The 57671-nt window shown below is 44.5% G+C and carries 49 protein-coding genes (1 of these 49 running past the window's edge); 41 read left to right on the forward strand and 8 right to left on the reverse strand.

Going from position 1 to position 57671, the window contains the following annotated elements; all coding sequences use genetic code 11:
- The first annotated feature begins 187 nt into the window (after positions 1-187).
- The 14 genes from H9626_RS00005 to H9626_RS00065 all read left to right on the forward strand — a co-directional run bounded on the left by H9626_RS00005 (position 188) and on the right by H9626_RS00065 (position 13568).
- Entirely contained in the window at positions 188-331 is a 144-nt protein-coding gene (locus H9626_RS00005) for a DUF3944 domain-containing protein (protein ID WP_191709153.1), read from the forward strand.
- A gap of 526 nt (positions 332-857) precedes the next feature.
- Positions 858-1595 carry a helix-turn-helix transcriptional regulator gene (locus H9626_RS14815; RefSeq protein WP_368735169.1) on the forward strand — a complete coding sequence of 246 codons (738 nt, stop codon included), beginning with the start codon at positions 858-860 and terminating at the stop codon, positions 1593-1595.
- A gap of 13 nt (positions 1596-1608) precedes the next feature.
- A complete protein-coding gene (locus tag H9626_RS00015) occupies positions 1609-2310 on the forward strand; it encodes a hypothetical protein (protein ID WP_191709157.1) in 702 nt (233 codons plus the stop codon).
- The gene (locus H9626_RS00020) at positions 2307-3851 is read left to right on the forward strand and encodes a hypothetical protein (protein ID WP_191709159.1); all 1545 of its coding nucleotides are present in this window, start codon (positions 2307-2309) and stop codon (positions 3849-3851) included. The genes H9626_RS00015 and H9626_RS00020 overlap by 4 nt, the downstream gene beginning before the upstream one ends.
- A 20-nt stretch (positions 3852-3871) precedes the next feature.
- Entirely contained in the window at positions 3872-5563 is a 1692-nt protein-coding gene (locus H9626_RS00025) for a phage tail family protein (RefSeq protein ID WP_191709161.1), read from the forward strand.
- Complete coding sequence (locus tag H9626_RS15070; protein WP_368735170.1) at positions 5563-5820, forward strand: YkgJ family cysteine cluster protein; 258 nt, start codon at positions 5563-5565, stop codon at positions 5818-5820. Before H9626_RS00025 ends, H9626_RS15070 begins: the two co-directional genes overlap by 1 nt.
- A complete protein-coding gene (locus tag H9626_RS00030) occupies positions 5811-6221 on the forward strand; it encodes a tellurite resistance TerB family protein (RefSeq protein ID WP_191709163.1) in 411 nt (136 codons plus the stop codon). Before H9626_RS15070 ends, H9626_RS00030 begins: the two co-directional genes overlap by 10 nt.
- 2 nt (positions 6222-6223) lie before the next feature.
- Positions 6224-7255: a hypothetical protein gene (locus H9626_RS00035; protein WP_191709164.1), complete on the forward strand. Its 1032-nt coding sequence runs from the start codon at positions 6224-6226 to the stop codon at positions 7253-7255.
- 75 nt (positions 7256-7330) lie between these two features.
- Positions 7331-8593, forward strand: coding sequence for a hypothetical protein (locus H9626_RS00040; RefSeq protein ID WP_191709165.1), 1263 nt, complete (start codon positions 7331-7333; stop codon positions 8591-8593).
- Between the two features lie 76 nt (positions 8594-8669).
- Positions 8670-9428, forward strand: coding sequence for a YaaW family protein (locus H9626_RS00045; protein WP_191709166.1), 759 nt, complete (start codon positions 8670-8672; stop codon positions 9426-9428).
- Positions 9400-10182: a M48 family metallopeptidase gene (locus H9626_RS00050; protein ID WP_191709167.1), complete on the forward strand. Its 783-nt coding sequence runs from the start codon at positions 9400-9402 to the stop codon at positions 10180-10182. The genes H9626_RS00045 and H9626_RS00050 overlap by 29 nt, the downstream gene beginning before the upstream one ends.
- A gap of 21 nt (positions 10183-10203) precedes the next feature.
- On the forward strand, positions 10204-10749 hold the full coding sequence (locus H9626_RS00055; RefSeq protein WP_191709168.1) for a hypothetical protein: 546 nt from the start codon (positions 10204-10206) through the stop codon (positions 10747-10749).
- Positions 10750-11002: 253 nt separating this feature from the next.
- Positions 11003-11740 (forward strand): ATP-grasp domain-containing protein, encoded by a 738-nt coding sequence (locus H9626_RS00060; RefSeq protein WP_191709169.1) that lies wholly within the window; start codon positions 11003-11005, stop codon positions 11738-11740.
- A gap of 97 nt (positions 11741-11837) precedes the next feature.
- Complete coding sequence (locus H9626_RS00065; RefSeq protein ID WP_225230822.1) at positions 11838-13568, forward strand: tetratricopeptide repeat protein; 1731 nt, start codon at positions 11838-11840, stop codon at positions 13566-13568.
- Positions 13569-14084: 516 nt separating this feature from the next.
- Here H9626_RS00065 and H9626_RS00070 read toward each other — a convergent pair.
- Positions 14085-15095, reverse strand: a complete 1011-nt coding sequence (locus tag H9626_RS00070) for a GGGtGRT protein (protein WP_178255539.1) — start codon at positions 15093-15095, stop codon at positions 14085-14087.
- A 16-nt stretch (positions 15096-15111) separates the two neighbouring features.
- The gene (locus H9626_RS00075; RefSeq protein WP_178255540.1) at positions 15112-15813 is read right to left on the reverse strand and encodes an iron-sulfur cluster assembly scaffold protein; all 702 of its coding nucleotides are present in this window, start codon (positions 15811-15813) and stop codon (positions 15112-15114) included.
- A gap of 223 nt (positions 15814-16036) precedes the next feature.
- Between H9626_RS00075 and H9626_RS00080 the strand changes: the two genes are divergently transcribed.
- Positions 16037-16549: a DMP19 family protein gene (locus H9626_RS00080; protein ID WP_178255541.1), complete on the forward strand. Its 513-nt coding sequence runs from the start codon at positions 16037-16039 to the stop codon at positions 16547-16549.
- Positions 16550-16698: 149 nt separating this feature from the next.
- Here the strand turns inward: H9626_RS00080 and H9626_RS00085 are convergent, their stop codons facing one another.
- Positions 16699-18846, reverse strand: a complete 2148-nt coding sequence (locus H9626_RS00085; protein ID WP_191709173.1) for a DNA topoisomerase 3 — start codon at positions 18844-18846, stop codon at positions 16699-16701.
- Positions 18847-19202: 356 nt separating this feature from the next.
- Between H9626_RS00085 and H9626_RS00090 the strand changes: the two genes are divergently transcribed.
- The 20 genes from H9626_RS00090 to H9626_RS00185 all read left to right on the forward strand — a co-directional run bounded on the left by H9626_RS00090 (position 19203) and on the right by H9626_RS00185 (position 43507).
- A complete protein-coding gene (locus H9626_RS00090) occupies positions 19203-21650 on the forward strand; it encodes a glycoside hydrolase family 95 protein (protein ID WP_225230823.1) in 2448 nt (815 codons plus the stop codon).
- A gap of 268 nt (positions 21651-21918) precedes the next feature.
- Positions 21919-22596, forward strand: coding sequence for a zinc metallopeptidase (locus H9626_RS00095; protein ID WP_225230824.1), 678 nt, complete (start codon positions 21919-21921; stop codon positions 22594-22596).
- Between the two features lie 136 nt (positions 22597-22732).
- Positions 22733-24097 (forward strand): histidine--tRNA ligase, encoded by a 1365-nt coding sequence (gene hisS / locus H9626_RS00100; RefSeq protein ID WP_191709174.1) that lies wholly within the window; start codon positions 22733-22735, stop codon positions 24095-24097.
- A 14-nt stretch (positions 24098-24111) separates the two neighbouring features.
- The gene (gene mscL, locus H9626_RS00105) at positions 24112-24552 is read left to right on the forward strand and encodes a large-conductance mechanosensitive channel protein MscL (RefSeq protein WP_178255544.1); all 441 of its coding nucleotides are present in this window, start codon (positions 24112-24114) and stop codon (positions 24550-24552) included.
- Positions 24553-24985: 433 nt separating this feature from the next.
- Positions 24986-26185, forward strand: a complete 1200-nt coding sequence (locus H9626_RS00110) for an efflux RND transporter periplasmic adaptor subunit (protein ID WP_191709176.1) — start codon at positions 24986-24988, stop codon at positions 26183-26185.
- A 34-nt stretch (positions 26186-26219) separates the two neighbouring features.
- Positions 26220-29648 carry an efflux RND transporter permease subunit gene (locus tag H9626_RS00115; RefSeq protein ID WP_178255546.1) on the forward strand — a complete coding sequence of 1143 codons (3429 nt, stop codon included), beginning with the start codon at positions 26220-26222 and terminating at the stop codon, positions 29646-29648.
- A 5-nt stretch (positions 29649-29653) separates the two neighbouring features.
- Positions 29654-31039, forward strand: coding sequence for an efflux transporter outer membrane subunit (locus H9626_RS00120; RefSeq protein WP_178255547.1), 1386 nt, complete (start codon positions 29654-29656; stop codon positions 31037-31039).
- Positions 31040-31062: 23 nt separating this feature from the next.
- Positions 31063-31830 (forward strand): acyl-ACP--UDP-N-acetylglucosamine O-acyltransferase, encoded by a 768-nt coding sequence (lpxA, locus tag H9626_RS00125; protein ID WP_191709177.1) that lies wholly within the window; start codon positions 31063-31065, stop codon positions 31828-31830.
- Between the two features lie 3 nt (positions 31831-31833).
- Entirely contained in the window at positions 31834-32484 is a 651-nt protein-coding gene (locus tag H9626_RS00130) for a TetR/AcrR family transcriptional regulator (protein ID WP_178255549.1), read from the forward strand.
- Between the two features lie 325 nt (positions 32485-32809).
- Positions 32810-34189, forward strand: coding sequence for an SGNH/GDSL hydrolase family protein (locus H9626_RS00135; protein WP_191709179.1), 1380 nt, complete (start codon positions 32810-32812; stop codon positions 34187-34189).
- Positions 34176-35144, forward strand: coding sequence for a GDSL-type esterase/lipase family protein (locus H9626_RS00140; RefSeq protein ID WP_178255551.1), 969 nt, complete (start codon positions 34176-34178; stop codon positions 35142-35144). Before H9626_RS00135 ends, H9626_RS00140 begins: the two co-directional genes overlap by 14 nt.
- Positions 35116-36624 carry an MBOAT family O-acyltransferase gene (locus H9626_RS00145; RefSeq protein WP_191709180.1) on the forward strand — a complete coding sequence of 503 codons (1509 nt, stop codon included), beginning with the start codon at positions 35116-35118 and terminating at the stop codon, positions 36622-36624. The genes H9626_RS00140 and H9626_RS00145 overlap by 29 nt, the downstream gene beginning before the upstream one ends.
- Positions 36625-36679: 55 nt before the next feature.
- Positions 36680-37000 (forward strand): DMT family transporter, encoded by a 321-nt coding sequence (locus H9626_RS00150; RefSeq protein ID WP_178255553.1) that lies wholly within the window; start codon positions 36680-36682, stop codon positions 36998-37000.
- A 94-nt stretch (positions 37001-37094) separates the two neighbouring features.
- Entirely contained in the window at positions 37095-37367 is a 273-nt protein-coding gene (locus H9626_RS00155; protein ID WP_178255554.1) for an ACT domain-containing protein, read from the forward strand.
- A 29-nt stretch (positions 37368-37396) separates the two neighbouring features.
- Positions 37397-38761 carry a PFL family protein gene (locus tag H9626_RS00160; RefSeq protein WP_191709182.1) on the forward strand — a complete coding sequence of 455 codons (1365 nt, stop codon included), beginning with the start codon at positions 37397-37399 and terminating at the stop codon, positions 38759-38761.
- Positions 38762-38945: 184 nt separating this feature from the next.
- The gene (gene thrS, locus H9626_RS00165) at positions 38946-40886 is read left to right on the forward strand and encodes a threonine--tRNA ligase (protein WP_178255556.1); all 1941 of its coding nucleotides are present in this window, start codon (positions 38946-38948) and stop codon (positions 40884-40886) included.
- A 104-nt stretch (positions 40887-40990) separates the two neighbouring features.
- Positions 40991-41572, forward strand: coding sequence for a translation initiation factor IF-3 (infC, locus tag H9626_RS00170; RefSeq protein ID WP_191709183.1), 582 nt, complete (start codon positions 40991-40993; stop codon positions 41570-41572).
- Between the two features lie 74 nt (positions 41573-41646).
- On the forward strand, positions 41647-41844 hold the full coding sequence (gene rpmI, locus H9626_RS00175) for a 50S ribosomal protein L35 (protein ID WP_178255558.1): 198 nt from the start codon (positions 41647-41649) through the stop codon (positions 41842-41844).
- 106 nt (positions 41845-41950) lie between these two features.
- Positions 41951-42301 (forward strand): 50S ribosomal protein L20, encoded by a 351-nt coding sequence (gene rplT / locus H9626_RS00180; RefSeq protein WP_178255559.1) that lies wholly within the window; start codon positions 41951-41953, stop codon positions 42299-42301.
- A 441-nt stretch (positions 42302-42742) separates the two neighbouring features.
- Positions 42743-43507: an EFR1 family ferrodoxin gene (locus H9626_RS00185; RefSeq protein ID WP_191709184.1), complete on the forward strand. Its 765-nt coding sequence runs from the start codon at positions 42743-42745 to the stop codon at positions 43505-43507.
- Here H9626_RS00185 and H9626_RS00190 read toward each other — a convergent pair.
- Both H9626_RS00190 and H9626_RS00195 read right to left on the reverse strand, forming a co-directional pair.
- A complete protein-coding gene (locus tag H9626_RS00190; protein ID WP_191709186.1) occupies positions 43485-44759 on the reverse strand; it encodes a sensor histidine kinase in 1275 nt (424 codons plus the stop codon). The two genes, H9626_RS00185 and H9626_RS00190, sit on opposite strands and share 23 nt — an antisense overlap.
- Positions 44756-46123 (reverse strand): sigma-54-dependent transcriptional regulator, encoded by a 1368-nt coding sequence (locus H9626_RS00195; protein WP_191709187.1) that lies wholly within the window; start codon positions 46121-46123, stop codon positions 44756-44758. The genes H9626_RS00190 and H9626_RS00195 overlap by 4 nt, the downstream gene beginning before the upstream one ends.
- Before the next feature lie 189 nt (positions 46124-46312).
- Between H9626_RS00195 and H9626_RS00200 the strand changes: the two genes are divergently transcribed.
- From H9626_RS00200 to H9626_RS00220, 5 genes are read left to right on the forward strand one after another with little or no spacing between them, the layout of a single operon-like run.
- Positions 46313-47767, forward strand: a complete 1455-nt coding sequence (locus tag H9626_RS00200) for a TolC family protein (protein ID WP_191709189.1) — start codon at positions 46313-46315, stop codon at positions 47765-47767.
- 12 nt (positions 47768-47779) lie between these two features.
- The gene (locus H9626_RS00205) at positions 47780-49030 is read left to right on the forward strand and encodes an efflux RND transporter periplasmic adaptor subunit (RefSeq protein ID WP_191709190.1); all 1251 of its coding nucleotides are present in this window, start codon (positions 47780-47782) and stop codon (positions 49028-49030) included.
- Positions 49031-49069: 39 nt separating this feature from the next.
- A complete protein-coding gene (locus H9626_RS00210) occupies positions 49070-51364 on the forward strand; it encodes an ABC transporter permease (RefSeq protein WP_191709191.1) in 2295 nt (764 codons plus the stop codon).
- A gap of 20 nt (positions 51365-51384) precedes the next feature.
- Positions 51385-52059, forward strand: a complete 675-nt coding sequence (locus tag H9626_RS00215; protein ID WP_178256845.1) for an ABC transporter ATP-binding protein — start codon at positions 51385-51387, stop codon at positions 52057-52059.
- A 4-nt stretch (positions 52060-52063) separates the two neighbouring features.
- Positions 52064-54403, forward strand: coding sequence for an FtsX-like permease family protein (locus H9626_RS00220; RefSeq protein WP_191709192.1), 2340 nt, complete (start codon positions 52064-52066; stop codon positions 54401-54403).
- A 171-nt stretch (positions 54404-54574) separates the two neighbouring features.
- Here the strand turns inward: H9626_RS00220 and H9626_RS00225 are convergent, their stop codons facing one another.
- The 3 genes from H9626_RS00225 to H9626_RS00235 all read right to left on the reverse strand — a co-directional run bounded on the left by H9626_RS00225 (position 54575) and on the right by H9626_RS00235 (position 57144).
- Entirely contained in the window at positions 54575-55462 is an 888-nt protein-coding gene (locus H9626_RS00225; protein ID WP_191709193.1) for a DNA/RNA non-specific endonuclease, read from the reverse strand.
- Between the two features lie 2 nt (positions 55463-55464).
- On the reverse strand, positions 55465-55926 hold the full coding sequence (locus tag H9626_RS00230) for an alanyl-tRNA editing protein (protein ID WP_288734031.1): 462 nt from the start codon (positions 55924-55926) through the stop codon (positions 55465-55467).
- A gap of 75 nt (positions 55927-56001) precedes the next feature.
- Entirely contained in the window at positions 56002-57144 is a 1143-nt protein-coding gene (locus tag H9626_RS00235; protein ID WP_191709826.1) for an iron-containing alcohol dehydrogenase, read from the reverse strand.
- Positions 57145-57333: 189 nt separating this feature from the next.
- Here H9626_RS00235 and H9626_RS00240 point away from each other — a divergent pair, with 189 nt between their 5' ends.
- Positions 57334-57671: the 5' end (the start) of a hemerythrin domain-containing protein gene (locus tag H9626_RS00240; RefSeq protein ID WP_191709827.1), read on the forward strand. 361 nt of this gene lie beyond the right edge of the window; the window shows 338 of its 699 coding nt (coding positions 1-338); its start codon is at positions 57334-57336; its stop codon lies beyond the right edge, outside the window.

Here is a 57671-nt window from a genome sequence, read left to right on the forward strand (position 1 = left end):
AGTTCCGAATCGACTACAAATAACACCGATTCGGAACTAATTCACAAAATTTGCAACGTGGTTTACCGAATGCTTACGAAAAAACTGAGATGTTCGGACAGTTTTTGTCCGTGTTGCCTTTTACTTTTGGCTCAGAAAAGATGAAGTAGTTCAAATGAATGTATCACTTATAAACACACAAAGCATTATGGCAGATAAAGATTTAGATTTTTTGTATCAGTGTTCCAATGAACAGTTAAAGTTACTTGCCGATTTTATGTTGTACGATAAAGACGGTAAGTTAAGATGGGCAGAAGAAATTTCTTCTACGCAGGCTTTCAAGTTGAAGTGATTTAAACTTATGTATATCAATAAAAATGTTGTCAAACAGCGTACAAATAGCATTATTCATTATAAAGTGATTCAAACTTTTAATAGACTTGTTTTAAAAACTTTCCGGTTTAGTTTGGAACATTGAAAAACATTAACGGTAAAACCAAATAACTCTCCGAATAGAAATGGTTGACGCATCCGCATGAGATAAGCGATACTAACGGTAGCGTTTTTCGGGATATGCAGACCAAGTATTGTATAAGATAAGAAAGTTTAAAAAAGGTTCATTGAAAGGCCTGTTTTATTGAAAAAAAAGAACTTTGTTCGAAGAAAAATGTAAATTTGTAAATGTTAGCCGTTACATTTTTGCCTTTGAATCTGAAAAACGAAAAAGTATGGGTAAACTTGAAAAATGCTTATATATCGTAGAATTGTTATCACATGGTAGATCTATGTCCCTTCGTGAGATAAACGAGCATTGGAAGTACTCCTCTTTTTATGATGGAGAGCTTCTTCCTAAATCTTTTGGGCGTTATAAAGAATATGTGTCGGCAGTATTTGCTATTGACATCGAATGCGATAAGCGTTCGAATACGTATTACATAGCCAATCCGGATTACATTGAAAACAATGCGCTTTACAAATATTTGCTTTCCGCATTCCATGTAGAAGCGCTGGTGGAGTTGGCGATGAAGCATAAGGACTGTGTTGTGATGGAAGATGCGCCCAGCGGTGTGGAATATCTTCAGCTAATCCTTAAAGCCATTGACCAAGGTGTAGTTATTGAGTTTGATTATCATTCCTTTAATAAAAAGACTATTACCCATCAGCTACTTATCCCTTGTTTTTTGAAAGTATGGGAAAGCCGTTGGTATCTAATAGCCGAGCCGTTGAGTCGTAAAACGCCCACAGTCTATGCCTTGGAGCGTATCAGCAATCTGCATTTGACTGAAGAACGTACAACTGCTTCTCCCTATATTAAACCGAATACATATTTCGAAGCTTGCTTTGGAGTGAATCATGAGGATTGCATTCCCCAATTGATAAAGCTTAAAGTGTATGGCAGTCAGGTGGATTATATCAAGGCTCGTCCTTTGCACGAATCGCAACAGGAGATAGAGACAGGCGAAGGCTGGAGTATTTTCAGTTATTGGCTGAGGCCGAGCTATAATTTTTATCAGGCGGTGCTGTGGCATAGGGAGAAGGTGGAGGTGCTGGAGCCGGAAGAGGTGAGGAATGAAGTGAAAGGACTTGTGGAGAAAATGAGAACTATGTATGTTTAAATAATAAATAAGTATGAAGCAGTTTACTATTGTTTTTGATAAGAAGCAGGCAGAATATGCAACGATTCTTAATACGCTTGTTTCGGAAGTAGAGGAAGTTAAAAATGTAGAGCGTAGCTTGAAGGTCTATCAAAAAGGGATGGTTCTAACAGACAAGGATTGTGTATTGTTTGTAGGAGATGAATCTTCTCAAAAATACAGGGATAATTTTAAGGATATATACTCAAAATACGGGATTCATATAGGTTATCGTGGATGTAAAGCTTGGATCTATTGTGAGAAATTTAATTGGGATAAGAAATCTTACAAAATGTTCCATGACGAATTGTTGGACTTGTATGAACGATTGGATATGAATCCTACTAAAGTTCAGGATTTTGTAATTGCAGGAGTAAAAGAATATTGTACGACAGGAACGACATCAGCTCCTAATACTTCAACTTTTGTTCAACAAATGCTTTGGACATCTGTTGTTTCGGCACATATTGTGGCAATGCCTCCCATTTTCATTTTTGGTCCAATTACATGGCTGATTTATAAAATGAAAAAATGGATTAAATCTTTATTTGCAGAATCAACTCGTATAGACCAACAATATAGGTTTGCCATAGCATTGTTCTTTAATGATTATTTGAAAAAATATTTGAAAATAGCGTGTGAAGAAATTTTAGATAAAGAGGATGCGGATAAAGAAAATAAAAAAAAGCAGCTATGAGTGTTTCATTTACGGATGGCTACAATTATTTTATAGAACATAGTAAAGCTTATGTGGGGACTGAGGTTGTTTCTATGTTAAATCAACCTTATCTTGATAAGATTGAAATGGAAATTCAACGCTTGGCAGATGCAATAAATAGCTATAAAGGGAATCGTAATCCGAACTTACATGGGTACTTGGCGGAAGAATGGCATACCCACACTTTTAATATTGATGCTGCGGCTAAACGAACGGTGGAATCAATTCGTGTTTTGTCAGATGAAGTTCATAATTTAGGTTCTGTTGATATAGAAGCATCTTTTGGAAAGGAATTTAGCTTAAAATATTATAAAAATGGTAGTCTAAGTGCTTATGCGCAAGCGGTTTCTTTAGAGGATATGTATAGAGAATATATTAATGGTAAAGATAATTCTCTCACTCGGGAAGAATATCTATTATCACATGGGCTTGATCCTAATACGGATATGAGTTTGCCGTTGTATGCAGGACAAGCGCGATTAATACCTTCGGATCAAATGGAAGATGCAATAAATGCACTTAAGAAAAGAATAGCACACGATTCCAGTATTCCAGAAAGACAAGAATGGGTACGACGATATCAAGATACCTTAAATAAACTTACGGATCATATAGAAAGTCCAGAAGGCGCACAATCAATGCACTTGACTTATGAAGAATCTAAAATTCTTCAAACATTAGGAAAGGAAGGTAAATTTGACCCTGAACGATTTAATTTAACTCTTGCTGAAAAAGCAGATAAATGGTTTTTATATCAGAATGTTTTAAAGGCTGGATTAAATGCGGCATGGATAGCTGCTTTGTTGAAAGCTGCACCAGCTATAATTGGGACTATAAAATCGTTAGTGAAAGATGGTTATATAACAACAGACGATATAACTCAAATAGGTTGTGATATAAAAAATGGAGCAGTAGATGGTTTCTTAAAAGGACTATTTTGTGCAGTAATAACAACTTCTGCTGAATTAGGGTATTTAGGGAATGTTTTGCAATCAGCATCACACACAGAATCCTTTGCACCAGGAGTAGCTGCTGTAGTCGTTTTATTTTTGCAAGCAATGAACGATAGCATTCATTTAGCGAAAGGTGATATGACAAAGCAAGAATTTGTTTATAATTTAGAGAAAAATGCATATATAGCAGTTGGCGCATTAGGTATGGGGATTGCTTTGCAGTCCGTCATAAATATTCCAATAGTCTCGTATATGTTAGGAAGTATGATAGGTTCTGTTTTAGGTGGGTTAATATTTGAAGCTAAAGAATGTCTTTTTATGTCTATATGTATAGATCATGGATATACATTCTTTGGCTTAGTTGAACAAGATTATGAATTACCAGTGGATGTGCGTAAGAAACTTGGATATGATACTTTTCAGTATGATTCGTTTGAATACGAATCTTTTCAGTATGATTCGTTTGAATACGGAAATATCAAGTATGAACCATTTGATTATGAGAAACTTGATATAGTAATATTGGAAAGAGGACTTGTAGGAATTCGTAGGATTGGATATAAATAACTTTAATAAAAACGATAGACATGACAGATAGTTTTGTAAAACAAATAAATGATGATTACGATGTAGAAACAGATGTGTATAATAGCATATTTAAGCAATATGAACGTGTTGTTGTGCAAGGTCTTATCACATCTTTTGGGCTTGATTTTTTAATCAATCGATATGTAGATCAACATGGTGGTAATGTAGATACAATTCATACCGTGCGACAAATAGGTAAAGACTCCAAAATGTCTTATAAGAATAAGCAAAATAAAGATGCTTATAATAATAGAAGTAAATATAATGATAGGTCTTATCATTCGGACCCAAGATTTACAAGTGTGAAAGCTAATGCCCGTCAAGATTATAATGAAAATGGGACTTTGATAAAGGATGTTTATACAGGAAAAGATTTGGAATACACCAAAGCATCTGCTGTTCCTAATGATTTACGGGTTGAATTAGACCATGTAATTGAATGCAAAGGTATTCATGAAGATAGAGGGCGTGTCCTTTCTGGATTAAATGGTATTGACCTTGCAAATTCTGATGAAAATTTTGCCTGGACAAATAAAAGTCTTAATGCTTCTATGGGAAGTTGGGCGCGTCAAGAAAATGAGAGATGGAAAAATGAATACGGTTGTGATGCTCCATTGTCAGAAGTTGATATGGAAGCTTATTTTCGAAAAGGAGGTTTTGATAATTATCTTAAAAATCATCCGGAAGTGAATATTGATGATCCAGAAGCTACAAAAGAAAGGATGCTAAAACAATATCGGAAATCTCGTAAAGCTTATAATGCAAAAATTAATCAAGCATATTATACAAGTCCTGTTTTTTTCAAAGATGCAGCTAAAGCAGCTGGAATAGTAGGCATTACAATGGGATTGCGTCAAACTTTGGGACTGTTTTTTAGTGAAATATGGTTTGCTGTTCGGGATGAAATAAAACAATGTAAGGAAGAAGGTCAAACATTATTCAATAAAATAGCTACAGGAGTGAAAAAAGGGTGGGAAAATGCAAAACTTAAATATAAGGAGTTATGGCATAAATTTATTGAAGGTACGATAAGTGGAGTACTGTCATCTTTGACCACGACATTATGTAACATATTCTTTACTACGGCTAAAAATTTGGTGAGGATAATCCGGCAATCGTGGGCTTCTTTAGTTGAAGCGACAAAAATTTTATTGTTTAACCCTGACTTACTTCCTTTTGGAGAAAGAGTTAGGGCGGCTGCAAAAATCATATCAACAGGTGCCAGTGTAGTTGCTGGTTCAATGGTCAGTGGTTTAATAACCGAAACAGTTGTTGGAAAAATTCCTGTTTTTGGGGATATTGTACAAACATTCTGCGGTACACTTGTTACAGGCATATTAAGTTGCTCATTGTTATATCTTCTGGATAGAAATTCTACTGTTAATAAGATAGTGCAAGTGCTTAATTCAATCCCGACCGTTGATGATGTCGTAGTATATTATCAAACGCAAGCAAGGTTATTGGAAGAATATTGTGCCAAACTGATGGATATAGACTTGGCTGTATTCCAAAAAGAAACACAGTCTTATAGTGAAGCTGTATCTATCTTAGAGAATGCAACCAATCAACAGGAATTGAATTCTGCTTTGCAGACTGTATATGAAAAGTTAGATATAAAATTACCGTTTGGTGAACATAAAGGTATGGGACCTTTTATGGCTGACCCTAACAGTAAATTAATATTCAGCTAATGTTTGAATGTGATAAGTGTGGAGAATGTTGCAGGCATCTGAAAGGAATATCAATCTATGCCGATTTGGATAGAGGTGATGGAACTTGCAAATATTTAAAAGGGAATCTTTGTAGTATTTATAAAGATAGACCTTTGTTTTGTAGAGTAGATGACTGTTATGAGCAATTCTTTAAAAAAGAATACACGAGAGAAGAGTTTTACAAACTCAATTACGAAATATGTAACAAATTAAAAAATAAAGAACTATGTTTTTAAATTCACTCAATCCTACAGAAAAGGATAATTTTATGAAACTTGCTGTGGCTGTAATAAAGGCTGATGGCGTTGTTGAAGAATCTGAAAAGCAGATTTTGTCTGCTTATGCTAATGAAATGCAGATTCCTATTTGCAACCTTGACAAACAAGGTGATGTTAATAATATTATAAAGGATTTTGCAATGAATTCGACACCTCAAACAAAACGGATTGTCTTTTTAGAGTTGTTGGCATTGGCATTTGCTGATAGAAATTATGCCGCTGAAGAAAAGACATTGGTACAACAATTGGCTGATGCATTTGAATTTGACAAAGCTTTTATAGAGCAAGCTATCAATTTGGAAGATGCTTATGTGGCTGCTTATATGTCATTGGTCAATTTAGTAGAGAAAGGAGAATAACTATGCCATTACCATTGATTTTAGGGATTGCTGCTGCAGTCGCAAGTGCAACAGGGATAGGATTAGGAATTCATGGTAGTGTGAAAATGAAACGCGCTAATGATAAATTAAAAGCGGCTCAAAAAAGGAACGATGCGAATAATGCACGACTTGAGAGAATGAATAAAAGCGCGTGTAGAGCTATGGATATCTTGGGTGAGAATGAAATGAAAGTTCTTTCTGAGTTTCAACAATTCTCTGATTTGTTTGAACGGATTAAAAATCGTCCTGAATTTGCAGAAATAAACTTAGGTAATGTGACAATTTCTAAGTTTGATAATGAAGAAATCAAAAGAGTATCTGTCGGAGCAAGTGTTCTTATTGGAGGTTTAGGAGGAGCTGCTTTAGGCACAGCTGGTGGTTTTGCCGCATCAGGTGCAACTACGGCTGCTGTTATGGCTCTTGGAACAGCCTCAACAGGAACTCCAATTGCAACTTTAGGTGGAGCTGCCGCAATAAAAGCGACTCTTGCTGCTCTTGGTGGCGGTTCATTAGCATCGGGAGGTGGTGGAATAGCTTTGGGCTCCATGATTTTAGGTGCTGCGGCATTAGGTGTAGGTTTATTGATAGGAGGAGCTATATTTAGTTTTACTGGTTCTAAATTATCAGATAAGGCGGATGATGCATGGAAACAGATGTTATCTAATGAACAAGATATTAATAAAATATGTAACCATCTTTCAGATTTACAAAGAACGGCGGAAAGATACAATGCTACATTGTTAAAAATGCGTTCACTATATTTAAAACAGTTAGATAAGATGCTCAATATTATTGAGTCGTATAATGAAAAGTATGTAAATTGGCTAAATCTATCTTCTGGCGAACAGCTTATTATAGAAAATATGGTTTTAATCGTTGGCGTATTGTATAATATGTGTAAAGTCAAATTAGTGTTAAAGTCAGATTCTTCAAAGTTGAATATTATAAATAAGGAAGAAATATATAAAGCCGAAAAAGACGCAAATGATGTGATGAAACAAATGGGTGAGTAGACTTATTATGTATTAATATTTAATATAAAAGCTATTACAAATGGTATAGATAAAACTTTAAGTAAAATAATACCTATGAGCAAACTAACCGACCACCTATCAAATCTCTTACCATTCCCACGAGAAGATAAGAGGTACGTGAAAGAGCGTGGTGAAGAACTTGCTACCTCTTTTTTGATTAAAGAAGCCTTGAAAACTGGTACGTATTTGTCTGAGGAATTGGAATTCCAAAATCAGAAGGAAGGGTTCCAATTCCGGGTAAACAGAGAACATACCGTGATATTGGGCACGGTGCTCAACCGGATATTCGATGTCCGGAAAGAAGGCCTTCTTAGCCTGTATGTGGTTTATACACGAAGTGACGGTCAGATAGGGAAAGAAATCATCCAACCGGATGATATTTGGAACTTTGACTTGTGTAAGGCGATGGCGGATGAAAAGCATCCCGAAATGTTTTATAACCAGGTGACCCTGTGCGTTTCTTATACCCGGAATGAAGAAACAGAGGAAACCGTGCTTATCCATTTAAAAGAGAACGGTGGCGATGAACAGACCCGGTTTATCCGTGCTTCTATCATGCGGACGATTTCGACAGAGGAAGGTGACGTTTCTTTCTCGGCTACTCGAAACCAGCCGGAAACCTGTTCTATTCTGTTTGCATACGACTTGACAGATCCGCAAAAGCGGATTGCTGAGTTCGAAAAGAAAGTGGAAAAAGTGGCTGAGAAATATGCGAAAGGAAAAGAACTGGATGCGGACGAAACGGCTTTGATTGCTAAAATCGCTCCCGAAGTCGGATGGAATTATTCATGGGGGCACGAAGCTTTCAACGAGAAACGCTATTGGGACGCTCTGCTGTATTTGGAAAATGCTTTTTATCTGTTGAAGGAAAAGTTTTTCGATGATACTCTTTCGGATGAAGGATTGGATGTGTTTTATCATTGCTGTTACTTGATAGGTTTCTGCTATGACGAAATGAAGCTGTATCAGAAAGCCTATTATTATCTGAGTTTTGTTTGGCCCTTGGATAATGTTACATACAGTTGTGAATATGTCAATTGTTTGGTTAATATTAAAGATCCCCGTGCCATGCAGGAGATAGATGATGAGTTGAAGCGATTGGATGCCTTGAAGGAAGAAGAACTTCCGGAGGAAATCTTTCATTATTATTGTTTCTTGTTCCGTAGACGTGCACATGTTCTCACGGATATGCATCATTTGGATGAGGCGGAGAAGTTGCTGAAGAATTTGATAGAACTAGGTGATCAATCTAAATTAATTCGGCATGAACTGGATTATATTAAGCAACTACGCAAAATGCAACAAGAAAATTCATAAAAATCTTTTCCTGTCGGACAATTTTTGTCTTAGTCTCTGCTTTCCTTTGCATTATCAAACCTATAAAATTGAGGATATGAAAGAAGACAGGGACTTGCAGTTTTTAGCGTCATGCAAAAGTGAAGATTTGAAGACGTTGGTCGATATGATGACATCCGATAAGGACGGGAATGTGCGTTTGTCGGAACAGTTGACAAATACGGATGCTTACTTGCAGTATTATCCCGACCGTCTACCCTGTATGTGGCAAAAGATTGCCAACGAGTTGCAACGCTTTGGCGGCAATACGATAGTGAATGTGTTCCGCAAGGGAGGTGTGTGCTATCGGGAAATATTGCAGGATGTATGCCGAAAGATGGAAGTCTGGTTCTCCGACTTAGACGAGACCGCAGAGATAGAGAGACGCTTGTTGGAAAAGGTCTGTATGGAAACGGTAAGGCGTATGCCAGAAGAAGAGTTGCGGCAGATGGCGGAACAATTGGGCATTGGCGAGAAGCATCCGCAGAAGTTCATGGTGGTGTTCGCCCTTCAGATAGCGATACGGAAAGGGGGCGTGTTGTTTACCCGGATTGCGCTTTATGTAGCGCAGATGATTTCGAAGATGTTGCTGGGTAGGGGGGTATTGATGCTTGGCGGAAATCTGCTGAATAAGACGTTCGGTATTTTCGGCGGTCCAATTGGCTGGGCAGTCACTTTAGGTTGGGCGGCTTTCGATTTGGCTTCGCCGGCTTACCGGGTGACGATTCCCTGCGTGATACAAGTGTCGTGTATGCGCTTGCGGTTAATGGAAGAAAGGAGGATAGGTTATGAGGGCGCAAGACATTATGCATCCTGAAGATGCGAAGGCAATACGGTTGATAAAGAGTGTGCCGGGCTGTGGGGAATTAGTTCGTAAATTCATGAAGTTGGGCTATGAAGCCCAATACCGAGGAGAGAATCTGGCGAATATGATTAAAGTCACTTCAAGGAATTTTCCGGACATCTATGCTATTTTTAAAGAGGTGACGGTTAAAATCGGCATCATGGAACCGGAACTGTATGTGTATAACGACCCCATGATGAACGCTTATACTTACGGTGAGACCCGTACGTTCATCGCCTTATCCAGCAGTTTGGTGGAGCGGATGAGCAAGGAGGAATTGAAGGGAGTTATCGCCCATGAGTGTGGTCATATTTTGTGCCGCCATACGTTGTATCTCACCATATATGAGACGCTGAAAGAGATGGGCGTGTTTTTAGGCTTGATACCTTGGATGATGTTCTCGCCGCTTTATTTGGCTTTGCAATACTGGAACAGGAAAAGCGAATTGTCCGCCGACCGTTGTGGGGCAGCAGTTGTTGGTGAAGAAACCTATCAGTCGGTGTTGATAAAGTTGGCATCAGGAATGAAAGAAGACTCCCGCCAGCCGGACTGTCTGGTGGAACAAGGAAAAGCGTATGAGGCACTGAAGCACTCTTCGCTTTGGAACCGGATACAACAAGAGTATCAGTGTATTTTTTATTCGCACCCTCAATTGTGTGTGCGGGCATTGGAACTGGACCGTTGGAAGGTTTCGTATGCTTACCGCAGCCAGCGGAATAGGTATTAATCAACTAAACTCAGCAGTGATATGAACAAGGCGATAACTTCTTTTTGGAAACGGCTGTTTTTCCGTTATGACGTTAGCCGGATGCGCAAGGTGGTGGTGGATTATCTGACCACGGAAGGCATACAGGCGGAGGTGAAAGACGGTATGATACAGGTGCTGTTTGAGGACTATTATTATAATGTGGAGTTCGACTTGGAAGGGGAATATCCTCGGTGTGACATTTCGTTCCGGATGAAGGATGAAATGTACGAAAAGCTGGATTTGCCGCGCAAGACCTTTATTGCGGATAAAGTCAATACAGACGAGGAACGTTTGTCGACACTAAAGGCATTCGGTGACGTGTTAATTGTTGACGCACATTTTTACTTTGCCAATCGCAAGATGCTGCTTTCGCTTTTCTATGACTACTTTGCGGATGTGAAACATGCCGTAGACGATATGTGCGATTTGTTGCAAAACGAATTGAGCGGGAAAGAGGAAAAACGTCCGATAGGTTTTACGGCGAGCCCAGTCCCCTCGTCCAAAGAAGAAGCAAAGGTAGTGGCTTGTAATAAACAAACAGAATAAGTTATGATACATGGAACAATTTTATTCATTTACACCAAGTGCAAGAAAGTTTTTTTGGCACCAGACATAGAATATGGCGCAATGTTTTTTTCGGTACCCATGCCTTGCGAACGTTGCGGGAGCATACGTACCCTGCCGATGGAGCTACAGTTTCTCGTTACAAGTGTTATCAAAGAGGAGAATTAAGTTATATACCAAGATGGCATATCGGACAGGAATTTGTTGATGAAAACTTTAAAATAAAACAACAACAATGAGAGCCTTTATACACTGTGATTCTACCGGCTACCCTTGTAATACCAATGCGTTTACGGCATTTGTTGGTTTGCGGGAGATGGGCTACGAGTGCATCTTCTTCCAAAGATACGAAGAGCTAATGGCGAATAATCACTGTAAGGAAGAAGTCATCGTCAGCGGCATCGGAATGATTCGGAGAAGATTGCAGGATTTCGGGATTGCCTGCTTTGCTATAAACTATCCAGAAGAATTAAGAAAATATCTCGGAAGGAAGATTTGGAAATCGACCATTAATGAGATAGCGAATACTCCTACAGCGTGGCCAGTATTTGTCAAATCAGTTGAAGGGAAAAGGTTGTCAGGTAGGGTTATTAATAGTATTCACAATTTGGTGGGTTGCGGATGCTGTGATAATAATTACGAGGTGTTGTGCAGCGAACCTGTTGATTTTATTGCAGAATGGAGAGTGTTTGTCAGATATGGAAAGATACTTGATGTTCGACCTTATAAAGGCGATTGGAAAGTGCATTATGACCCGAACGTGATTGAATGTGCCATCAAAGATTATATAACTGCGCCTAATGCGTATGGCATTGATTTCGGGGTGACTTCAAGCGGGGAGACCTTGCTGGTTGAGGTGAACGAGGGTTATGCCTTGGGATGTTATGGCCTGTTCCCACACCTTTACGCCAAACTTGTCCTCACACGTTGGGCTGAGCTGACGGGTACATCCGATGAATATGGGTATGTCTAATGAAGTGAGATAACTCAGAAAAGTGAACTTAAAACAACAATAAGTCATGACACGCGGAACAACTTTATTCATTTGCACCCAGTGCAAGAAAGTTTTTTTGGCACCAGACATAGAATATGGCGCAATGGCTTTTTCGGTGCCCATGCCTTGCGAACGTTGCGGAAGCATACGCACCCTGCCGATGAAGTTCGATTTTTTTGTTGATTCAATAAATCCGGATAAGCCGTTGGAACGACAATTACGTGATTACGCAATGTACAAGGATATCTGGGGAAAGCAGGGCTCAAATTCGTATATGGGGCAAGATACGCCCGACGGGCAATACCGCATCGGGATGGAGTATCTGGATGACAGCTTTCATGGTTCTGATGTCGCTTTTTATTGGTTAATGAAAGCGGCCAAACGCGGGCATGTCCAGGCACAGTATCAAGTGGGTAGATTGCTACGTCACAGGCCTCCCGTACCCAAATATCTGCAAAACCCACCCTTTTGCTACACGGAGGGCACGGCTTACCAATGGATGGCCCAAGCAGCTGAACAGGGTTTGCCGGAAGCCATGTGTGGTTTGGGGAACATGTATTGCGTCGGAGACGTGATTGAAAAGAATCCGGAAAAAGCGTTCGCATGGCATCTGAAAGCGGCCATGTCGGGTTGTGCGGCGAGCGAATATGCCATAGCTTGCCTGTATGAACAAGGCCAAGGAGTGGAGCAGAACACGTTCAAGGCGTTGCGTTGGTGTTGGAAAGCAGCCTTGCATGGATATGCGGAAGCGCAGCTGCGTTTGGGCATTGTTTATGAAAGTACCGGAAAGGAGCGGTATTTCCATACGGCGGCCACTTTCTACCAGCAGGCGGCACAACAGAATATGGTAGAAGCCTGGCTACGTTTGGCCGCGCTTTATGAGGCGCGCAAGAGTGAACAAAACTTGCAAAAGGCCTGGGAATGTTACGTGAATGCCTGGGAAGCGGGGGACGAAAACGCGTACCAGGAAGCGAAGCGCCTGGTGGATGAAGGTCTGGCGAATCCGGACGCTTCCACCCTGATGGCATGGTACAGGAAGTGTATCGAACGAGGGCATAAAGAAGTATGGTATGACTTGGGCAAGATATACCATGAGGGCAGAGGAGTGGAACGGAATCTGCAAGAAGCCCGTCAATGCTATCTGTTTGCCGCACGTACCTCTCATGTACCCGAGGCACAGTTTGCATTGGGGCGTATGTATGAACAGGGTGAAGGCATCCAACCGGACTTGCAAAAGGCCATCCGCTGGTATAAGGAAGCGGCGAATCAAGGACATACGGAGGCACAGGTCGCTTGCAGGCGGTTGAAGGTGTATGAACCGCGCGAGGGATTCGATACCTGGCAACAGTTGGCTTTGCTTTATGAGGTGGGCAAAGGTGAACAAGATTTGCAAAAGCTTTGGGAATGCTACCTGAATGCTTGGGAAGCGGGAAATGAAAACGTATATCAGGAAGCGAAACGTCTGTTGGATGAAGGCTGGGTGAAGCTGGACGCTTCCACTTTGATGGAATGGTACAGAAAGTGTATCGCACATGGACACAGAGAAGCATGGTATGACCTGGGTAAGATATATCATGAGGGCAGAGGAGTGGAACGGAATCTGCAAGAAGCCCGTCAATGCTATCTGTTTGCCGCACGTACCTCTCATGTACCCGAGGCACAGTTTGCATTGGGGCGTATGTATGAACAGGGTGAAGGCATCCAGCCGGACTTGCAAAAGGCCGTTCGCTGGTATAAGGAAGCGGCGAAGCAAGGACATACAGAAGCACAGGCTGCTTGTTGGCGATTGGAAGACGGAGATGACTGAAAACAATGCGATGATTCAACAAAATGGACTTGAACAATAATAACTATGATACGCGGAACAACTTTATTCATTTGCACCAAGTGCAAGAAAGTTTTTTTGGCACCAGACATAGAATATGGCGCAATGGTCTATTCAGTACCTATGCCCTGCAAGCGTTGCGGAAGCAGACGGACACTACCGGTGTTGCAATTGCCTTACTATGCAGTGTATAAGAAGATTTGGAAGACGATGGAATAATAATAAGGAGGTTTGATTATACGTGTTTTAATTGAATTGGAGATTTCTTAGAGGGGAAGTTTTGGTGATACACTAAAAATGCTATTGTTAGTATCTCTATATTCATGCGGATGAATGCTTCTGTTCTATCCGTAGGATTTATCAGTTCTACGGATAGAATTTACTAGGTCTCGGATACATCCGAATAATGTCCCTATCAGAATAGGGGATAGGTAAAAAAACAAAAATCCCCATAACTCAAAGAGTTACAGGGATTTATTATGCTGTTTTAAGTATATATTACTTATTCAGAGCCAAAGCCACATTTACAGCGCAAGCTACAGTACATCCTACCATCGGGTTGTTACCGATACCGAGGAATCCCATCATTTCTACGTGTGCGGGAACTGATGAAGAACCTGCGAACTGAGCGTCTGAGTGCATACGACCCATAGTGTCGGTCATACCGTAAGAAGCAGGACCGGCTGCCATGTTGTCCGGGTGAAGTGTACGGCCTGTACCACCACCTGATGCTACTGAGAAGTAAGGTTTACCGGCAAGAACACGTTCTTTCTTGTATGTTCCGGCTACCGGATGCTGGAAGCGAGTCGGGTTAGTAGAGTTACCAGTGATGGATACGTCTACATTTTCGTGCCACATGATGGCTACACCTTCACGAACGTCGTCAGCACCGTAGCATTTTACTTTTGCACGCGGACCGTCTGAGTACGGAGTTTCTTTTACGATGTTCAGGTTACCGGTGAAGTAATCGAACTTAGTCTGAACGTAAGTAAAGCCGTTGATACGAGAGATAATCATCGCAGCGTCTTTTCCCAAACCGTTCAGGATGCAGCGCAACGGGTTTTTACGTACTTTGTTTGCCATTTCAGCAATTTTGATGGCACCTTCAGCAGCAGCGAATGATTCGTGACCTGCCAAGAATGCGAAACATTGAGTTTCTTCGCGCAGCAAACGTGCAGCCAAGTTTCCGTGACCCAAACCTACTTTACGGTCATCGGCTACTGAACCTGGAATACAGAATGCCTGCAAACCGATACCGATAGCTTCGGCAGCGTCAGCAGCGTTTTTGCAACCTTTTTTCAGTGCGATGGCGCAACCTACTACGTAAGCCCATTTTGCGTTTTCGAAGCAGATACCCTGAGTTTCCTGACAAGTCAGATACGGGTCGAGACCTGCTGCGTCACAGATTGCATTAGCTTCTTCAATGTCTTTGATGCCGTTTTCGTTCAATGCAGCAAGAATTTGCTTCATACGGCGGTCTTGACTCTCAAATTGTACTGGTCTAATCATAATCTGTGTCCTCCTATTATTCTTTACGTGGGTCAATATATTTAACTGCTCCTTGTTCGGGTTTGAAGCGTCCGTATGTACCGGTTACAGCTTTCAGTGCTTCGTTAGCATCTACACCCTTCTTGATTTGTTCCATGAATTTGCCCATGTGAACATATTCATAACCGATTACTTGGTTATCTTTATCCAAAGCCATGCGAGTGATGTAACCTTCGGTCAGTTCGAGGTAACGAGTTCCTTTAGCTTTTGTTCCGTACAGTGTACCTGTCTGGCTGCGGAGACCTTTACCCAAGTCTTCCAGTCCGGCACCGATCATCAATCCGCCTTCTGAGAAAGCTGACTGCGTACGGCCGTAAACGATTTGCAGGAACAGTTCACGCATAGCAGTATTGATAGCGTCGCAAACCAAGTCGGTATTCATTGCTTCCAAGATCGTTTTGCCCGGCAGGATTTCAGAAGCCATTGCTGCTGAGTGAGTCATACCTGAGCATCCGATTGTTTCTACCAAGCATTCTTCAATAACACCTTCTTTAACGTTCAGTGTCAGTTTACATGCGCCTTGTTGGGGTGCGCACCATCCCACACCGTGTGTTAAACCTGAGATGTCTTTGATTTCTTTTGCTTGAATCCATTTTCCTTCTTCAGGAATTGGAGCCGGACCGTGATTAGGTCCTTTTGCGACACAACACATGTGTTCAACTTCGTGTGAATAAATCATATTCTTTACGTTTTTATTAGTTGGTAATAAAAAATAGGTATTCGTAAACCACTCGATTAAAGAAATTCTTCCTTAATCCGCACGCAAAGTTAGTCGTTTTATTTTGTTCTACAACGGGTGATAGCAAACTTTTTCTTTTCTTTTTATAATATTTTTGCTTTACCTTTGCCTGTAAGAATTTTTAAAACGACTACCTATATGTAGGTAATAATAATTAGGTATAATGGATGTGACTAAAATTGAAGTAACAGATGAGGCTTTGCGCAAGGGAGCGGCGGAAGGCATGGATGGTTTTTTACAAGTATTTATCGACAAGTATCTTGAAGTGACGGGCGGCGTGCCGGATGCCGAGACCATGCCGCTGCTTAACGGTTATCAGCATACCTTGCTGGGATACCACTTTTTCCGTGAAGAGGTGCTTGAGGGAGGATTTGTCCAGCTTATCCAAAACGGTTATGCGCCTTATATTTTCGGTAATCCTTTTGCTAAAGCGATGCGTATTTTCGGAGCCAAGAATTTTTCGAAATTGGTTTACGAGGCGCAGAAGATATACGAGGCTAACAAAGAGGATTTGGAGCGTGAGCGTACCGATGAGGAGTTTATGGCGATGTATGAGCAGTATGAGGCTTTCGATGATTTGGAAGAATCGTTTATGGATATGGAAGAGGAGGTGACGGAACAGGTGGCTCGTTACGTTGACGAACATCTGGAACAGTTCGCCCAAATCGTTCCGTAGATAACCGGATTTCGGCCTTTTGGGAGGGCTTATGAGTTTATCCGCATGTGTTGGTTAAAACAAGCCCATAAACTCATAAGTCTATCCGCATGTGTTCCCTCTTTCTATGGGTAGAATTTTGGCGCTGATAATGAGGCAGATGGAAACCTTTAAAAAGGCTTACGGAATGTACAGCCGTTTTTCCATTCCGAGCAGCCGTAAGCCGTTTTTCCTTTTATGATGATTCCTTTGCCGCAAACGGGGCAGGCACGGCCTAACATGGCGTCTCCTTCGGGCAGTGGCGGCGGAGGCGTATCTGCTACTTTGCGTTTGCGCGGAGCTCTCGGTTTTGTCGGGGCAGGTTTGTCGGCGGAAGCATCTTTCCTGCGAGCCGCTTTCTTTACCGGGGCGGCAGCATCTTCGGGTGCAACGGTTACACGGCGGTTGGTATTGTCGCGCAGCACACTGTAAACGATGTCCGTAACCATTTGTTTCAGTTCGGCGAGGAATGTGCCGGCATCATAACTCCGGCGTTCTATTTCTCGCAATTTCTTTTCCCAGATGCCCGTCAGTTCTGCCGATTTCAACAGCTCTTCATGGATGAGTTGTATCAGTTCTACTCCTGTGGGAGTAGCAATCAGGTTTTTCCGTTCCTTACGTATGTAGTGACGTTTGAAAAGCGTTTCGATGATGGCGGCACGTGTAGAGGGTCGTCCTATCCCGTTTTCTTTCAGTGCGTCGCGCAGCTCATCGTTGTCTACCAGTTTTCCGGCCGTTTCCATGGCGCGCAGCAGCGTGGCTTCAGTGTATGGGCGTGGCGGTTGTGTCCATTTCTCGTTAAGTTGCGGTTGGTGAGGTCCGCTTTCTCCTTTTGTAAAAGCAGGCAAAACGCTTTCTTCTTCGTTTTCTTTATTCTCGTCGGACTGAGGCTCTTTGGCGAAAATAACACGCCATCCCGCATCAAGGATTTGTTTGCCGGTTGCTTTGAATTCTATTTCTTCTGCCACTCCCGTAACGGTGGTTGTCGAAAATTTGCAGTCAGGATAGAATACAGCGATGAAACGGCGGGCTATCAGGTCGAATACGCGCCGTTCCATGTCGGTCAGTCCTTGCGGATTTACTCCCGTAGGAATAATGGCATGGTGGTCGGTTACTTTGGAGTTGTCGAACACTTTTTTCGATTTCAGCAGCGGTTTTCCGAGGATAGGCGCAGTGTAGACAGCATAATCTCTGATGCCCTCTAATATTTTCGGACATTTGGGGTAAATGTCATCGCTCAGGAATGTCGTGTCGACGCGCGGATAAGTTGCCACTTTCTTTTCGTATAGCGACTGGATGAGTTGCAGCGTCATGTCCGCCGAGTAGCTGAACTTCTTGTTACATTCTACCTGCAATGACGTCAGGTCGAATAATCGGGGAGGGGCTTCCGAACCTTTTTTCGATGTAATGTCGGTAATCGTAAACGGTTTGTCTTTGATGCGTTCCAGCAGGGCGCGTCCCGTCTGTTCGTCTGTAATGGGCGGAATCCCCCGGTTGGTATCTTCTTTTGCCGCGGTTTTCTTTTTCGCGTTCGGATTTTCTTTCTCCTTTTCAGCCTCTTCCGCTAATTCTTCATCGCTCTTCCGGACGATGGCAGCAAACAGTGTGTCGCGGTAAATGGTCTTTAGTTCCCAATATTGTTTCGGGACAAAGTGTTCTATTTCCTGCTGACGTTTTACAATCAGAGCCAGCGTAGGTGTCTGTACGCGCCCTATGGAAAGAATCTGCTTGTTCTGTCCGTATTTTAAAGTATAAAGCCGGGTGGCATTCATTCCCAGCGTCCAGTCGCCGATGGCACGGCTCAACCCCGCCTCGTATAGCGGTTGGAAGTCCGACTGGTCTTTCAGGTTTGCAAATCCCTCCCGGATGGCTTCTTCCGTGAGCGAGGAAATCCACAACCGTTTTACCGGACATTTGGCTCCCGCTTTCTGCATAACCCATCGCTGGATAAGTTCACCTTCTTGTCCGGCATCGCCGCAGTTTATAATCAGGTCAGCCTGCTGCATCAGTCCTTCGATGATGTGAAACTGTTTTTCGATACCCGTATCATTAATGAGTTTGATGCCGAAGCGGGGCGGTATCATAGGCAGGCTTCCCAATGACCATGCCTTCCAAGCCGGCGTATATTCATGCGGTTCTTTCAGAGTGCAAAGATGTCCGAATGTCCAAGTTACTTGGTATCCGTTTCCTTCTATGTAACCGTCTTTTCGGTTTCTTGCGCCGAGTACTTCGGCTATGTCGCGTGCCACGCTGGGCTTTTCGGCTATACAAACTATCATAAGCAAGCTGTCTTTAACGGCGACAAAGTTAGCAAAAAACCGCTAACATGCGGATAAAATCTGAATGTTGCCGCATATTCTTTCGTCGTAATCCGATATATTTTTCTATCTTGCGGACGATTTAGAAACTGTATTGAATTTGTCGTGCGATGATTTGGAATGAGTTTTTGAGTCATTTTCACTTGTGTGAAGAGGAAGATAGCGGGCTATCTGGCGAAGGACAGAAGCGGAAAGAACCAAAAAATCGCCTAAAGCACACACGAAAAATGAATACATCAAGCCAAGAAAACTTTTTGGAGAAATTCAAAACAGTTTCTTATAACCTTATAATTTATTTAAAAGACATAAGAAGCGATATGAAAAACGGACAATATTTGTTGGCAAAAATATGCCGGTGGGGAATGATGGGGGCACTTGTGTGTTTGGGAAGAGTGCTTCCGGTAACAGCAGATGAAGGACAAGACAATTTGACTTTGCGTTATAACCGTCCGGCGGAATATTTTGAAGAGGCGTTGGTGATAGGTAATGGAACGTTGGGAGCCGTGGTGTATGGCGGAACAGATAAAGACCGGATTTCACTGAACGACCTAACGTTGTGGACGGGTGAACCTGACAAATCCGTTACTACGCCCGATGCCTACAAAGCCATTCCAGATATCCGGGCTTTGCTGGATAAAGAAGATTACCGGGCTGCCGATAGCGAATATCGCAGGGTACAGGGACATTACAGCGAAAATTACCAACCGCTTGGAACATTAACCATTAATTATCTTGACCGTGAGGCAGACGTTACTTCGTATCAACGGCTGTTGGATATCGGTAATGCTACTTCGCAAACTGCTTACCGGCGTGGTGGCAAACTGTTTACTACCGATTATTTTGCATCTGCTCCCGATTCGGTGATTGTTATTCGCCTCAAGTCTGAATCTGATAAAGGCATTAACGCCGTACTTTCGTTTGATTCGCCGTTGCCTCACTCCGCAGTGTCGGGCGATCATGCGATTTCGGCAGAAGGCTATGCGGCTTATCACTCTTATCCTGTGTATTATGACGGTGTAAAAGAAAAACATCTGTACGACCCCGACAGAGGGATACACTTTAAGACCATTATAAAAGTAATTGCTCCGCCGGCGTGTGTTGAAAGCCATCCTTCCGGTGAACTGAAAATTAAAGATTGCAGTGAAGCCTTGATATTGATAGCCAATGCCACCAGTTTTAATGGCTTTGATAAAGACCCGGTGAAAGAAGGGCGTGATTATCAGCATATCGTGGCAAGGCGGATGAAGCAGGCGATGGCAAAGACTTACGATGAGCTCCGCCGCTCGCACGTGGCAGATTATAAACAGTTTTTCGACCGTGTTTCGCTGGACTTGGGAGAGACTGCTCCCGACATAGCTACCCTGACTACCGATGAGCAGTTGCGCCTGTATACCGATAGCTTGCAACATAATCCGGAGCTGGAGGCACTTTATTTCCAGTACGGACGTTACTTGCTGATATCGTCTTCGCGTACGCCGGGCGTTCCTGCTAACCTGCAAGGTCTGTGGAATGAAAAAATACTGCCGCCGTGGAGTTGCAACTATACTACCAATATCAATCTGGAAGAAAACTATTGGGCTGCCGAAACTACCAACCTTAGCGAAATGCACCGTCCGCTGATGGATTTCATCGGCAACCTGAGCCGGACGGGAAAAGAAACGGCTAAAGCTTATTATGGTGTAGATAAAGGATGGTGTCTGGCGCATAATACGGATATATGGGCGATGACATGTCCCGTAGGTTTGCGCGACGGAGACCCCTCTTGGGCTTGTTGGACAATGGGAGGCGCATGGCTTTCTACGCATATTTGGGAACATTATTCATTTACGCAGGATAAAGATTTTCTGAAAGATGCCTATCCGATGCTGAAAGGAGCCGCCGAGTTCTGCATGGGGTGGCTGGTTGAAAAAGACGGCTACCTGATGACTTCGCCCGGAACATCTCCTGAAAATAAATTCGTAACCCCCGATGGGTATGTAGGAGCCACTTTGTACGGCAGTGCGTCCGACCTTGCTTTGACGCGCGAATGCCTGATTGATGCGATTCATGCGGCAGAAGCCTTAGGTGTGGATAAGGATTTCAGAAAACATGCAAAACAAACGCTCAGCAAACTCTTGCCTTACCGCGTAGGGAAAAACGGAAACTTGCAGGAGTGGTTCCATGACTGGAAAGACGAAGACCCGAAACACCGTCACCAGTCCCACCTTGTCGGACTTTATCCGGGACATCACCTTTCCATTGCCGATACGCCCGAACTTGCCCGCGCTTGTGCCCGCACGCTCGAAATAAAAGGAGACGAAACGACAGGGTGGAGCACCGGATGGCGTGTAAATCTGTATGCACGCCTGCACGACAGCAAGAATGCCTACCACATCTACCGCAAACTGCTGCGCTACGTCAGCCCCGACGGTTATCAGGGGAAAGACGCACGCCGGGGCGGAGGCACGTATCCTAATCTGCTGGATGCCCATTCTCCTTTTCAGATTGATGGTAATTTCGGAGGTTGTGCCGGAGTGGTCGAAATGTTGATGCAGTCGACAGCCGATGAAATCATCCTGCTTCCGGCTTTGCCGGCGCAGTGGAAAGACGGTAGCGTAAAAGGAATCTGTGCACGGGGAGGCTTTGTGGTCGACATGGCGTGGAAAGACGGGAAGGTCGTTTCATTGGCTGTTTTCTCTCGGAAAGGTGGAAAAACGCGCATCAGCTTCAATGGAAAAAGAAATTCAATATCTCTTAAAGCCGGCGAGAAAAAGCAGTTATTATGACACATTGCAGCATACAATTCCCAAAAATAAATAAAAAATGCGGCTATTCTATGCCTTTGGCTGTGAAATCCGATATATTTGGCAAAATATTTGTTGGATTTATCATGTAAAAACGCTACCGTTAGTGTTGCCTGTTTCATGCGGTAGTGTTACACAGTTCTACCCATAGAATTGGTCAGTCCTATGGGTAGTGTTTTCGGGCATCAGAACAGCCTCTCAGAACGGGAGCAGGCACATAGTAAAATGTCATAGTAAAAAGATAGAAATTATGTTTATTTGGATTGTATTTATCGGCATAGCCGTGATTAGTTATCTGGTGCAAGCCAGTTTGAAAAGCAAGTTTGAAAGATATTCTAAAATACCTGTTGCGGCAGGAATGACCGGACGCGAGGTGGCAGAAAAAATGCTGCGCGACAATGGCATCTATGATGTAAGGGTGATTAGTACGCCGGGCATGTTGACCGACCATTACAACCCGACCAACAAGACGGTGAACCTGAGCGACGATGTATATAACACTTGCAGCGTGGCAGCAGCTGCGGTTGCCGCCCATGAGTGCGGACATGCCGTTCAGCACGCCCGTGCCTACGCTCCGTTGCAGATGCGTTCGGCACTGGTTCCTGTGGTTCAGTTTTCTTCGTCTATCGTGTCGTGGGTACTGCTGGCAGGCATTGTTTTGGTGAATGTTTTCCCTCAGCTTTTGCTGATAGGTATTTGTCTGTTCGCCATGACTACGCTGTTCAGCTTTATCACACTGCCGGTCGAAATAGACGCAAGCCGTAGGGCGCTGGTGTGGTTGAACACAGCCGGAATAACAAATTCTGCCAGCCACAAGCAGGCGGCGGATGCTTTGAAGTCGGCTGCATACACGTATGTGGTAGCTGCATTGGGCTCGTTGGCAACACTGATTTATTACGTGATGATTTATATGAACCGACGCGAGTAATACCGGAAAGATTTTCAGGGGTGTCAGGATTCCGCAGATTTATACCGATAAATATAAATAAAAATCGGCATGAATCTGCGGAATCCGCGTTTTTCTGCGTACTTTTGTGCGGAAAATCAAAAAGTTAAAATCAATTATGGCAACAAAACCAAGCATACCTAAAGGAACAAGAGACTTTTCTCCCGCCGAAATGGCGAAACGTAACTATATATTTAATACGATTCGTGACGTGTTCTATCTGTATGGCTTTCAGCAGATAGAGACTCCTGCGATGGAAAACCTGTCGACACTGATGGGAAAATACGGGGAGGAAGGTGACAAATTATTATTTAAGATTCAAAATTCAGGCGATTATTTTTCGGGATTGACCGACGAAGAGTTATTGAGCCGTAATGCTGCGAAACTGGCAAGCAAGTTCTGCGAAAAAGGTTTGCGTTACGACCTTACCGTGCCTTTTGCCCGCTATGTGGTGATGCACCGCGATGAAATTACTTTTCCTTTCAAACGATTCCAGATTCAGCCTGTATGGCGTGCCGACCGTCCGCAGAAAGGGCGTTACCGTGAATTTTACCAGTGTGATGCCGATGTGGTAGGAAGCAACTCTTTGTTGAACGAAGTCGAATTGGTTCAAATGATTGATGCTGTGTTCGCTAAGTTCGGTATCCGTGTGTGTGTGAAGATAAACAACCGCAAGATTCTGACAGGAATAGCCGAAATTATCGGTGAGGCAGACAAGATAGTGGATATAACCGTAGCCATCGACAAATTAGATAAAATCGGTCTTGATAATGTGAATGCCGAACTTGCTTCGAAAGGTATTGCTCAAGAAGCCATCGACAAGTTGCAGCCTATTATATTATTGAGTGGCTCGAACGAAGAAAAGCTGGCAACACTGAAAACTGTATTGGCAGGCAGTGAAACCGGACTGAAGGGAATTGAGGAAAGCGAATTTATTCTCAGCAGGGTGGCTCAGTTGGGAATGAAGGCTGAAGTAGAACTTGATTTGACTTTGGCTCGCGGATTAAATTATTATACGGGTGCAATTTTCGAAGTAAAAGCGCTTGATGTGCAGATAGGAAGTATCAGCGGTGGCGGACGGTATGACAATTTGACAGGCGTATTTGGTATGGATGGCATGTCGGGCGTGGGTATCTCGTTTGGTGCCGACCGCATCTATGATGTGTTGAACCAGTTGGATTTATATCCCAAAGAAGCTGCCGATGCTACCCAACTGCTGTTTGTCAACTTTGGCGAAGCGGAAGCCGAATATGTACTTCCGTTCTTGTTTAAAGTACGCGAGGCAGGCATACGTGCCGAAATTTATCCGGATTCAGCCAAGATGAAAAAACAAATGAGCTATGCCAATGCTAAATCGGTTCCGTTTGTGGCGATAGCGGGCGAAAACGAGATGAAAGAAGGCAAGATTATGCTGAAAAATATGGAAAGCGGTGAACAATCCTTGCTTACTCTTGTTGAATTAATTACCGTTATTAAAGGATAAAACAAAAAGAAGCGATGAAAAAAACATTGGAAGAGTTTAAAAAGTTTGCCATGCGTGGTAACGTGGTTGATATGGCAGTCGGCGTTATCATCGGTGGGGCTTTCGGGAAAATCGTGTCGTCCATCGTGGGCGATATCGTGATGCCTGCTGTCGGCGTATTGGTAGGAGGCGTTAGTTTTACTGACTTGAAATTAGTCTTAAAACAAGCTGTGGTAGAAGGAGATACCGTGATTTCTCCGGAAGTTGCCATTAATTATGGTAATTTCATCCAAGTAACTTTTGATTTCCTTATTATTGCAGTGGCAGTGTTCCTATTGGTAAAAGGCATTAATTCATTGAACCGGAAGAAAGAGGCTCCGGCAAAAACTCCTCCTGCTCCTCCGGCAGACATCCAGTTGCTGACAGAAATACGGGATTTGCTGAAGGAACAAAAGAAAGATGATTTGCAAAAATAACAGCAAAAGTTTTTCATTAAAAAAACAACAGCTTCTTTATTTAATCTATGCTCGTACGTTCACAAATGTACGAGCATAGATTTTTTTTATTACCGCCTTTTAAGAGCCTATTTAAATTTTAGGAGGATAACGTTAACGATTCTATTAATAAAGGTGAAAAAGGACAGTAAAGAAACAAGCAGTTTGTCGGTAATATTTGTCTATTGGTCGGTTTAATCGGACTATATGTAATAATTGGTATATTTTATGGTTATTCTTAGTTAAATCAAATAGTTTTGAGAATGATTTTTCCTTATATTTGCACGACCTAAAACTGAAAGGAGCAAAAAAGTTTTCACTTGTTTGATGCTCTTTGAACCGGACGGTTTGGGTAGGTAACAATTAGGCATAGATTGAATTGTAGAAACATTATAATTAATTAAATAAGAAGAATATGAACGTGAAAAGAAACAGAAGTTTTTCTTCAAGTCGGATTGCTTTAATGGCTTTGGGCATATCGGCATTGACTGCTTGTAGTGGACAAAGCGGAAAAATGGGTGATGACGAGTTTACTGTGCAGGAAGTTACAACTACTTCCAGTAATCAGATAACGAAGTATCCAGCTACCATCAAGGGGTTACAGGATATCGAAATTCGTCCGCAAGTATCAGGCTTTATCGTAAAGTTGTGTGTAGATGAGGGTGCTACCGTGCACAAAGGACAGGCTCTGTTCCAAATCGACCCCACCCAGTATCAGGCAGCTTACGACCAAGCCGCAGCGGGTGTAGAATCTGCAAAAGCTAACTTGCAGACTGTAAGCGAGACGGAAGTGCATAAGAAAATGTTGCACGAACAGAAAATTATCAGTGACTTCGAATATCAGACGGCTGTCAATAACCTGTTGACCGCTAAGGCAAGTTTGGCTCAGGCTGAGGCTTCTTACACGGCAGCTAAGCAAAACTTGGGATTTTGTACGGTTACCAGCCCGTCAGACGGTGTAATCGGAACATTCCCTTACCGTATCGGTGCGTTGGTTAGCCCGTCGGTATCAGAACCGCTGACTACAGTTTCTCAGATTGGCGACATGTATGTATATTTCTCATTGACAGAGAAAGAACTGTTGGCGTTGACAAAAGCTGAAGGCACATTGAAAGAACAGTTAGAGAAAATGCCCGCCGTGCAGCTTGAGTTGTCAGACGGAAGTGTTTATAACGAAAGCGGAAGGATTGATGCAGTGAGCGGAGTTATCGACCAGACTACCGGTTCGGTAAGTATGCGTGCTGTTTTCCCGAATAAGCAAAATGTATTGCGAAGCGGCGGTACAGCAAACGTGATGTTCCCATATACAATGGAAAATGTTCTGCTGGTTCCGCAGTCGGCTACTGTTGATATCCAAGATAAGAAATTCGTTTATGTTTTACAGCCGGATAGCACTGTTAAATATACAGAAATCAGTATTTCTAACCTGAATGATGGTAAAAACTACATTGTTCTTGATGGATTGAAATCTGGCGATAAAATTGCCGTCGAAGGTGTTACACGTTTGAGTGACGGTATGAAGATTACTCCGATTACCTCTGCGCAGAAGGAAGCCAAATATCAACAGGCTTTGAAAGACCAGAAAGAGGGTAATTTGGCTACGGCTTTTAATTGATAAACGTAATGTCGTTATATAATAAAAGTATAGAATGAGACTTGATAAATTTATTAACCGTCCGGTATTATCAACCGTTATTTCTATTTTGTTGGTAATCTTGGGTATAATAGGTCTTGCCACACTGCCTATTACTCAATATCCGGACATTGCGCCGCCTACCGTTTCGGTTAGTGCGACCTATACAGGTGCCAATGCGCAGGCTGTATTGAACTCTGTAATCTCTCCGTTGGAAGACCAGATAAACGGTGTGGAAAACATGATGTACATGCAATCTACCGCTACCAATAACGGTTCGGCACGTATTACAGTATATTTTAATCAAGGAACCGACCCTGATATGGCTCAGGTCAATGTTCAGAACCGTGTAACTCAGGCGCAGGGTTTGTTGCCTGCCGAAGTTACTCAGGTCGGTGTGACCACACAGAAACGTCAGACTTCTATGTTGATGATATTCTCTGTATACGATAAAGAGGATAAGTATAATATTGAGTTCCTTGAAAACTATGCAAGTATTAACTTGATTCCGGAAATCAAGCGTGTAAGTGGTGTGGGTGATGCAAACGTGATGGGTACGGACTACTCTATGCGTATCTGGTTGAAGCCGGATGTGATGGCACAATATAAGTTGGTACCGAGCGACATCACGGGAGTGTTGGCTGAACAGAACGTGGAAGCAGCTCCGGGACAATTCGGTGAACGTGGTAATCAGTCATTCCAGTATACCATCCGATACAAAGGACGTTTGTCAAGTACCGTTGAGTTTGGCGATATTGTCATTAAATCATTGCCAGATGGTGAAGTTCTTCGCTTGAAGGATGTTGCTGAAATGGAGTTGGGTCGTTTGACTTATAACTTTAATAATACGGTAAACGGACATAAAGCGGTTTCTTGTATTATTTATCAGATGGCAGGAACCAATGCGACGGAAACCATCCAAAACTTGGAAAAGGTGCTTGCCGAATATGAGAAGAATCTTCCTGAAGGATTGGGTATAAACATTGCTCAGAGCGCCAACGACTTCTTGTTCGCTTCTATTCATGAGGTAGTAAAGACTTTGATTGAAGCATTTATCTTGGTGTTTATTGTGGTGTATATCTTCTTGCAGGATATGCGTTCTACATTGATTCCGGCTATTGCCATTCCGGTTGCGTTGATTGCTACGTTCTTTGCTCTGAAGTTGATCGGATTTAGTATCAACTTGTTGACTTTGTCTGCAATGGTGTTGGCGATTGCCATAGTCGTCGACGATGCCATAGTCGTCGTCGAGGGTGTCCATGCGAAACTCGATCAGGGATATAAATCGACGAAAGAGGCCTCTATTGATGCCATGAGCGAATTGGGTGGAGCGATTGTCTCTATTACATTGGTCATGATGTCTGTGTTTATTCCGGTAAGTTTCATGAGCGGTACAGCCGGTACATTCTATCGTCAGTTTGGTCTTACTATGGCGATTGCCATCGGTTTCTCTGCTTTGAATGCGTTGACGCTTTCTCCGGCATTGTGTGCCCTGTTCTTGAAACCTCACAATTCGGAAGCTACACTGAAAGAGCGCATGGGAACTGCTTACAAGGAATCACGTAAATTAATGGTAGCCCGTTATACGGATGCACTTGGTAAATGGATGAATCCGAAGATTGTCATCCTCTTTACGATTGTTGCTATTTTGGGTATGATTTTCGGACTCTTTAGCTTTAGCGAACATCCGGTACTTTGTATTGTGCTTATCATTATCAGTATCTTGGCTTTTGCCGGTATGACTACTGATAAATTCAAGGCTTCATTTAATAAGTCATATACAAATCTTTTGGGCGGATATAAGAAGCGTGTTGTGTTCTTTATCCATAAGAGATGGTTGTCTATGGGGCTGGTTGGTGCTGCCATTGCGTTGTTGGTGGTGTTTATGAGCATTACTCCGACCGGTATGGTTCCGAACGAAGATACAGGAACAATCATGGGCTCTGTAACATTGCCTCCCGGTACATCTCAAGAGCGTGCCCGTGAGGTATTGGCAAAAGTAGATAGCTTGATAGCTGTTGACCCGGCTGTACAGTCGCGTACGGTGATTTCCGGATTTAGCTTCATCGGTAGTGGACAAGGACCTTCTTACGGCTCTATCATTATCAAACTGAAAGACTGGGAAGAACGTTCTACCCAACAAAGTTCGGATATTGTGGTGGCATCGCTGTTTATGCGTTCTCAGAAGTTGTTTAAAGATGCGCAAGTATTGTTCTTCGCTCCTCCGATGATTCCGGGATATTCTATTTCAACCGATATTGAGTTGAATATGCAGGATAAAACCGGTGGTAGCTTGGATCACTTCTTCCAAGTGGTGAATGATTACATTGCCGCTTTGCAGGAACGTCCAGAAATCAATTCTGCATCAACGAACTTCAACCCGAGCTTCCCGCAATATCAGATGGATATTGATGCGGCAGCTTGTAAGAAAGCAGGTATCAGTCCGAGCGATATCTTGACAACCATGCAGGGATATTTCGGAGGTATTTACGCTTCTAACTTCAACAGCTTCGGTAAGATGTATCGTGTAATGATTCAGGCAGAACCCGATGCAACGAAGAATATGGAATCATTGAACCGTATCAAGGTACGCGGAAGTGATGGTGAGATGGCTCCTATTTCGCAGTTCGTATCAATGAAGAAGATTTACGGTCCGGATGTGATCAGCCGTTTTAACTTGTATACTTCTATTCAGGTAATGGTTTCTCCGGCTGCCGGTTATTCATCCGGTCAGGCTTTGCAGGCCATTTCTGAAGTTGCCAGCCAGAATCTGCCGGCAGGTTTCGGATACGAGTTGGGAGGTATGGCACGTGAAGAGGCACAGACTACTAACACCACAGGAATTATTTTCGTTCTCTGTTTGGTATTCGTTTACTTGCTGTTAAGTGCGCAGTACGAAAGTTACCTGTTGCCGCTGGCGGTATTGCTTTCTATCCCGTGCGGATTGTTGGGTAGCTTCTTGTTTGTCAACGGATTCTCTGCTTTAGGAAGCATTCCGGCATTGAAGATGATATTGGGTACGATGTCAAACGATATCTATATGCAGATTGCATTGATCATGTTGATGGGTCTGTTGGCTAAGAATGCCATCTTGATTGTAGAGTTCGCGCTCGACCGTCGTAAGCAAGGTATGAGTATCTCTTGGGCTGCTGTCTTAGGAGCTTCTGCCCGTTTGCGACCGATTTTGATGACTTCTTTGGCGATGATTATCGGTTTGCTTCCGTTGATGTTTGCATTTGGTGTAGGCGCTCACGGTAACCGTACATTGGGAGCTTCGGCTATCGGCGGTATGTTAATCGGTATGATTTTCCAGATTTTCATTGTTCCGATATTGTTCGTAGTATTCCAATGGTTGCAAGAGAAATTCAAACCGATGGAATGGGATAGCTTGGACGAAAGTGAAATAGAATCAGAAATTGAACAATATACTCTTAATAAAAGATAAAGTCAATGAAGAAACAAATAATAGGAATGATGTGTCTGGCTGCCATGATGAGCAGTTGCCACATCTATAAATCATACGATCGTCCGGAAACGGTAGATGCTTCAGGCATCTACCGAGACCCGGTATCGGATACAGATACATTAGCTGTTGCCGATACAGTGAATATGGGAAATCTTCCGTGGAAAGAAGTATTCCGCGACCCTAAACTGCAAGCGCTGATAGAAGAAGGTTTGGCAAACAATGTTGATTTGCAGGCTGCCATCTTGCGTGTAGAGGAGGCTAAAGTAATGCTTACGGCTGCAAAATTATCCTATTTGCCGTCTATAAATCTTGCTCCGCAAGGAACATTGAGTAGTTTTGATAAAGCGAAACCAATCCAAACCTACCAGTTGCCGGTAGCTGCGAGCTGGGAAATTGATTTGTTTGGAAAGTTGCTTAACGCCAAGCGCGGACAGCGTGCGGCTTATTTGCAAAGCCAGTATTCACAACAGGCTGTCCGTTCGCAAATTATTTGCGGTATAGCAAATACATATTATTCTTTATTGATGCTTGACCGTCAGGTTGAGATTACAACCGAAACGGTTGCCATTTATAAAGAAAATGTTCGTACAATGGAAGCGATGAAAATAGCCGGTATGACGACCGAAGCTGCCGTTGCTCAGACTCGTGCTGCTTATCATCAGGTACAGGCTTCTCTGTTGGATTTGAAACGTCAGGTGCGCGAAACCGAAAACTCTTTGTGCATTTTGTTGGCTAAGGCTCCTCAACAAGTAGACAGAGGAACGTTAGACGAGCAGGTAATGCCGGAAGATTTGACCGTGGGCGTTCCTTTGCAGTTGTTGGCTAACCGTCCGGACGTTAAAGTTGCCGAAATGACATTGGCAAGTGCATACTATACAACGAACCAAGCCCGTGCAGCTTTCTATCCGAGCATTACATTGAGTGGTACTGCCGGATGGACGAACAGTTCGGGAGCAGGAATTGTCAATCCGGGAAAAGTAATATTGAACGCCATCGCTTCACTGGCTCAGCCAATATTTAATAATGGTCAGTTGGTAGCTAACCTGAAGGTTTCGAAGGCAGAAGAAAAGATTGCTCAAATGAACTATCAGCAAACCATTTTGGAAGCCGGACAGGAAGTAAGCAACGCTTTGTTCCTTTATGACACCCAAGATAAAAAATTGGTGGAAGACCGAGGACAGGTTGACCAGTTGGATAAAGCCGTTACTTATACGAAAGCCCTGTTCCAAAGCGGCGACGCTACGTATCTGGAAATCCTGACAGCACAACAGAATTTGCTGAGTGCACAGTTGACCGAAGTTTCAGATAACTTCCAGCGTATGCAAGCTGTAGTGTCTTTGTATAGTGCATTAGGCGGAGGCAGAGAATAATCTAACCTTAAAATATTATGTCTATGATTAGCCCTTTAGCTTATGTTGACCCGTCTGCAAAACTCGGGAAAAACGTTACGGTTCATCCGTTTGCCTATATCGATAAAAATGTCGAGATAGGCGATAACAATGTTATAATGCCATACGCAAGCCTGATGAGTGGTACACGTATGGGTAACGGTAATACGGTATATCAAGGTGCGGTTATTGCTGCTACCCCGCAAGATTTTGCTTACACGGGTGAAGAAACAATAGCTCGTATCGGAAACGATAATGTGATTCGTGAGAATGCTGTAATTATTCGCGGTACTCATGCCGACCACGAAACATCGGTAGGTAACGGAAACTTTATCATGACCGGCGCCCGCTTGTCGCATGACGTGACAGTAGGCAATAGATGTATCATCGGAAACGGCTCTCAGATTTCCGGAAATGGCATCGTACAAGACTGCGCGATTTTAACATCCAATGTCCTGATGCAAGGAAATACCCGTTTGGGAAGCTACTCAGTAGTGCAGGGCGGCTGTCGTTTTGTAAAAGATATCCCTCCCTACATTGTGGCAGCTCACGAACCGATAGAGTTTTATAGCATCAACACCATTGTATTGGAAAAGGCAGGTATGTCGGAAACCCTGATTAAACACATCGCGCAGGCTTACCGTATTCTGTATAAAGCCAATACATCACAGCATGATGCTTTGATCCGTATTCGCGAACAGATACCTAATAGTCCGGAGATTAACCGAATTATAGAATTTGTAGAAACATCTAAATTAGGTATTATCCGTTGATACATGGCAGTAAAGAGAAACAAGCAGGATAAGGAAGAATTAAGAGAGCGTATCGTTGGAGCGGCTACGTTAGCTTTTACCAAATCTGGTGTTCGTAATGTCAGAATGGACGATATTGCAGTTTCGCTTTCCATATCCAAGCGTACTCTTTACGAACTTTTCCGCGATAAAGAGCAACTCTTGTTAGAAGTAATGAAATGCTACTGGCAGGAGATGAGTAACTACATGGCAGAGGTTATTTCCAGAACTGAAAATGTTTTGGAAATAATCTTTGCTTTTTATATGCGTAAAGTAGATGAGTTATGTGCGATTAACCCGGCTTTTTTACGCGATTTACGTAAATATCCGCTTGTGTTGGATTTCCTCGTCGAAAAGCAAAAGTTAAGCGATGAAGTAGCATTCCGTTATTTTCAGAAAGGGATGGAACAAGGAATATTCAGGGATGACATCAATTTTAGAATCATCAACGAAGCGATGTTGATGAGTATGGATTTGCTGATTTACTCCGACATCATCGAAGATTATTCTTTGAGCGAGATTTACAGCGAAGTTACATTCCTCCATATCCGTGGCATTGCCACCGAAAAGGGGATGAAGATGGTTGATGCTTTTCTGGAAGAAATAAAAAAAGGAAAGCAGCCTCTTTCCCGATAGCATGTTTGAATGTTTTGTTAACCGACCGAATCTGGTTGTTAGTGAGACGGTTAAGGATTTTCTGCCTAACGAGAACACAAGAAAAAATTCCCCGCCACCATATCCCGTAAAACGCAACCGTTAGTGTTACCCATCCCATGCGGATGTGTTGACCATTTCTACCCATAGCGTTGACCATTTCTACCGTTAGTGTTTTTCGGCCTCCGGACAAACTGGAGAAATAGTTAAACAAGCTCTAAACCGCTTCAGTATAAAGATTTCTTTCCTTTCGCTTTCTCTTGTTCGATTAAACACTATCTTTGCAGCTGTTTTATAAAAAAGATTGATGAAAAATAAAATAGTTGCCACATTCTGGTTTGTTTTGTTGGTAATAGCCGGTGTGGAAGCATTACATTTTCTGCCTGTGCTGAATGTTGGAGGGAAACCCCTGCGCAAGGTGGATTTATTGGCTGATATCCGTAAGGATGAGGTTGTCGAGATTGAGGTAGCCGATTCGGATACAGTGGTATTACCTGTGGTTAAGCCTTTGTTTGTCGATACCTGTAAAGAGGGGATGACATGTATTGAAGATTATGCAGATTCAACGGAGGGAGGCGGCATGAAAGCATTCTATGAAGCATTGTTGAATCAGGATAAGCTGAACCGTCCGTTGCGCATTGCTTATTTTGGCGACTCTTTTATCGAGGCGGACATCTTGACCGGAGATTTGCGGGCAATGCTCCAGCAGCGTTTCGGAGGTTGCGGGGTAGGCTATGTCCCCATTACTTCGAAAGTATATGGATTCCGTCCTACGGTACGCCATTCGTTTAGCGGGTGGGAGAGTCATGCCACAACCGATTCGCTGCATTTCGACCGCTCTCTTCAGGATATATCCAATCATTATTTTAAAGCACATTCCGGAGCTTCGGTCACATTATCGGGACAAAAGAAGTATGCCTCACGGCTGGATACGTGCAGTGTTTCCACTTTTTATTTCTTGTCTGTCGATTCGGTATATCTGACAGCGCAAATAAATAATGGGAAAAAGGTTGCTTATGCTCTTGCCGGAGACAGCTCGTTGCAGGCTGTATCGGTTAGAGACAAAATAGGCAGTGTGAAATGGACGGTGGATAAAAGCACTCCGTCATCGGTCTTTTATGGCGTTACGATGGATTCTTTCGACGGAATTGTTTTGGATAACTTCAGTACGCGCGGCAGCAGCGGGCAGCAACTTGCACAAATACCGTTGAAGATATTGAAACAATATAACCGCCTGCGTACTTATGATTTGATAGTCCTTCAGTATGGCTTGAATGTAGCATTCGAGCACGGAGTTAATTACACTTACTATAAGAACGGCATGATTCCGGTAATAAACCGTTTGAAAGCCGCTTTTCCGCAAGCATCTATCTTGGTTATAGGGGTGGGCGACCGTGAGTATAAGACAGAGAACGGCGATTTGCGCACGATGCCCGGAGTGAAGAATCTTATTCGTTACCAGCAAGCGTTGGCGGCAGAAACCCATGTGGCGTTTTGGAATCTGTATGAAGCGATGGGCGGCGAAGGCAGCATCGTGGAAATGGTGGAAAGTAATCCGCCGATGGCGAATTACGATTATACGCATATTAATTTCCGGGGTGGAAAACACATCGCAAAGATTCTTTTCGATACGTTGATGTATGGTATGGAACAATATGAGAAACGGAAGACCTATGAGGCAGAGTAGGATACGTTTGTGGATAATAACTCTATGCGGATTATTCGGTTTGCTGTTTCCGTTGGCGGTGGAGGCACAAGACCCGGTTCCGGAGAAAGCACGCAGAGACCGTAACTCCGGGATTATTAATCCCAGTCATGAATTGCAGCAACTCATGCAGTTTGTGCCGGTCTGCAATCCGATGCCGGAATCTTTTAAAAACACCGGCGATAATCAGATTATCGACCCCGATGCCTCGCTTGACAAGGTTTGGGAAAAAATAAGTAAGATGGAGTCGCCTGTGCGTATAGTGCATATAGGCGATTCGCATGTACGCGGGCATGTTTTCCCTTATGTGGTGCGAAAGAACTTGGAACACGATTTTGGCGATGAGGCAGTGCTGGATATGGAAGTTTCTTATCGTACTTCGGGATTAGCGCATGAAACCGGAAGGGCTGGCATCGTTTACCATATTATAGGAGTAAACGGGGCTACATGCGCCACTTTTTCTACGGATGAACGTATCCGGATGATTATTGATTTGAATCCTGATTTGGTGATTGTTTCGTTTGGAACGAACGAGGCTCATGGGCGGCGTTATTCCACATCGGAACATCTCTGGCAAATGCAGTCTTTGATAGACCGTTTGAGGAACAAATGCCCTGATTTGACGTTTCTGATAACAACTCCGCCGGGCGCTTATGTCCGTAGCGGGCGTAGGGGAAGGGTGATTAACCCGCGGACGGCTTCTGTGGTAAAAACAGAACAGGAGTTTGCTGAGACGAACCATTTGGCACTGTGGGACATGTATCACATTGTCGGGGGAGAAGACCGCGCTTGCCGTAACTGGTTGTCTGCCGACATGTATCAGCGAGACAGGATTCATTTCACCGTAGCGGGATATACTTTACAGGGATTATTATTACACGAAGCACTTATCAAAGCATATAATACTTATGTGGCTATTCAACAAGACAGATTTTGATTTTAATATTGACTGGGGCAAATTGGCAGAAGTCTTTACTTACGACCCCAAGCAACCCATGATATTTAGCAGCGGATTTTTTCTTTGGTTGTTTCTAGGCTTTGCCTTTGTTTACGTGCTTCTCCGCCGGAAAATGACGGCACGTTTGTTGTTTGTTACCCTCTTTTCTTATTATTTTTATTATAAGAGCAGCGGCATCTATTTCTTTTTGCTCGGAGTAGTAACGGTATCCGATTTTTGTCTTGCCCGGATAATGGCTCGTACTGACGACCCCTTCCGGCGTAAGCTATTGGTGGTTATTAGCCTTTGCATCAATCTTGGGTTGTTGGTTTATTTCAAGTATACCAATTTCTTTTATGAAATGCTCGCTCCGCTTTGGGGAGGTTCGTTCCATGCGCTCGACATCTTTCTGCCTGTGGGGATTTCTTTCTTCACTTTTCAGTCGCTCAGCTACACGCTTGATGTTTATCGGGGCGACCTGAAACCTCTCGATAATCTGTTGGATTATGCTTTTTATATATCCTTCTTCCCCCAGCTTGTAGCCGGTCCCATAGTCCGTGCACGCGATTTCATTCCGCAGATACGCCGTCCGCTTTTTGTTTCTGCGGAAATGTTTGGCGAGGGTGTTTTTTTCATCGTTAGCGGTCTGTTTAAGAAAACCGTCATATCCGATTATATCAGCATCAACTTTGTGGAGCGCATCTTTGACAATCCGGGACTTTATTCCGGTCTGGAAAATCTGTTCGGCATTTACGGTTATGCTTTGCAAATTTATTGCGACTTTTCCGGATACAGCGATATGGCGATAGGCATTGCCTTGTTATTGGGATTCCGTTTCCCCATCAACTTTAATTCACCTTATAAGGCAGACAGCGTGACCGACTTTTGGCATCGCTGGCATATTTCGCTTTCCACATGGCTGCGCGATTACCTGTATATCTCCCTCGGAGGAAACCGTCGCGGACGGATACGCACGTATGTAAATCTTTTGTTGACAATGCTTTTGGGAGGATTGTGGCATGGGGCTTCGTGGAATTTCATCGTGTGGGGAGGACTTCACGGGGCTGCGCTTGCCGTACATAAATACGTTCGTTCGGTGTTAGGGCGTGCCAAACAGTATCGCAGTACGGGTATACGTCGTTTTTTTGCCGTGGTGCTGACGTTTCACTTCGTATGCTTTTGTTGGATTTTCTTCCGGAACTCCACTTTCGAGGCTTCGCTCACCATGATTCGGCAACTGTTTACTTCTTTTCACCCCGAACTGATAGGTCAGTTGCTTACAGGATATTGGAAAGTATTTGCACTTATGGGCATAGGTTATCTGCTTCATTGGTGTCCTGATAAATGGCAAAACACTTGTTGTTCGGTTATGACTCGTCTTCCGCTTGTGGGGCAGGCAGTGGTGCTGATAGCGCTTATCTACCTCGTTATCCAAGTGAAGAGCAGCGACATTCAGCCGTTCATTTATTTCCAGTTCTGATGCCGACATGCGTTTTTCAAGACTTTAATTTTGATTTTTTTTATAAATCGTTTTTATGAGTTGGATTATTTTGATTATTGCCGGATTATTCGAATCGGGGTTTGCCTTCTGTCTCGGTAAAATGAAAGGAGTAACCGGGATGGAATACTATCTGTGGGGAGCAGGATTCCTTCTTTGTCTGACTTTAAGTATGCTTCTGCTCGCAAAAGCGGTACATACGTTGCCTATCGGGACCGCATATCCCGTATGGACGGGGATTGGCGCGGTAGGAACCGTGATACTGGGCATTGTGTTCTTTCATGAACCGGCATCTTTTGCACGACTGTTCTTCATCTGTACGTTAATAGCTTCGGTTATAGGATTGAAAATGGTATAAACGGATAAAGAGCAGGAAGAATTTCATAACTGAAATCTGCCATTAAGAAAGATTTTTTTACCTTTGCGCGACAAATTAAAATAGAAATAAGAAAATGAATAGAACAATTATTACCGTAGTAGGCAAGGATACGGTAGGTATCATTGCTAAGGTTTGCACCTATTTGGCAGAAAATAAAGTAAATATTCTGGATATTTCACAAACCATTGTGCAGGGATATTTCAACATGATGATGATTGTCGACATGACTGCGATGGAGAAACCTTTCGAAGAAGTGGCTGGCGAGTTGACCGGACTGGGAAAGGAAATGGGAGTGCAGGTAAAATGTCAACGCGAAGAAATATTTAACAAGATGCACCGCATCTGATAATAACACAGGATAGATACACGGAAATTATGATAAATATATCAGAAGTTATCGAGACCAATAAAATGATAGAGCAGGAGAACCTCGACGTGCGTACCATCACGATGGGGATTAATCTGTTAGACTGTGCGGACAGCGATTTGAAAAAGCTCTGTCAGAATATTTATAATAAGATAACCGGGCTTGCCAAAGATTTGGTGAAGACGGGCGAAGAAATTTCAAAAGAATACGGTATCCCTATCGTAAACAAGCGTATTTCAATCACGCCGATAGCTTTGGTGGGAGGTACGGCATGTAAAACGCCGGATGATTATGTGGAAATAGCCCGCACGCTTGACCGTGCTGCTGCGGAATTGGGCGTAAACTTCATAGGTGGTTATTCGGCTATCGTTTCGAAGGGTATGAGCCGCAGTGACGAATTACTGATTCGTTCCATCCCGAAAGCAATGGCGTGTACGGAGCGCATTTGCAGTTCGGTAAATGTAGGCTCTACCAAAACCGGCATCAACATGGATGCGGTTCGCCTGATGGGAGACATTATTAAAGAAACAGCCGAGTTGACTAAAGATTGCGACTCGTTGGGTTGTGCAAAGCTGGTGGTATTGTGTAATGCGCCTGATGACAACCCGTTCATGGCAGGCGCATTTCATGGCGTATCCGAAGCCGATGCGATTATCAACGTAGGTGTAAGCGGACCGGGCGTGGTAAAATATGCACTTGAGCAAATCCGTGGAAAGAGTTTCGAGGTATTGTGCGAAACGATAAAACGTACAGCATTTAAAATCACCCGTGTAGGTCAGTTGGTGGCACAAGAAGCATCGCGCCGTCTGGGAGTACCGTTCGGAATCATTGACCTCTCTCTGGCTCCTACTCCGGCAGTAGGCGACAGTGTGGCAGAGATTCTTCAGGAAATCGGGTTGGAACATCCCGGTGCACCGGGTACCACGGCGGCATTGGCTTTGCTGAACGACCAAGTGAAGAAAGGCGGCGTTATGGCTTCATCGTACGTAGGCGGACTGAGCGGCGCATTCATCCCCGTGAGTGAAGATCAGGGCATGATTGATGCCGTAGAAGCAGGCGCGCTCACCATTGAGAAATTAGAAGCAATGACCTGCGTATGTTCCGTAGGCTTAGACATGATAGCCATCCCCGGCGATACATCGGCTGCCACGATAGCCGGCATTATAGCCGACGAATCAGCTATCGGCATGGTGAATCAGAAAACGACAGCTGTCCGTATCATCCCTGCCGTTGGCAAAGTGGCTGGCGACAAAGTGGAATTTGGCGGATTGTTGGGTTATGCTCCCGTAATGCCCGTCAACCGTTTTTGCTGTGAAGCGTTTGTAAACCGTGGCGGACGCATCCCGGCTCCGATACACAGCTTTAAAAACTGATTCTGAGAAGTGAGATAATATTCATATAAAACATGCTTTTATCCGGCAAGCCATTTTATTACGGTGGCTTGCCGGATTTTTTATTTCGTTTTCCGGCAATTTTAAAACTTTTTGGCTTATACTGTTTTATTCTGAGTTAAATTGTTTATTTTTGCGTCTCAATAAGATAACAAATAAAAAGACTATGATTAAGATAACTTTTCCTGATGGCTCCGTTCGCGAGTATAACGAAGGAGTTACCGGTCTGCAAATAGCAGAAAGCATCAGTTCACGCCTTGCTCAAGACGTTTTGGCTTGCGGCGTAAACGGTGAAACGATTGATTTGAATCGCCCTATCAACGAAGATGCAAACTTCGTTCTTTATAAATGGGAAGACGAACAAGGTAAACATGCTTTTTGGCATACCAGCGCCCACCTGCTTGCCGAGGCTTTGCAGGAACTTTATCCGGGCATCCAGTTCGGTATCGGTCCGGCTATCGAAAACGGATTTTATTACGATGTAGATCCGGGAGAGGCTGTAATTAAAGAAGGTGACCTGCCTGCCATTGAAAAGAAAATGGCGGAACTGGCTGCCAAAAAGGAGTCGCTCGTGCGTGAAAGCATTTCGAAAGATGATGCACTGAAAATGTTTGGCGAGCGTGGAGAAACCTATAAATGTGAATTGATTTCCGAACTGGAAGACGGTCATATAACTACCTATACGCAGGGAGCGTTTACCGACTTGTGCCGCGGACCGCACTTGCTTTCTACTGCACCCATCAAGGCTATCAAACTGCTGTCGGTAGCCGGTGCGTACTGGAGAGGACACGAAGATCGCAAGCAGATGACCCGTATCTACGGTATCACTTTCCCGAAGAAAAAGATGCTGGACGAATACTTGGTTATGCTGGAAGAGGCAAAGAAACGTGACCATCGTAAGATTGGTAAGGAAATGGACTTGTTTATGTTCTCAGACACAGTAGGAAAGGGATTGCCGATGTGGTTGCCTAAAGGTACTGCGTTGCGTATCCGTCTGCAAGACTTTTTGCGCCGCATCCAAGCTCGTTACGATTATCAGGAGGTAATGTGTCCGCCTATCGGTAACAAGTTGCTGTATGTAACTTCCGGTCACTATGCGAAGTATGGAAAAGATTCATTCCAACCCATTCATACTCCCGAAGAAGGCGAAGAATATTTCTTGAAACCGATGAACTGTCCGCACCACTGTATGATTTACAAGAATTCTCCGCGCTCTTACCGCGACCTGCCTTTGCGTATCGCTGAATTCGGAACGGTATGTCGTTACGAACAGAGCGGTGAGCTTCACGGACTGACTCGTGTACGTAGCTTTACGCAAGATGACGCCCATATCTTCTGTCGTCCCGACCAAGTAAAAGACGAATTCCTCCGCGTGATGGATATCATTTCCATCGTGTTCCGTGCGATGGGATTGGAAAACTTTGAAGCACAGATTTCACTGCGCGACAAAGTGAATCGCGAGAAATACATTGGTAGCGATGAAAACTGGGAAAAAGCAGAACAGGCCATCGTTGAGGCATGTGAGGAAAAAGGACTGAAAGCAAAAGTGGAATACGGTGAAGCTGCTTTCTATGGTCCGAAATTGGACTTTATGGTAAAAGATGCCATTGGTCGCCGCTGGCAGTTGGGTACGATTCAGGTAGATTACAACCTGCCCGAACGTTTCGAACTGGAATACATGGGCTCTGATAACAAGAAACATCGTCCGGTAATGGTTCACCGTGCGCCGTTCGGCTCAATGGAACGCTTCGTAGCCGTGTTAATCGAGCATACGGCTGGTAAATTCCCCTTGTGGCTGACTCCTGACCAAGTAGCGATTCTGCCGATATCAGAGAAGTTCAACGATTATGCTGACCAAGTACGCTTGGAGTTGCGTAAATACGATATCCGCGCCATCGTAGACGACCGTAATGAAAAAATCGGTCGCAAGATACGCGATAACGAAATGAAGCACATCCCTTACATGCTGATTGTAGGTGAAAAAGAGGCTGAAAACGGTGAAGTTTCGGTACGTAAACAGGGCGAAGGGGACAAAGGCAGCATGAAAATCGAAGATTTCGCAAAAAATATTGCGGAAGAAGTTCATAATATGACAAATAAATGGTAACTTTGCCGCCGTTTGCTGAAGTCTGTTAATCGGATTTCAGCAAACGGATTAAAATAACAATAATTTATAACTCTAAAACACAAACTTAGGAAGAAAAATTTTTGATGAAGAATGACAGTTTAAAAGGGCAGCACAGAATCAATGAACAGATTCGCGCCAAAGAAGTCCGTATTGTTGGAGATAATATAGAATCGGCTGTATTCCCAATAGCCCAAGCATTAAAGATGGCTGAGGAACATGAAGCTGACTTAGTTGAAATTTCACCCAACGCTGTTCCTCCGGTTTGTAGAATTATAGATTATTCTAAATTCCTTTACCAGTTGAAAAAACGTGCGAAGGAACAGAAAGCCAAGCAAGTAAAAGTAAACGTAAAGGAAATCCGCTTTGGTCCGCAAACCGATGAACATGATTATAACTTTAAGTTGAAACATGCCATTGGCTTCCTGCAGGATGGTGATAAAGTGAAGGCATACGTGTTTTTCAAAGGACGTTCCATTCTGTTTAAAGAACAAGGTGAAGTACTGTTGCTTCGATTTGCCAATGATTTGGAAGAATATGCGAAAGTAGAGCAAATGCCGATTTTGGAAGGTAAACGAATGACTATTTCGTTAGCTCCTAAAAAACCGGGTTCACCTAAGAAAGCAGCTCCCAAACAAGAGGCTCCGAAAGCGGAAACAAAAGAGTAAACAAGAAAGGTGCGTAACGCGCCGGTATAGTGCGTTGCCACTGTTTGAATACTAATAATTAAAAATTTAACAAGATGCCAAAGACTAAGACTAACTCCGGTTCTAAAAAAAGATTCACTCTTACCGGAACGGGTAAAATCAAAAGAAAGCACGCTTTTCATAGTCATATCCTGACTAAGAAAACTAAGAAGCAAAAGAGAAACCTTTGCCACAGCACGTTGGTTCACAGCGCTAACTTGACTCAGGTTAAAGAACTTTTGTGCATGAAGTAATCGTGCGAAAAGCGTAAAAGTATCATTTAAATTATTAACCGAATGTATTAGCTTCAAGTCCGGGTGAGAAATATCGGCGCTATCATTCAAAAAAGAATTAAAAACTATGCCAAGATCAGTAAATCACGTTGCTTCAAGAGCAAGAAGAAAGAAAATTTTGAAATTAACCAGAGGTTACTTTGGTGCAAGAAAGAATGTTTGGACGGTTGCCAAAAATACTTGGGAAAAAGGTCTGACTTATGCGTACCGTGACCGCAAGAATAAAAAACGTAATTTCCGCGCATTGTGGATTCAACGTATTAATGCGGCTGCTCGTTTGGAAGGCATGTCATACTCTAAATTGATGGGTGCATTGCATAAAGCAGGCATCGAAATCAACCGTAAAGTGTTGGCAGACCTTGCAATGAATCACCCCGAAGCATTCAAGGCTGTTGTTGACAAAGTAAAGACGGCTTGATTGTGAGATAGCTTATCTCAATCAGGAAATTATAATTAGGCACAGATTTTACAAATTCACGGCAAATTTATGTGTCAGTCGTGAAAATTTAGTGAAATCTGTGCCTAAAACTTTTTCAGAGGGTCTCTTTTTCTCCGTTTTGTTTTGTACTCTCAAATATTAGTTGTACATTTGTAATACAAAAATGAAGCCGTACTTGCAGAATCGGGAAACTCATCAAACTAATAAGAAATACCGAGACACGCTTCATCTTCCAATGGCGGGCCACGCCTTCGGGTAGCATTTATGCCGGTGGATTACAAAGGAGGAGAGCACTCAAAACCTGTCATTCGGAGTTTCGTCACGCCTCGGGTACGGCTTCTCCTTTTTATAAGAGGCGAAGAATCTTGGGTAGTAGGTCAAGGTTCTTCGCTTTTTTATTGATAGTTTAATTCATACGTTATGATTTTATATTTCTCCGGAACAGGCAATTCACGTAAGGTTGCAGAATTTCTTGGCAGGTTACTTGGCGAACGGGTGCTCCCGATAATGGAACTTATTAATGAAGGGACAAAAACACTTCAGCTTCAGGAAAAGGAGTCGTTAGGCTTTGTTTTTCCGGTGTATTCGTGGGGGCCTCCAACTGTGGTACTGAAAGCGTTAGAGCGATTGCGTGTATCACGACCGTCTGATTACGTGTACTTTATCTGTACTTGTGGCGACGATACGGGAAAGACAGCCGATATATTCCGGAGAGCAGTAGAGAAAAAAGGCTGGAAGTATGGAGCCGGTTTCTCGGTTGTGATGCCGAACACGTATGTTTGTCTTCCGGGTTTTGATGTGGATTCAAATGATCTTGCGGATATAAAGTTAGAGAATATGGAAGGCAGGTTGGAGGTCATTGCCTTATGTGTCAAGGCTCGTAAGCGTATGACTGACTGCCATGAAGGAGCGTTGCCTCGCTTAAAATCCTATTTCATTCGTCCGTTGTTTAATCGTTATCTTACTTCGCCGAAAGCGTTTCGTGCGTCTGATGCTTGTATTTCGTGCGGGAAGTGTGCACAGGTATGTCCCATGCATAATATTCGTTTGGCAGATGGACATCCGGTGTGGGGAATGGATTGTGCGATGTGTCTGGCATGTTATCATTACTGTCCGAAACATGCCGTGGAATATGGCTGCATGACGAAAGGAAAGGGACAATTTACATTGGAAAAGAAAGCGTAAAACAACTTCCTTTATCGGGATGGGATTGCACGGTTATTTGTCCGCCGTGGAGCATGATAATCTGTTTGCAAAGTGCCAGTCCGATACCTGACCCGCCAGGTTTGGTGGTGAAAAACGGAACAAAAATCCTTTCGGTTACTTCGGGCAGCATTCCTTCGCCGTTATCGCTTACTTGGAAACGCCACATTCCGTCGGATGCGGAGGCAGTGATGCCGATATGTGCATGATCGGTGTTCCGGCAGGCTTCCAACGCATTTTTAATCAGGTTGATAAAGACTTGTTCCATTTGTCCTCGGTCGGCTCTCCAGTGAGGGAGACCGCTGGGAGTTTCAAACGACACGAAAGGTTTATCGGCAAAGAGTTGCTTGAGGTCGTTAAAAAAGTCGCATACCTCAATGTCTGTTTTGGCAGGCTGCGCGATGCGGGTCAGCTTCCGATAATTTTCCACAAATTCCAATAATCCTTTGCTTCTTCGGCGGATAACCTGAAGTCCTTGCTGTATATGTGTGCGGGTACGTTCATCGGGCGATGCCGTCATGCTCCGTTCGCTTAGCGTGTCTGCCAGTGAGATGATGGGGGTAATAGAGTTCATGATTTCGTGCGTCAGTACCCGGATAAGTTTCTGCCATGCTTCCATTTCTGTATGTTCCAGTGCACTATGGATGTTCTTCAGGCTGACCAGATAATAGGTTTTTCCTTTCTGTTGGATGCGTGTTGCCGATACAGACAGTTCGGTAGGGATGGAGCGGTGAGGCAGACGGGCTACTGCTTGGTGATTCTTCAGCGCAGTGATAATCTCTTCGGGCAGGATGCCACAGTTGTCCAGCATCTGTTGAGCCGCTTTGTTCATCCATTCCGTTCGTCCGTCCGCATAACATACTACTACCGCCGTGTCTACTTGGTTCAGCAGGTTTTCATAATACAGATGCTTGGTTTCCACTTCGTTCAGGTGCGTACGTATTCCTTTCAGTGTGGCAGAGAGAGCATCGGCAAGTTGCGTCATCTTCCTGTCGCTAAAAGGAGAGCAAGCCAATTGCGAGAAATCATTGCTGTTCATACAGTCTACTATCCGTTGCATCATTTGTGTCTGTCGTGTCTGTATCCGGTAGAGGCTGATGCAGATGCCTGTTACTACCGCGAAGGAAGCGGCTGCGCAAAACCACAAATGATTCATGGTAGTCCACACACTTGCTGTGACAAAAAGAAGCAATCCGACCACGTGGAATATCAGCGAACATACGTAACTTTTCATAATCCTAATTTTTCGATTTTCCGGTAAAGAGCAAAGCGGGTGATGCCCAGCAGTTCTGCCGCGCGGGTCATGTTTCCCCCGCTGGAGCGCATAGCCTTTTCTACTGCCTTCCGTTCCAGTTTTTCCAGATTCAGTTCTTCATCGTTACTTTCACGATGCTCGTTTCCGGCAGTGGGGAAGGGGAAGTCCGCCGGACGCAGCAGCGTATTGTCGCTAAGGATTACCGCCCTTTCTATGGTATGTTGCAGTTCGCGCACGTTACCCGGCCAGTTATATTTCAGCAACTTGTTCTTTGCCTCGCGTGTCAGTCCTTTCACCTCTTTGTGGTACTTCCGGTTATATCCGGTCAGGAAATGTTCTGCCAGCAAGAGGATATCCTCCCCGCGTTCCCTCAGTGGCGGGATGCGCAGTTCGATGGTGTTGATGCGGTACAACAGGTCTTGACGGAAACTACCGTCTGCCACCCGTTGGTGTAGGTTGGCATTGGTGGCACAGATCAGTCGCACATCTATTTCGATGGGTTCTACTGCTCCTAATCTGAGAATCCGGTGTTTTTCGATGGCAGTCAGCAGTTTTGCCTGCATCGGTAGCGAGAGGTTACCGATTTCATCAAGGAACAGCGTGCCGCCCGAAGCGATTTCCATTCTCCCCGGTTTGGCTTTTCGTGCATCGGTGAACGCCCCTTTCTCATAACCGAAAAGTTCACTTTCAAAGAGTTGTTCGGGAATGCTCCCCAAGTCGATGGTAACAAATGCAGCTTCCTGTCGGGGAGAAAAATGCTTCAGCATACGTGCCACGAGGTCTTTTCCTGTACCGTTCTCGCCCAAGATAAGGATATTGGCATCTGTGTCCGAGAGTTTGAATATAGTTTCTTTCACTTTCTGCATGGCGGGCGAATTGCCGATGAGTTCGGGCAGTTCATCATCGGTTTTCAGGGCGAGCATCTGTGCTTGCAGTTTTCCCACCTCCTTGCGTGAGCGGCTGAGTTTCAGTGCCGAGGAGAGCGTGGCGAGTAACTTCTCTTTTTCCCACGGTTTCGAAACAAAGTCGGTAGCCCCTTCTTTGATGGCACGTACCGCTTTGTCGGTATCGGCATAGGCGGTCATGAATATCACTACCGCCTGCGGGTCGATTTGCAGAATCTGTTCCAAGCAGTCGAATCCCTCCTGACCGCTGATGGCATCGCGCCGGAAATTCATATCGAGCAGGATTACATCGGGTTTGAAGGTCGTCATGAAGTGCGCGATGCGTGCCGGCTGCGTGGTTACTTTCACCTTTTCCATATACGGTTCCAGCAGCAGGTTGAGAGCGAAAAGCACGTCCTCGTTATCGTCTATAATCAGTATTTTTCCTTTTTCTTCCATGTATGGTGGGTTGTGATGTACAAAGATAATGATTTTCAAGATGTGTTGTATGTGCGTTTCCGCACGAAAAATGTGTGATTCCGCACGCTGAAAGCTCCCTCTATTTCTTATTATTTACCTGATTGTTAGCGTTCTGATTGTGTGGCACGACTTTTGATTTGCTGTATCCGTATGATTGCGAAACGAGATATGAAACGATTGTTGTTTACGATATGCGGACTACTTTTCTTATGGGGTGAGGCGGATGCCCGGCGGCTGACGTTGGTTGATGCCATCCGTATGGCGCAGGCTTATTCGCCGGAAGCGCAGGCGGCGGAGCATACTTATCGGGCGGCTTACTGGAGTTACCGCTCTTTTCGTGCCAACTATCTGCCGGAGGTGAATCTGGTGTCGTCTCCCTACCTGAATCGTCAGATTAACCGGGTGACGCAGCCCGATGGTACGGAGCAGTTTATCCGGCAAAACCAGTTGATTACGGATGTGGGTTTGCAAATTAGTCAGAACGTCTGGTTTACGGGCGGTAATTTGTTTGTGCAGACTTCTACGCAGCGGATGGATGAGCTGGGTAGCAACCTGACATCGTATAACTCACTGCCGGTTACGGTTGGTTATCAGCAGTCGCTATTCGGTTATAACTCGCTGAAATGGGACCGCCGCATTGAACCGGTGCGTTTCCGCGAGGCGAAGAAAACTTATGCCGAAACGCTTGAACTGATTGCTTCGAAGACTTGCGAACTGTTTTTCGCTCTTGCCACGGCGCAGGCGAATCTGGATATTGCCCGTTCGAATTATGCTTCGGCAGATACGCTTTATCGTTATGCGCGCGGTCGGTATAACATCGGCAGTATTACCGAAAACGAGATGTTGCAGTTGGAAGTGAACCGGCTGAACGAGGAGACGAACATGATGAAGGCGCGTATAGAGGTGGAAGACGCCATGCTCACGTTCCGTTCGTTTTTGGGCATCCGTGAGGAAACGGAGATAGAAGTCATGGAGGGCGACAGCGTACCGCAGTTTGAAGTTCCGCTGGGCGAGGCGCTGGAGCAGGCGTACCGCAATAGTCCCGATCCGGATACGTATCGGAGGCTGAAGTTGGAGAGCCGGAGCGCGCTGGCGCAGGCACGGGCAAGCCGGGGACTGAAAGCCGACTTGTATTTACAGTTCGGATTGTCGCAGACTGCCGACCGATTGAAAGATTCGTGGCGCGATCCGCTTGACCAGCAATACGTAAGTCTGTCGCTGGTAGTTCCCATCCTCGACTGGGGACGTGGAAGGGGCAAGGTGCGCGTGGCGAAATCGAATGTGGCGTTGGTTGAGACGCAGACGGAGCAGGGCATGAACGATTTCGAGCTGAATGTAAGGAAGATGGTGCGGCAGTTCAACCTTCAGGCGCGTCAGGTGGAAGTGGCGGCACGTACCGACGAAACGGCACGCCGACGCTACGAGGTGGCACTCCGCCTGTATCTGATGGGGAAATCTACCGTGCTCGATCTCAATGCAGCCATCAGCGAGAAAGACACGGCGCGGCGTAACCGCATTGAGGCGATGAAAACCTATTGGACGCTTTACTACGGTTTGCGCAGCATGACGCAATACGATTTTGAACGCGGTTGTCCGATTACCGACAATCTGCCGGAGATATAAAAGAACAGAACGATGGATATAAAACTGGAAAAGAAAGCATGGTATGTACGTTACCGCTATCGTTTGGCGGCGGCGGTTATCGTAACAGGCGTACTGATTTATGTATCGGTGCTTGCCTCCGGTCCGCAGCGGTTACGGGTCGACTCCGAATCGGTACAGATGGCGGAAGTGAAAAACGAGGATTTCTTGGAATACGTGGATGTGGAGGGAGTGGTACACCCCATCCTTACCCTCATGGTCAATGTGCGCGAGAGCGGCAACGTGGAGCGCATCGTGGCGGAGGAGGGTAGTCTGATGAAGCAAGGCGACACCATTCTTACGCTGACCAACCCCGACTTGATGCGCGATTTGGAAGACCAGCGAGACGAATGGGAGAAGCAGTGTTTCACGTATGAGGAGAAAGCCATCGAGATGGAGCAGAAAACCCTTACCCTCAAGCAGCAGACTCTTGAGGCGGAATACGAACTGAACAAAATACGTAAGAGCTTTGCGCTGGAGGAAGAGGAATACAAGATGGGGATTCGGAGTAAAGCGCAGTTAGAGGTATCAGCCGATGAGTATCGCTATAAGACGGAATCGACACGCCTCAAGCTGCAAAGCCTGAAAAGCGATTCGGCTATGACGGTAATCCGGCGCGAATTGCTGCTTAACGACCGCGAGCGCGAGCGCAGAAAATGGGAGCGCTCGTTGCAGCGGACACAAGATTTGGTGGTGCGCGCTCCCGCCGACGGGCAGTTGAGCTTCGTGAAGGTCACCTCCGGACAGCAGGTAGCCTCCGGCGAAAACATAGCCGAGATAAAAGTGCTGAGCCAGTTTAAGATACACGCTTCGCTGAGCGAGTATTACATCGACCGCGTAACCACGGGGCTGCCTGCCTCGGTGGTTTATCAGGGCAAGCGTTTCCCGCTCCGCGTGAGCAAGGTAGTGCCCGAAGTGAGAGAACGCACCTTCGATGTCGATTTGGTATTTACCGGCGAGATGCCCGATAACGTCCGCCTCGGCAAGAGCTTCCGGGTACAGATAGAATTGGGGCAACCCGAACAGACAGTGGTGATTCCGCGCGGAAATTTTTACCAGCAGACGGGCGGCAACTGGATATTCCGGCTCAATGCCGACCGTACACGTGCAGTGAAAGTCCCCATCGAAATCAGTCGGCAGAACCCACGCCAGTATGAAATAACCGAAGGATTGCAGCCCGGAGATTGGGTAATTACTTCAGGATATGATAACTTTGGGGACGCCGAAGAGTTGCTGTTGCGGTAAAGAGTAAGAAGTTGGTAATTAGTGAATTTAAAGTATGGTATGATAGGGCATTATCTGAAAGTGGCTTTGCGCAATTTGTTGAAATACAAGGTGCAGAATATAGTATCGGCTCTGTGTCTGGCGATAGGAATTGTGGTATTCAGTATGGTATATCTGTTTGTTGACCGTTTTGCGGATGCGTATAGCAGATTGCCGGATCCCGAACGGCGTGTTCTTATCAGGGCATACGGTGAAGAAGCGGAACGTGACATACCGTTTTATCTGTCGGCTGTAAACGAGTTGGTTTCTCGCACAGAAGGAGCGTTGGACTCGGTATCTGTCCATTCGGCTACGTTACGTATGGATGTGGATGTAATAGGGAAAGACGGTCGTAACCTGCCATATATTGTACAGTATATGGTAACGAACAGTTGCTTTTTCAGCTATTTCAACCTGCCGTTACTTTATGGTAATTACGTGCCGACCTTACCGAACGAAATAATCATATCGTCTGACTTTGCAGGAAAAATAGCTAAAAACAGCAGTCCTGTCGGTATGGTGGTACGTCTTAACTCATTGAAATCGGGAAACGGAATAAGAGATTATCGGATAGTAAATGTGGCAGACGTATCCAAAGATGGGTTAGAACTAAACGCTGATTGTTATTTCCCGCTTGAGGTGTTTCCCTATGCGCGAACGTTGGTATACGCACTCATTCCGGAGGGGCAGACATTGAACAGAGTAAACAAGGCGTTAAGTGATATCGGTTGGAATGATGGAGAGCAAAAAATATCGGTTGAGGCTTCTCCGGTGAGCGGACAGACAGGCACGTTGCTTGCTAAATATTTGGTTCTTATTCTTGCTTCCCTGATTCTGGTATCGGGACTGATTAATTTTCTGAAATTCACATTTCAGATGTTCTATGCCCGTCAGCATGAGCTGGCTTTGCGCAAAAGTTTGGGTTCGGATATGAAAGGAGTCTTTGGGTTACTTTCTACGGAGGTGTTTTGTATGCTGTCTTTTGCATTCCTGCTATCGCTGGTATTACTGGAAAGTATGCTGCCTTTAGCTTACCGTTATTTGCCTGAAGAAACTACCGACTGGTTTATCGCGAAAGATTGTTACCTGACGCAAGCTGCACTTTATCTGATGGTTCTGTTGGTCTGTTTATGTATTGTTATCTATCCGGTGTGGCGCGTACGCGGAATCAATCTTATGAACCGAATCCGGACAAACGGACAAAAACATAGCTTCCGCGCCGTAATGATTTGCATTCAACTGTTTGTTTCAATGGGCTTTTTAGGTGCGGTAATTATCATTCATCTGTCATACGGTGAGTTGCGAGGCAGATTGTATTACCCCGAAAAGGTAGAAGAAAACAGAATTGTCTCGATAGATATGAATACGGATGCCATTCGGAAGAACTGGGACGTAATACATTCAGAGATTAACAGCATGGCAGAAATAGAAGGGCAAACTTTTGTCAATGAAGAATCCAACAATGGCTTGCTATCCTATCAGTTTACTACTTTCTTAAAACATGATAGTGCGGAAGTCAATCTTAAAGTAATGACCGGAAATCCCGACTATTTCCGTTTCTTTCACATTCCGTTGCGGGGAAAAATATTAGAGGCAGAGATGGAAGGGGTTGTTTATATAAGCCAAAGTTTTGCCGACTTGCTTCGCCATGAAAATGCAGAAGGAATGGTTAAGTTGGGCAATCGTACTTATCAGATAGCCGGGGTATATGAAGACTTGTATCGGAATATGACGGGTAACGATGAATTTGCCGGTTCTGTGTTTTTCCCTACGAGAGACTTCAAGGTATGGTTACTGAAAGTTGCTTCCGGAAAAGATGTAGATGAAGTGATGAAAAAGATTAAGGCGGTTTGTCGGAAATATGTTCCCGATACATTGCCTTTGGATGTATATAAATATGGGAAACGGACTGTGTACTCATCAATGCAAATACTGGAAACTATGATGTGGATATTGGCAGCGGTCAGTTTGTTACTGGTAGTCCTCAGTGTTTATTCCTCCATATCAATGGATAGCGTGGCTCGTCAGAAAGAGGTGGCTATCAGAAAGATAAACGGAGCTTCGCGTAAAGATATTGTTATGCTGTTTGCTCGGTCGTATATAACAATGTTTCTTCTTATGTTTTTGTTTGTTTATCCGATACTGAGACTGGCAATGATTAATGCGTTAGAGGGTTCTTCGCTGAAATCTGTTTATGGTTGGGAATGGGGCATCATTCTATTTGTTGTCATGGCACTGCTGATAACATTGGCAGTAGGATGGCAGATAATAAAACTGATGAAGGTAAATCCGGCGCAGGCGATAAAGAAAGAATAAATAATTAAACTGATAATATGATGATTAAAACAACAAATTTACAGAAAGTATTCCGCACGGATGAGGTGGAAACTTGGGCGTTGAATAATGTAAGCATTGAAGTGAAAGAGGGAGAGTTCGTGGCCATAATGGGACCTTCGGGATGCGGTAAGTCGACACTGCTGAATATCCTCGGCTTGTTAGACAATCCTACCGGCGGTGAGTATTACCTGAATGGCGTGGAAGTTTCGAAATACACCGAAGCACAGCGCACTTCGCTCCGCAAGGGCATTATCGGCTTTGTCTTTCAGAGCTTCAACCTTATTGACGAACTGAATGTGTATGAAAACATAGAACTGCCGCTGCTTTATATGGGTGTGTCTGCTTCGGAGCGCAAACGGAGGGTAGAGGAAGCGATGAACCGCATGTCGATAGTACATCGTGCGAAGCATTTCCCACAACAGCTTTCGGGCGGACAACAGCAGCGTGTGGCGATAGCGCGTGCCGTAGTGACAAATCCGAGACTGATTCTTGCCGATGAGCCGACGGGTAACCTCGACTCGAAGAACGGTAAGGAGGTGATGGCGTTGCTCACCGAACTGAATAAGGAGGGAACTACCATCGTGATGGTTACTCACTCGCAGCACGATGCGGGGTACGCCGATCGAATCATCAACCTGTTTGACGGACAAGTAGTAACGGAAATAACCATGTAAACTTATGTCATTCTATCATTTATTACGTTTGATAATACGCGGCTGGTGGCACGACAGACTGTTTACCGTGGTTTCGTGGGGCAGTCTGGTTATCGGTATCCTGTGTGCGTCATTGCTCGGAACTTTTGTGTTGCATGAGTATAACATCCATGCCGATATACCCGACGGAAATCGTATTTTGCGCCTTACCCAATCTGTTTCGATGGGAAAGAAGGCGGAATCATCTTTTATTTACGGACCGGATGTGCCGCGGATTGTTGCCGCGTTTCCGGAAATAGAAACCGCTCTGCGCACGAGGGTAAGAGACAATATACAGGCTGTTTACCGGAATGAAAGTCTCCCGATAGGCAAATTCATGCAGGCCGATTCTACTTTTCTGATGTTTTTTTCTTTAGAAACCGTTGCAGGCAATCTGCATGAGACGCTGATACGTACCGATGCTTTGGCTTTGGAAGAAGCCACGGCAGTCCGGATATTCGGCTCAACTGATTGCGTAGGAGAGGTATTGAAGATAACGGCAGACGGAAATGCCTCTTTGATGGTGGTTGGTGCGGTGTTCCGCAACCCGTATCGGGGGATGCTGCCGGTCAATGTGTTGAGCGGATTTGCAGATGCGTCTTTCGGCGAATCCTGTTTCATCAAGCTCCGTGAGGGGACAGATGTGGCTGCGTTCCGCCGCAAGTTTTCTGAAACTTCTCTCCCTACGGTGTTGGGTGAGGGACATTTGGGTACGCTGACTTTGCAGGAATCTTATTTTGATACCGATTTGCAGGATTTCGTATTGCTTCACCGCTCGTCCGTTGTGCTTGCTATGGGAGGAATCATCGCCTTGCTTGTGCTGTTGGTAGCTTGTTTCAACTACATCAATTTGGGACTTGCCCGCTTGCTGAGGCAGGTTCACACCCTCCATATTGAAGTATTTGCCGGAGCGTCGAGGAAAGACATTTACAGACGCTTGTTTTGGGATACTTGTCTGTTGATTGGCTTTGCTTTTCTCTGTGCGTTCCTGCTGATGAACGATGTGTTACCTCTGTTTAACCGGTTAATGGCAGCCCACCTGACGATGGAATACCTGCTTTCTGCCCGTGTGTTGCCGTGGCTGCTGTCAGGCGGTGTGATATTTGCCGTTGTTCCGTCAGTTTATATCAGTGGCAGATTACAGTCGCTTACCGAAAGCGATTACCGCTTGTTCTATCGGGGAAAGATGCGCAGGCTGATGGTATCGTGCTTCCAAGTGGGACAACTTGTGGTTACGATGGCTTTGCTGTCTGTTTTCTTTATTATCCATAACCAACTGGATTTGGTGGAGAAAGACAATAAGCGGTTTGAGAATGTCATTGACGTGTTTGCCGAAAAAAGTTGGGGAGCGCCTGTTTCTTCATGGATGGACAAAGTAAGCGCCTGTCAGGAGGTAGAGGCTGTAACCTTGTCGGAAACCGGTCTGTTTGAGGAGTCGATGGCTGTGGTAGGAGAGTCTGGTAAGCCGGAAGATCTGGTTTGGATGGATATAGTAAGAGGTTCTAAAAGCCTGTTGGACTTTTACCGGATGGAGCTTGTTGACTCTGCTGAGACAGCCCGATTGCTCCCTACCGTTCCGCATCCGGTGATTGTCAATGAAACATTCATAAAACAGTTTGTTCCGGAATCAGACAATCCGGTAGGCAAGTCTGTTTCCCACTATATTCCCGATGACTCCGATATGGAAGGGAAAACCATCGTAGGCGTGATTCGTGATTTCCGCAAGCGTTCGCTCGGAGAATCGGTATGGCCTTTGCTGATGCAGGTAGAGGATGTGGCGGGCAGCGATTACCAGACGCTTTCCATCCGCGTAAAAGAAGGAGAGAAAGCCCGATTCCTGAAACGCTTGGAGCAGATTTGGACGGAAAGCTATCCGGAACAGCCTTTCTTGTATATGGATATCGGCATGATTCTGAAAGAGACCAATAAGGATGTGTTTATGCTGTCCGATATGCTGACTTTCTATGTCATAGTCAGCCTGCTGATGACCTTTTTCGGATTATATAGTTTGGTGCGTTACACCATACGTCTGCGTTTGCGCGAGATAGCGTTACGCAAAATTCATGGGGCTACATCCGGACATCTGCTTAAACTTTTACTGCGCCCCTATCTTATCTGTCTGGTAGCGGCATTCGTAATAACGGTTCCTAGCGTATATGCCTTTATGTTGTCTTGGCTGGAACAATTCGCATACAGCGTGCCTATCTCGGCGATGGACTTTGTATTGCCCTTGTTGGTTACGTCAGGCATTACCCTGCTGACTGTTGTGGAAAATGTGTATAAAGCGGTGAAAATGAATCCGTCAGAGGTCATTAAGATAGAATAGGGGATAATGCCTTGCCGATTGCTGCGGAAACCCGTAGGCAAGCCTTTGCAGCCCTATGATATCCCCCGAAAAACGCTTCGGTTAGAAATTTTATTTTAAGCCGAACAGTCTCCCTGTTCTATTCGGAAGACTGTTCGGCTTATCGGGTAGTATTTTCAGTCATCAAATTAATCAGAAAACGACCTGTTCGGGCAATGTGCTCTCGATACGTTTTTCGATGCTGTCGGGCACTTTCGGGAAGAAATCCAGTCCGGTTTCTTCTTCCACCTTATCCACTGTAACCATGTAATTTTTCAGGTCTTGATGGTTAGCCTTGTTCTCGAAGAGGAATCCCATAGCCATCGGATTCTTTCGGTTATATACAAGCACTACTTTAAAAAAGCGGTCGGGCACAGCCACGCGACTTTCTCCGATACGCTTAGGCGATTTAGAATCGTAGATTGGTCCGCACGCAATGTAGATAGTACCGTATTTGTCTGCCCATTTGCGGCATGACTCCTCCAAATCTCCCCAGTCGTCACGGTTCAACTTCCGGTTTTGCGGACAAATGTTGCTCATGTAAAACGATTCTTTCATTGCCTGCTTGCTCCACTTCATATCGGCAGCCGGAGCCATGTGTCCGCGGTCGTATCCCGAATTGGTATAATCGGAAGTCACCACGCGCGGTTCCGGCAGTTCGGGGTCGGGGAGGAACTTGTTGGTACGTCCTTCATCGCCCTCCGTTTCTTTGCGAGTCAACTCCCATGCCACCCAGTTGGGCGTCTTATAGAAATTGTTGTATGATACTGTATATCCCAAGTGCTTGATTACGATTTCCTCCCGTTCTTTGATGGTTTTGGGGATTTCCAAGTTCAGGGATAAGCCCGTATCCGTTTCGGCATCCTTAGGCTCTACGCTTGCTTTCGCTTTCGTCTTGTTAGCGATAGCCTGAATCCTTTCGGGCGTGAATATCTGTTCTGCATTCTGATAGAGGTAGAGTACCCCCACGGTAAGGACAATCAGCAGGATGAATCCCCTCATTCCGCCCGTCGATTTCTTTTGTTTCCGTCGTGCCGTCATAATCAGATCAGTTTAAATCGCATACGGAAAATCCCGTCCTTATAGTCGGAACTGATAATCTTGAACGTCCCGATTTCGGCGGTATTGGCTACGTGCAACCCGATACACAAACATTCATCGTAATCGCCCACTTTGACCACCCGCACCGTATCGGAAGCGCCTTCAGGCAATCGCTTCATGTCGAAACGTTCGGATGCCTCTTGCTGAGTGATAAATTCGGTAGTCACGTCCAAGTGTCGGGCTATGGTATCATTGACTGTCGCCTCAATGCGCTCGATGTCTGCCTCTGTCGGAGCTTGCGGTAGCGCAAAATCCAGTTTGCTTTTCTTGCGCTCAATGTGAGCCGATACGGCACGCCCGCACCCGAAAAGGTTTACCATCGTGCGGTTTACGATATGCTCACACGTGTGCATGGGCGGATATTCTTGCTTGTTATGCTGGTTCAGTTGAATTTCTTGTTCCACGATACGTATTTCATTAAGTTGTTCAGAATAACACCTGCCTTTGCAGGAAAGAACGCAGGCAGGTGTTCAGGGTAATTACAGTACTTTCATCAGGATTTCTTTGGCTGTTTTGCCGTCTACTAATCCGTCCTCGCCGAAATGTACGTCACGCTCGGTAAAGCGTCGCTCTATCTCATCGACAATTTCCATGCCTATATGTTCTTCTCCCAAGCGGGTGGTAAGACCTAACGAGCGGAAGAAAGCTTCCGTCCGGCGGATGGTTTCATCGATACGTTCGTCATGCGTACCCTCGGTTACGCCGAATACACGTTCACCCATCTGTATGATTTTGTCTCCCTTTTCTTTACGCAAAACCTGCATAGTGCCCGGAAGCACAATGGCAAGCGTATGTCCGTGCGTCAATCCGGCGAGAGCCGTCAGCTCATGTCCTATCATGTGAGTAGACCAGTCTTGCGATACTCCCATGGCGATGAATCCGTTCAGTGCCATCGTAGCCGACATCATAAAGTCTGCCATCAGTTGATAATCTTCCTTATTCTCACGGATTTTCGGGGCGATTTCTACCAACGTCTGCAAAATACTTTCCGCCCAGCGGTCCATCAGCCGCGATTCTCCGGTCTTGGTGAGGTACTGTTCGATAACGTGAACAAACGTGTCGGCAATACCGCAGGCTATCTGATGAGCCGGAAGCGTAAACGTTACCTGCGGGTCGAGGATAGAAAATACCGGGAAATTGGCATAGAAAGGATATTTCTCTTTCGTTTCGTGGCAAGAGATAACCGCACCGTTGTTCATCTCTGAGCCTGTGGCGGGAAGCGTAAGCACGGTAGCCAGCGGAACAGTGAGTGCAGACGAACCTTTTTTCACCAAATCCCATGCATCCCCTTCGTACAGCAGTCCTGCGGAAATCAATTTCGTGCCGTCGATTACCGAACCTCCGCCCACTGCCAGAAGGAAGTCTACTTTTTCTTCCTTGCCCAGCGCGATGGCTTTGCGCAAAGTTTCGATGGCAGGATTAGGCTCGATGCCCCAGAACTCAACCGTCCGGAAGTCTTTCAGTGCAGCTTTGACTTGGTCATAAACGCCGTTTTTCTTCACACTTCCTCCGCCGAAGGTTATCATTACTTTTTTACCGGCAGGTATTTCTTTTCCCAGTTCGGCAATAGTGCCGCGACCCATGATTAATTTAGTGGGGTTTTGAAAGCTGAAATTATTCATCATAATCGTAAATGTTTATTCCGAAGCAAATTTAGGGAAATTTTTGAATACCGTGAGCAATTACTGTTGTTTCATTGTTTATCTTTGTCAGGAGAGGTAAGAAAGAGAAAATTACCTACAAATAGTGATTGTAAAATTTGTGACATTTCCCTTATTTTGTACTCGTAAAAAATGAAGAATTCGATACTTATGTGTAAAAATACCCGAACTTATAAGCCTACCGACAAGATGAGCGACCTTATCTGTGAAAATTACGCACTGCTGCAAGTCTTGAGTCGCTTTGGCGTATCGTTGGGTTTTGGTGACAAGTCTGTGCAGGAAGTTTGCGAAATGAATGGCGTAGACTGTAGTACATTTCTTATTGTGGTTAATTTCTTGGTCGAAGGAAATAACCTTATCCAAGATCATCCCGAAGGACTTTCCGTTCCGGCTTTGATGAGCTACCTGAAGCAAGCCCATCATTATTTCTTGGATTTTCAGTTGCCTACCATCCGACGGAAGTTGATTGAAGCAATCGACTGTTCTAC

This window comes from Phocaeicola faecium (assembly GCF_014837055.1).
Lineage (GTDB): Bacteria > Bacteroidota > Bacteroidia > Bacteroidales > Bacteroidaceae > Phocaeicola > Phocaeicola gallinarum.

Bases quoted from the DNA above. Each gene is read 5' to 3' on its own strand.
- H9626_RS00190 (WP_191709186.1), bottom strand. From the start codon at position 44,759: ATGAAAAGTTACGTATGTTCGCTGATATTCCACGTGGTCGGATTGCTT.
- H9626_RS00150 (WP_178255553.1), top strand. From the start codon at position 36,680: ATGAGTTGGATTATTTTGATTATTGCCGGATTATTCGAATCGGGGTTT.
- H9626_RS00035 (WP_191709164.1), top strand. From the start codon at position 6,224: ATGCCATTACCATTGATTTTAGGGATTGCTGCTGCAGTCGCAAGTGCA.
- H9626_RS00185 (WP_191709184.1), top strand. From the start codon at position 42,743: ATGATTTTATATTTCTCCGGAACAGGCAATTCACGTAAGGTTGCAGAA.
- H9626_RS00215 (WP_178256845.1), top strand. From the start codon at position 51,385: ATGATTAAAACAACAAATTTACAGAAAGTATTCCGCACGGATGAGGTG.
- H9626_RS00045 (WP_191709166.1), top strand. From the start codon at position 8,670: ATGAAAGAAGACAGGGACTTGCAGTTTTTAGCGTCATGCAAAAGTGAA.
- H9626_RS15070 (WP_368735170.1), top strand. From the start codon at position 5,563: ATGTTTGAATGTGATAAGTGTGGAGAATGTTGCAGGCATCTGAAAGGA.
- H9626_RS00225 (WP_191709193.1), bottom strand. From the start codon at position 55,462: ATGACGGCACGACGGAAACAAAAGAAATCGACGGGCGGAATGAGGGGA.
- H9626_RS00080 (WP_178255541.1), top strand. From the start codon at position 16,037: ATGGATGTGACTAAAATTGAAGTAACAGATGAGGCTTTGCGCAAGGGA.
- rplT (WP_178255559.1), top strand. From the start codon at position 41,951: ATGCCAAGATCAGTAAATCACGTTGCTTCAAGAGCAAGAAGAAAGAAA.
- H9626_RS00205 (WP_191709190.1), top strand. From the start codon at position 47,780: ATGGATATAAAACTGGAAAAGAAAGCATGGTATGTACGTTACCGCTAT.
- H9626_RS00200 (WP_191709189.1), top strand. From the start codon at position 46,313: ATGAAACGATTGTTGTTTACGATATGCGGACTACTTTTCTTATGGGGT.
- hisS (WP_191709174.1), top strand. From the start codon at position 22,733: ATGGCAACAAAACCAAGCATACCTAAAGGAACAAGAGACTTTTCTCCC.
- thrS (WP_178255556.1), top strand. From the start codon at position 38,946: ATGATTAAGATAACTTTTCCTGATGGCTCCGTTCGCGAGTATAACGAA.
- H9626_RS00055 (WP_191709168.1), top strand. From the start codon at position 10,204: ATGAACAAGGCGATAACTTCTTTTTGGAAACGGCTGTTTTTCCGTTAT.
- H9626_RS00020 (WP_191709159.1), top strand. From the start codon at position 2,307: ATGAGTGTTTCATTTACGGATGGCTACAATTATTTTATAGAACATAGT.
- H9626_RS00210 (WP_191709191.1), top strand. From the start codon at position 49,070: ATGATAGGGCATTATCTGAAAGTGGCTTTGCGCAATTTGTTGAAATAC.
- H9626_RS00110 (WP_191709176.1), top strand. From the start codon at position 24,986: ATGAACGTGAAAAGAAACAGAAGTTTTTCTTCAAGTCGGATTGCTTTA.
- H9626_RS00070 (WP_178255539.1), bottom strand. From the start codon at position 15,095: ATGATTAGACCAGTACAATTTGAGAGTCAAGACCGCCGTATGAAGCAA.
- rpmI (WP_178255558.1), top strand. From the start codon at position 41,647: ATGCCAAAGACTAAGACTAACTCCGGTTCTAAAAAAAGATTCACTCTT.
- H9626_RS00160 (WP_191709182.1), top strand. From the start codon at position 37,397: ATGATAAATATATCAGAAGTTATCGAGACCAATAAAATGATAGAGCAG.
- H9626_RS00085 (WP_191709173.1), bottom strand. From the start codon at position 18,846: ATGATAGTTTGTATAGCCGAAAAGCCCAGCGTGGCACGCGACATAGCC.
- H9626_RS00220 (WP_191709192.1), top strand. From the start codon at position 52,064: ATGTCATTCTATCATTTATTACGTTTGATAATACGCGGCTGGTGGCAC.
- H9626_RS00155 (WP_178255554.1), top strand. From the start codon at position 37,095: ATGAATAGAACAATTATTACCGTAGTAGGCAAGGATACGGTAGGTATC.
- H9626_RS00030 (WP_191709163.1), top strand. From the start codon at position 5,811: ATGTTTTTAAATTCACTCAATCCTACAGAAAAGGATAATTTTATGAAA.
- H9626_RS00115 (WP_178255546.1), top strand. From the start codon at position 26,220: ATGAGACTTGATAAATTTATTAACCGTCCGGTATTATCAACCGTTATT.
- lpxA (WP_191709177.1), top strand. From the start codon at position 31,063: ATGATTAGCCCTTTAGCTTATGTTGACCCGTCTGCAAAACTCGGGAAA.
- H9626_RS00195 (WP_191709187.1), bottom strand. From the start codon at position 46,123: ATGGAAGAAAAAGGAAAAATACTGATTATAGACGATAACGAGGACGTG.
- H9626_RS00015 (WP_191709157.1), top strand. From the start codon at position 1,609: ATGAAGCAGTTTACTATTGTTTTTGATAAGAAGCAGGCAGAATATGCA.
- H9626_RS00120 (WP_178255547.1), top strand. From the start codon at position 29,654: ATGAAGAAACAAATAATAGGAATGATGTGTCTGGCTGCCATGATGAGC.
- H9626_RS00060 (WP_191709169.1), top strand. From the start codon at position 11,003: ATGAGAGCCTTTATACACTGTGATTCTACCGGCTACCCTTGTAATACC.
- H9626_RS00040 (WP_191709165.1), top strand. From the start codon at position 7,331: ATGAGCAAACTAACCGACCACCTATCAAATCTCTTACCATTCCCACGA.
- H9626_RS00135 (WP_191709179.1), top strand. From the start codon at position 32,810: ATGAAAAATAAAATAGTTGCCACATTCTGGTTTGTTTTGTTGGTAATA.
- H9626_RS00235 (WP_191709826.1), bottom strand. From the start codon at position 57,144: ATGAATAATTTCAGCTTTCAAAACCCCACTAAATTAATCATGGGTCGC.
- H9626_RS00145 (WP_191709180.1), top strand. From the start codon at position 35,116: ATGTGGCTATTCAACAAGACAGATTTTGATTTTAATATTGACTGGGGC.
- H9626_RS00075 (WP_178255540.1), bottom strand. From the start codon at position 15,813: ATGATTTATTCACACGAAGTTGAACACATGTGTTGTGTCGCAAAAGGA.
- infC (WP_191709183.1), top strand. From the start codon at position 40,991: ATGAAGAATGACAGTTTAAAAGGGCAGCACAGAATCAATGAACAGATT.
- mscL (WP_178255544.1), top strand. From the start codon at position 24,112: ATGAAAAAAACATTGGAAGAGTTTAAAAAGTTTGCCATGCGTGGTAAC.
- H9626_RS00130 (WP_178255549.1), top strand. From the start codon at position 31,834: ATGGCAGTAAAGAGAAACAAGCAGGATAAGGAAGAATTAAGAGAGCGT.
- H9626_RS00050 (WP_191709167.1), top strand. From the start codon at position 9,400: ATGAGGGCGCAAGACATTATGCATCCTGAAGATGCGAAGGCAATACGG.
- H9626_RS00025 (WP_191709161.1), top strand. From the start codon at position 3,872: ATGACAGATAGTTTTGTAAAACAAATAAATGATGATTACGATGTAGAA.
- H9626_RS00140 (WP_178255551.1), top strand. From the start codon at position 34,176: ATGAGGCAGAGTAGGATACGTTTGTGGATAATAACTCTATGCGGATTA.
- H9626_RS00005 (WP_191709153.1), top strand. From the start codon at position 188: ATGGCAGATAAAGATTTAGATTTTTTGTATCAGTGTTCCAATGAACAG.
- H9626_RS00090 (WP_225230823.1), top strand. From the start codon at position 19,203: ATGAAAAACGGACAATATTTGTTGGCAAAAATATGCCGGTGGGGAATG.
- H9626_RS00095 (WP_225230824.1), top strand. From the start codon at position 21,919: ATGTTTATTTGGATTGTATTTATCGGCATAGCCGTGATTAGTTATCTG.